Source organism: Burkholderia anthinoferrum (genome assembly GCF_002925705.1).
GTDB classification, from domain to species: domain Bacteria; phylum Pseudomonadota; class Gammaproteobacteria; order Burkholderiales; family Burkholderiaceae; genus Burkholderia; species Burkholderia semiarida.
This window is the reverse complement of record NZ_LFZP01000050.1, coordinates 1-57,671: the sequence shown is the minus strand read 5'-3', so window position 1 is coordinate 57,671 and position 57,671 is coordinate 1. Positions and strand designations below refer to the sequence as shown.

The window sequence follows — 57,671 nt, the reverse complement described above, 5'->3', positions numbered from 1 at the left end:
TGAACGCGCCGCGACGATGCCCGAACAACTCGCTTTCGAGCAGGTCGGCCGGGATGGCCGCGCAGTTGACGGCGACGAACGGCCCCGCGTGCCGTGCCGATGCGGCATGCAGTACGCGGGCCGCCACTTCCTTGCCCGTACCCGTCTCGCCGGTCACGAGCACGGTCGCGTCGCTCATCGCGGCCCGGCCGACCTGCTTTTGCACGTCGCGCATCGCGGCGCTCACGCCGAGCAGTCGCGGCCGGTCCGCCGAAGGTTCGCCCGCGAAACCGCCTTCCACCGGCGCGAGCGCGGGCGGCTGATTCGCCGACACGATGCGTTCGAGCAGTTGCGCGATGTCCCGGCGCCCGATCGGCTTCGTCAGATGATCGAATGCGCCGAGCCGCATCGCTTCGATCGTGTTGTCGCTGGTCGCGTGGGCCGTCAGCATGACGACCGGCATCGCGGCCAGGGCGGGATCGTCGCGCAATTGCGCCAGCACGGCCAGCCCGTCCAGGTCCGGCAGGCGGAAATCCAGAAAGACGCATTCGATGTTGCCGCCGTCGCGCAGCGCGCTCAGCGCGGCCCGGCCGGATGCGGCCTCGACGGCCCGATGGCCGAGATCGGCCAGCGTTTCGGCGAGGCCGTCGCGAAATGCCGCGTCGTCGTCGACTATGAGGATGTTTGCCATGGAATTTCAATCACGAATGCGGCGCCCTCGTCGAGCCGCGCCTGCCCGCCGTGCGCCGCCGCCACTTCGCGGACGACGGCGAGACCGAGGCCCGTTCCGTCCGCGCGCCCGGTCACGAACGGCTCGAAAATCCGCTCGCGCTGCGCGGCCGGCACGCCGGGGCCGCTGTCCGACACGGTGATGCGCAACCAGTCGCGCCCGGCGAACGGATATCGTTCGGCCGCGAGCGTGACCGCGCCGCCCGCGCCCGCGTGGTGCAGCGCGTTGAGCAGCAGATTGTCGAGCGCGCGCCGCATCTGGTCGGGATCGAAGGCGGGAAAATCCGACGGCCACGCGAGCCGTTCGCCCTGCCCCGCGAGCGACAGCGTCAAGTCGATCGCCTGCCGCTGCGCCAGCTCGCGGTGCGCGTCGACGACCTGCGCGAGCCACGCGTCGACGTCGACACGCGTCGCATGCGGACGCACCGGCTGCGTCAGCGCGAGCAGGCTCGACAACTGCGCATCGATGCGCTCGATCTGCGCGAGGATCACGCGCAGCGCATCCTGCTGCCGCCGGCTGTCGCCGGCCAGCGCGTTTTCCGCCTTCAGCCGCATCGCACCCATCGGATTGCGAATCTCGTGCGCGACCTGCGCGGCCAGTTTGCCCAGCATCCCGAAGCGTTCGGCCTGCGCGAGGCGCGTGCGGAGCTCGGCGGCCTGCTGTTGCAGCAGGTCGGCGCGCCGCGCCCGCTCGTTGAACGCATCGATGACGCGGTCGAGATCGGGTTCGCCGACGTACGGCAGGTGATGCTCGCGACCGTCGGGCCCCAGCCCGCTCTCGATCCGTGCGAGATTGCGCTTCCATCGGCGCAGCGCCACGGCCAGCGCCGCCGCGATCGCGAGAATCACCGCGAGCACGGCGGCGAGCCCCGTTGCCAGCAATTCCCCGTGCCGGCCCAGCGGCGGGCGCGCGCGTGTCAGCATCCACACGTACAGCCCCGATCCACCGCGCACCGGACACGCCGCCGCGATCACGGCGTCCTGCGCGCCTTCGACGACGTTCGCGGTCGCGGCATGCGTCGCGGCCGCGGCTCGCAGCGTGCGGAGGATCAGCGGCGTTTCCGCTTCCGGAACGTCGCGTTTGACGCCGCTGCCCTGATAAGTGGGAAACGAATACGCGAGAAAGCCGCTCGCGGCAGGCGCGGCGCCGGGCATCCAGAACCCGCCCTCCATGTCCGCGGCACGCGAGAGCACGATGTCGAGGATCGCGTGCATCAGTTCGGGGGCAGGCTCGGCGCCCGCCGACGCGGAAGCGCCGTAACGCGACGCGACCGCTTCGCACGCCGACGCGCCGGCGGCCTTCGCGCCGGCCACCTGCTGACTCTCGGCGGAGCTCGCCGTGACCCAGACGACCGCGACCAGCGTCGCGCACAGCGCCGCGACGAGTGCCCAGAGCATGACGAGTTGGGTGGAAAACGACGGACGCTTCATCGGATCAGGCTGGCGGTCGAGGACGACAGCATAGCGTATTGCATGCGACGTGAAGCCGCCACGGCCGCCATGCATCGTACGGGGCGAGCCGCCGGATCGGCCTCGAACGAGGAGCGCCCGATCCGGTTGTTCGCGGTGGGACCGAGCCGCCAGGGAGAGAGAAACGCGTCGATCGTGCTGCCGAACGGCCGCACCATCGACGTCACGCGCGGCCGTCGGCGCGCACCCGCGGATACGGCCGCGCGCTTCTACGCGCCGTCCCGCTTGATCCGCTCGACGATGCGCGCCAGCCGAATGATGTCGGTCGGCGCGAAGTCGGCCGCGTCGGGCGGGGAACGGCCGCACTGGTCGGCGATGCGCATCGCGAACGGCCCGGCCGGCCGCACGGAAACACCCGGCACGCGCATCGTGTTTCGTTCCATGGTCCTCCCCTTTTCCGGCACGCGACCGGCCGGCCCGTCACCGCCGGCTCGACCGCGACACCACGTCGATCCACACCGCCAGCACCAGCACCGCGCCCTTGACGATCATCTGCCAGTACGCGTCGACGTCGAGCATCGACATCCCGTTGTCGAGGCTCGCCATCACGAGTGCACCGATCAGCGCGCCGTACACCGTGCCCGATCCGCCGCGCATCGACGTGCCGCCGATGAAGCACGCGGCGATCGCGTCGAGCTCGCCCATCGTGCCGGCGGACGGCGACCCGGCCGCGAGCCGCGCCGTGTTCACGAGGCCGGCAAACGCGCACATCAGCCCCATCAGCGCGAAGATCGCGAGTTTCACGCGATCGGTGTCCACGCCCGACAGCCGCGTGGCCTCCAGGTTCGAGCCCACCGCATAGATGCGCCGGCCGAATACCGTCTGCGTCGCGATCCACGAGAACACGCCGAGCAACGCGAGCAGCAGCAGCACCGGCACCGGAATGCCGCCGTAGCGGTCGAGCGTCGCGACGAAGGCGAACAGCACGGCGCCGGCGCCGACGATCTTCGCGACGTCCTGCCACAGCGGCGCGACCGCGAGCCGGTAGCGATGCCGCGTGCCGCGCTGCCGCACCACCAGCAGCGCCGCGAGCGCGAACAGCAGGACCGCGAGGCCGTCCCCCGCCACGCGCGGCAGATAGCCCTGCCCGATGAACACGAAGCCGTCCGACACCGGCGCGATCGTCGAGCCGCCCGTGACGCCGAGCAGGATGCCGCGGAACGCGAGCATCCCGCCGAGCCCGACGATGAACGACGGCACGCGCCGATAGGTCGACCACCAGCCGTTGAAGAGCCCGATCAGCACGCCGAGCGCGAGCACGGCCGGGACCGTCGCCGCCACCGGCCAGTGGCGGTTGACGTCGAGGATCGCGGCGACGCCGCCGAGCAGCCCGAGCAGCGAGCCGACCGACAGGTCGATCTCGCCGGCGATGATGACGAACACCATCCCGCAGGCGAGCATGCCGGTGATCGACATCTGCCGCAGCAGGTTCGACAGGTTGCGCGGCGTGACGAACGCACCGTCCGTCAGCACCGAGAAGAACGCCCAGATCGCGGCCACCGCGAACAGCAGCGCAAGGATTTTGTAGCGCACGAAGATGCGTCGCAGCGGATGGCCGCGCGCGACGCGCGTATCGGTGTCCGGCGACACGGGCCGGGAAGACGAAAGTTCGGTGTTCATGTCGTGCTCGCTGCAATGGGTTCGGCCGGACGCCGCGCGGGCGTCAGCGCGGCGCCGAGAATCTGTTCCTGCGTGAGGCCGTCGTTGACGAAGTCGCCGCGCAGCTCGCCCTCGCCGATCACGAGCACGCGATCGGCGAGCCCGAGCACTTCCGGCAGCTCCGACGACACGACGATCAGCGCGACGCCGCGCTTCGCGAGCGCGAAGATCAGCCGGTAGATCTCCGCCTTCGCGCCGACGTCGACGCCGCGGGTCGGCTCGTCGAGAATCAATACCTGCGGGTCGGCCAGCAGCATCCTGGCCAGGACCGCCTTCTGCTGATTGCCGCCGGACAGGCTCGCGATCGGCAGGAACGGATGCGCGGCACGCACCGACAGCCGCTGCATCTCGGTGCGGATCGCGTCGAGTTCGGCGGCCGCGTCGATCCGGCCGCGCGCGGCGAACCGGCGCAGCACCGCCAGCGTGATGTTGTGGCCGACGCCGAGCCGCGGCACGATCCCGTGGCGCTTGCGGTCCTCCGGCACCATCGCGATACCCGCACGGATCGCATCGGCCGGCGAGCGGATCGCGAGCGGCCGGCCGTTCATCCGCACGCTCGCCGTGCAGTCGCCCGGATACGCACCGAAAATCGCCTGCATCAGCTCGGTGCGGCCCGCGCCGACCAGCCCGGCAACGCCGAGTATCTCGCCGCGCCGCACGCTGAACGACACGTCGTCGACACGCTTGCGGCGCGGATTCGTCACGTCGTGGCAGGTGACGTGATGCACGTCGAGCACGACGTCGCCGATCTCGTGCGGCTCGCGCGGATACAGGTCGCGGATCTCGCGGCCGACCATCATCGCGATGATCCGGTCGGTGGTCAGCGCGGCCATCGGTTCGGTCGCGACGTGGCGGCCGTCGCGGATCACGGTCACGGTGTCGCACACCGCGTCGATCTCGTCGAGCTTGTGCGAGATGTAGACGCACGCGACGCCGCGCCGCTTCAGGTCCCGCACGATGTCGAGCAGGATGCGCGTTTCCGACGCGCTCAGCGACGACGACGGCTCGTCGAGGATCAGCAGCTTCGCGCGCTTGTTCAGCGCCTTCGCGATTTCGATCAGTTGCTGGTGGCCGCCGCCGTAGTTCATCACCGGCTGCGCGACGTTGATCGCGTCGATCCGCAGCTCGCGCAGCAGCGCTTCAGAGCGTCGCACCATTTCCGCGTAATGCATGCGCCCGCCCGGCAGCGTGATCTCGTTGCCGAGGAAGATGTTCTCGGCGACCGACAGCTCGGGCACGAGCATCAGCTCCTGGTGGATGATCACGATGCCCGCGCGCTCGGTATCGCGCACGCCGGACGCGACGAGCGGCGCGCCTTCCCAGCGGATCTCGCCGTCCCACGTGCCGTGCGGGTACACGCCCGACAGCACCTTCATCAGCGTCGACTTGCCGGCGCCGTTCTCGCCGCACAGCCCGACGCATTCGCCGGGGCGCACGCTCAGGTCGATGCCGTCGAGCGCCTTCACGCCGTCGAAGGCCTTGACGATGCCGCGCATCGTCAGCAAGGGTTCCGTCATTCGTTCATTGCCTCGCAGTAAACGCGGCCGCCGTCGCGGCGGCCGCGCGTCGCGTCCGTCGCCCGCTTACTGGCTCGCCAGCTGGGCCTGGGTATAGAAGCCGTCCTTCACGACGACGTCGACGTTGCGCTTGGTCAACAGCGTCGGCTGCAGCAGCACCGTATCGACCTTCTTCTTCCCGTTGTCGTATTGCGCGTTGAACGCGGGCTTCGTCCCCTTCGCGAGATCGACGGCAAGCTTCGCGGCTTCGCTCGCGATCAGCTTCAGCGGCTTGTAGACGGTCATCGTCTGCGTGCCGGCGATCACGCGCTTGACCGCGGCCAGGTCCGCATCCTGCCCGGACACCGGCACCTTGCCGGCCAGATGCTGCGCGGCGAGCGCCTGGATCGCGCCGCCGGCCGTGCCGTCGTTCGACGCGACGATCGCGTCGATCTTGTTGTTGTTCGCGGTCAGCGCGTCCTCGACGATCCGCAGCGCGGTCGACGCGCTCCACTCGGGCACCCACTGCTGACCGACGACCTTGATGTCGCCGCGGTCGATCGCCGGCTTCAGCACCTTCAGTTGCCCTTCGCGCAGCATCTTCGCGTTGTTGTCGGTCGGCGCGCCGCCCAGCAGGAAGTAGTTGCCCTTCGGCTTCGCGTCGAACACGCCCTGCGCCTGCAGCTCGCCGACCTTCTCGTTGTCGAACGAGATATACGCGTCGACGTCCGCGTCGAGAATCAGGCGGTCGTACGACACGACCTTGATGCCGGCCTTGCGCGCTTCGGCGACGACGTTGCCGAGCGTCTTCGAGTTGAACGGCACGATCACGATCACGTCGACGCCGCGCGAGATCAGGTTCTCGATCTGGGAAATCTGCCGCGCCTCGCTCGCATCGGCCGACTGCACCGACACCTTCGCGCCGAGCTTGGTTGCGGCTGCAACGAAATAGTCGCGGTCGCGCGACCAGCGCTCGACGCGCAAGTCGTCGATGCAGAAGCCGATCTCGGGCTTGTCCTTGCTCGCGTGCGCGAGCGGCGTGCCCAACGCGAACACCGCCAGCGCGGCGGCGCCGGCAAGGGAATTCAGTACGGTACGACGCGTCACGGATTTCATGTCTCCACTCCTTGTTATGGAACCACCTCACGAACCGCGGGCGGCCGCCGGATTGCACCGCCCGCATCGAGTCACTGCCGCGCGCGGGTCCGCGCCGGCGCACCGCCGGTCAGGCGCCCGTCGCGAATACCGGTTCGAGCGCACGGTACAGCGCGCGAAACGTCGGCCGCCGCACGTCGCGATACCACGCGTGCCGCCCGGCATCGGGCTCGCGCACCGCGACGACGCTCGGCTGCGGGCACACGTCGGCAAGCGCCGCATCCGGTTCGAGCGCGAGACGGGCGAGGCGCGCGGCGCCCAGCGCCGGCCCGATCTCGCCGCCCGCGCGCAGCGTCAGCGCACGGCCGCTCAGGTCGGCAAGCATCTGCGTCCAGTACGCGCTGCGCGAGCCGCCGCCGATCACCGTTATGCTGTCGGGCGCGAGCCCGGCCGCATGCAGCGCGTCGATGCCGTCGAGCAGCGCGAAGCCCACGCCTTCGAGCGTCGCGTTCGCGAGATCCGCGCGCCGCGTGTCGGGCGTGAGCCCGTAGAACACGCCCTTCGCGTTCACGTCGTTGTGCGGCGTGCGCTCGCCGCTCAGGTACGGCAGGAACCACGGGCGGCTCTCGCGTGCGTTCGTCTGCGCATCGTCGAGCAGCGCCGCGACGCCGTCGTAACCGGCCAGTTGCGCGGTGAAGTCGATGCAGCCGGCCGCGTTCAGCATCACGGACATCAGGTGCCACGTATCGGGCAGCGCATGACAGAAGCTGTGCACCGCCGATTCGGGATTCGCGCGGAACCCGTCCGACACCGCGAAATACACGCCCGACGTGCCGAGCGACAGCAGCGCGTCGCCGGGCCGCACGATCCCGACGCCCACCGCGCCGGCCGCGTTGTCGCCGCCGCCGGCCACCACCGGAATCTCGCGCAATCCGAGCGCGCGCGCGACGGCCGGCAGCAGCGTGCCGGTCACCGCGTTGCCCTCGAACACGGCCGGCATCTGCGTGCGCGACAGCCCGCACGCGGCGAGCAGCGTATCGTCGTAGTCGCGCTTCGCGACGTCGAGCCACAACGTGCCCGCGGCATCCGACGGATCGGTCGCGAACGCGCCGGTCAGCCGGTAGCGCAGATAATCCTTCGGCAGCAGCACGTACGCGATGCGCGCGAACACGTCGGGTTCGTGCCGACGCACCCACAGCAGCTTGGGCGCCGTGAAGCCCGGCATCGCGACGTTGCCGGCCACCGTGCGCAGCGCGGGCGCGAGCCGTTCGAGCTCCTCGCACTCGGCGTCCGCCCGGCCGTCGTTCCACAAGATCGCGGGGCGCAGCACGTCGCCATGCGCATCCAGCAGCGTCGCGCCGTGCATCTGCCCGGTCAACCCGAGTGCGTGGATGTCGCGCGGGTCGATGCCGGCCGCGCGTGCATCCGCCACGAGCGCGGCGAGCGCGCCGCATGCGGCGTCCCACCAGTCGCGCGGCGCCTGTTCGGACCAGCGCGGCTGCGGCCGGCTCACCGTCAGCGGGCGGTTCGCGCTCGCGCGCACCGCGCCGTCGCGGTCGAGCAGCACCGCCTTCACGCCGGACGTGCCGAGATCGAGTCCGATGTACATGGCGTCAGCGCAGCCCGTAGATCGCCTGGTTCACGATGTTCTCGAGCCGCTCCTGCGCGCCGCTCACGTGCCGCGGGTCGACGCCGCGCGCGAGCGCGTCGGCCGCGAGCGACTCCAGCGTATAGCCGCCCGACAGGATCTTGCGGCCGAACGCGTCGTCCCACTGCGCGTAGCGCTGCCGGCGCAGCGCGTCGAGCCGGTCGTTCTCGACCAGCACCGCCGCGCGTTCGAGCGCGAGCGCGAGCACGTCGATCGCGCCGACGTGACCGTAGAACAGGTCTTCCGGGTCGATGCTCTGGCGCCGCACCTTCGAGTCGAAGTTCATCCCGCCGGTCGTGAAGCCGCCGTGGCGCAGGATCTCGTAGAACGCGAGCGTCAGTTCCTCGACGCTGTTCGGGAACTGGTCGGTGTCCCAGCCGTTCTGCGGATCGCCGCGGTTCGCGTCGACGCTGCCGAACACGCCGAGCGCGAATGCGTTCGCGATCTCGTGATGGAACGAATGGCCCGCGAGCGTCGCGTGATTCGCCTCGATGTTCACGCGGATCTCGTTCTGCAATCCGTACTGCACGAGGAAGCCGTGCACGGTGGCGACGTCGTAGTCGTACTGGTGCTTGGTCGGCTCCTGCGGCTTCGGCTCGATCAGCAGCGCGCCCTTGAAGCCGATCCGGTGCTTGTGCTCGACGACCATCGACAAAAAGCGCGCGAACTGCTCGCGTTCGCGCTTCAGGTCGGTATTGAGCAGCGTTTCGTAGCCTTCGCGGCCGCCCCACAGCACGTAGTTTTCGCCGCCGAGCCGGTGGGTCGCGTCGAGCGCATGGCACACCTGGGTCGCGGCCCACGCGAACACGTCGGGGTTCGGGTTCGTCGCGGCGCCGGCCGCGAAGCGCGGGTGCGAGAACAGGTTCGCGGTGCCCCACAGCAGCCGCACGCCGCTCGCCTGTTGGCGCTCGCCGAGATAGTCGACCATGCGCGCGAAATTGGCCGCGTATTCGCGCAGGCTGTCGCCTTCCGGCGCGACGTCGGTGTCGTGGAACGTATAGAACGGCGTGCCGAGCTTCGTGAAGAACTCGAACGCCGCATCGGCCTTCTGCCGCGCGCGCTCGAGCGCGTCGCCCGGCTGCTGCCACGGCCGCTGGAACGCGGCCTGCCCGAAGATGTCGTGGCCCGGCCACACGAACGTGTGCCAGTAGCACACCGCGATCCGCAGATGCTCGGCGAGCGTCTTGCCCAGCACGCGCCGCTCGGGGTCGTAGTGGTGATAGGCGAGCGGGTTGTCCGACCGCGGGCCTTCGTAGCGAATCGCGGGAATGTGTTCGAAATACGACATGGCGTCTCCGTGCAGGTTCTTGTTGCGGCGCAACGTGCATCGCGACGACGCACGCGGCCGAATTCGGTTGGCTGGATCGTGCCCCCGCGCCTGCCGCCCGGCAATTGCGAAATTGCGCAGCACGCTTGATGTTTCTTGCCAGCCGCTGCGTGCGGCGCGCGTTCCGTCCTACAATCGCCGTACACCAACCCGCGCGCCGCCGTCCCGGGCGCGCCCCGGAGACAATGGCACCGCGCCCGCAAGGCGCGCCCCGACACCCAGATGACACGCGCCCCTTCCGCCCAGACACCGCACCGCATCGCGCTGCTGTTCAACGCGAACAAGGTCTACGACCGCGAGATCATCAGCGGCATCGGCCAGTACCTGCACACGACGCGCGTCGTGTGGGACCTGTTCCTCGAAGACGATTTCCGCTGCCGGCTCACCGGCATCGAGCGTTTCGACGGCGACGGCATCATCGCCGACTTCGACGATCCGGCCGTCGCCGACGCGCTCGCCGGCTCGCCGCTGCCGATCGTCGCGATCGGCTCGTCGTACGAGGACCCGGCGCAATACCCGGACGATGTCCCATATATTGCGACGGACAACGCGAAGCTCGTGTCGCTCGCGTATACGCACCTGATCGGCGCGGGGCTCGCGCACTTCGCGATGTACAGCCTGCCGGTCGCGCAGGAGAACCGCTGGGCGCAGCAGCGCGAGCTCGCGTTCGACCGGCTCGCGCGCGCGGACGGGCTCGACGCGCCGATCTATCGCGGGCTGTCGACGAGCGCGTCGGGCTGGAATCACGCGATCGAGCAACTGATCGGCTGGCTGCATGCGCTGCCGAAGCCCGTCGGCGTGATCGCGGTGACCGATGCACGCGCGCGGCATCTGTTGCAGGCCTGCCTGATCGCCGGCATCGCGGTGCCGGAACAGGTCGCGATCATCGGCATCGACAACGATCCGCTCACGCGCACGCTGACGCGCATTCCGCTGTCGTCGGTCATCCAGGGCACCGAGGAAATGGGCCGCACCGCCGCGCATCTGCTGCACCGGATGCTGCGCGGCGCACGCTTTCCCGGGCAGCGCATTCTCGTGCCGCCGGTCGGCATCAACGTGCTCGAATCGACGCGCCACCAGCCGCTGGCGAGCCCGCACGTGATGCGCGCGCGGCATTTCATCCGCCAGTACGCGTGCCAGGGGATCAAGACCGAACAGGTCGCCGACTATGTCGGCGTGTCGCGCTCGCTGCTCGAGGAGCACTTCCGGCGCGAACTGCAGCGCACCGTGCACCAGGAGATCCTGCGCCACAAGCTCGAAGCCGCGCAGGCGCTGCTTGCCGGCCGGCAGGCGTCGAGCGCCGAAGTCGCGATCCGTTGCGGTTTCACGTCGCTGCAATACATGTACGCGGTGTTCCGGCGCGAACTCGGCTGCACGCCGCGCGAATATCAGGAACGCGCGGCCGCCACGAACTGACGCCCGCCGCCCACCCGACCTCCACTCATGCATATCGATACCGATTCCTCATACCTGACGCCCGGCGTCGCACGCGTGCACGCCGAGCCGTGGGGCACGTTGCCCGACGGCGAGCCCGTGCGGCGCTATACGCTGCGCAATGCGCACGGAATGCGCGTCGTCGTCAGCGACCTCGGCGCGACCGTCGTGTCGTGGCTCGCGCCCGACCGCACGGGGCGCTTGGCCGATATCGTGCTCGCGCACGACACGCCGGCCGAATACCTCGCATCCGGCGCCTATCTCGGCGCGACGGTCGGCCGCTGGGCGAACCGGATCGCCGGCGCGCGCTTCACGCTCGACGGCGTCGACTACCTGCTCGACCGCAACGAGAACGGCAACCTGCTGCACGGCGGCGCGAACGGCTTTCATCGCGCGCGGTGGGACGTGCTCGACGATGGCGGCGGGCTCACGCTGCGGCTCGATTCGCCGGAAGGCGACGCGGGCTTCCCCGGCAACGTCAGCGTGCAGGTGCGCTACACGCTCGACGACGACGGCACGCTGACGATCGACTACACGGGGTGGACCGACGCGCCGACGCCGCTGAACCTGACGAATCACAGCTACTTCAACCTGAACGGGCGCGCGGGCAGCGACGTGCGCGGCCATCTGCTGCACATTGACGCCGACGCATTCCTCGAAGTGGACGACGCGCTGATCCCGACCGGCACGGCCGACGTGACGGGCACGGCGTTCGATTTCCGGCAAAGCGCGCCGCTCGGCGCGCGCCTCGACTGGCCGCATGCGCAACTGGCGCGGGCGCGCGGCTTCGATCACTGCTACGTCGTCGGCAACGGCGCGCGCGAAGTCCGGCCCGTCGCGCGAATCTACGATCCGGAAAGCGGCCGCGAGCTGACCGTATCGACCGATCAGCGCGGCCTGCAGCTCTATACGGGCAATTATCTCGACGGCCTGCGCGTGAGCGGCGGCACGCCGTGCGTGCGGCACGCGGCGCTGTGCGTCGAGGCGGGCGGGTTCCCGAATCAGGTCAACATGGACGGGCTGCGCGACGACGTGATCGTTCATCCGGGCGACGTGTATCGACAGACCACGCGGTATCGGGTGGGGGTGCATGCATAGCGGGTGGGCTGCATCGCCGGCGCCCGGGTAACGCCGTGCGAATTCCGGCCGATCGCGATGCCGCGCCGCCTCGCGTGACATTGCGACGGCAGGAAAATGCTTTCTACGATTCGTTGGTTTGAGCGGCGCGGCGCAGCCCGTAGCATGGGCGCGTCACCCATCCTCCAGCATCGGAATGTCCGCGCAAACAGACAAGGTCGTCCATTGGCTGCTGTCCAGCCTGGAGCCGAAAAGCCAGCTTTTCCACGTCGGCCAGTATTGCGGCGACTGGCAGGCGTCCACCGCCGGCCGTGCGAAGGCGAGCTTCCACATCCTCCTGCATGGATCGGCATGGCTTCACTTCGCCGACGGGCGGGACAGCATTCCGGTTGCCGCCGGTGAAGCCGTCTTTCTGTTGCGCGACGTGCCGCACGGGCTGTCGCCGAGCCCGGTCAACCCGCAGGCCTGCGCGGTCGCGGGCAGCCACCCGCTCAAGCGACGCGGGTCGATGCAACCGCTCGACGCGTCGGTCGACGGCAGCGTCGGCCTTGCCTGCGGTTTCATCGAATTCCACTCCACCGTGTCGCGCGCGATCGTGTCGCTCTTCCCCGAGTACCTGATCGTGCGGCGCGGCGACGACGCCTATCGCGGCATCCGCGGGCTGTTCGAGCTGATTCGCGCCGAAGGCCGTCACGGCGTCGACGCGCCGTCCCCGCTGATCGACAAGCTGGTCGAACTGCTGCTGTTCTACGCGGTACGGGACGCCGCCGGGCACGATACCGTGGCCAGCGGGCTCGCGTCGCTGATGCAGCGGACCGGCTTCGGCACGCTCGTCGCCGCGATCATCGACGCACCCGCCGACGCGTGGACCACCGACTCGATGGCCGCGTTCGCGAACATGTCCCGCACCGCGTTCTGCAAGCACTTCAGCGAAGCGTCCGGCCATCCGCCGATGCAGTTCGTCACGCTGGTGCGGATGCGGCTCGCGGCGGACCTGCTGGAACAGGGCCTGCCGATTTCGCGTGCGGGCGAACTCGTCGGCTATCAGTCGGAGTCGGCCTTTGCGCATGCGTTCAAGCGCACGATGGGCATGCAGCCCGGCGCGTGGCGGCGCGGGCGTGACGACGCGTCGCAATCGGCGGCGCGCCTGCACTAGCCGACGGGCCGGCGCGCCGTCGAAACGCACGACGCGGGACGAACGCACAGGAATCGCGGATGTTCGCGCATTGTCCGGCGGGGGTGCCGCCTCGACAATGCTCTCACTGCCCCTCCGGAGAATCCTGTGAGCCGCCTGCCCTTGCCTACCGTCGAAACCGCGCCCGCACCCAGCCAGCCTTTCCTGGAAAAATCGCAGCGCGCGAACGGTTTCCTGCCGAACCTCGTGCGCTCGCTCGCGAATGCGCCGGTCGCGCTCGAAACCTATCTGACCGTCGCGGAGATCAACAGCCGCGCGGGCCTCACGTTCGCCGAGCGCGAAGCCGTGCAGATCACCGCGGCCGCCGTCCACGGCTGTGCGTTCTGCGTGGCCGGACACACCGCCGCCGCGCTGAAGAAAGCCCATGTCGATCGCGCCGACGTCGACGCACTGCGCGACGGCGAGCCGGTCGCCGATCCGCGGCTCGACGCGGTCGCGGCCTTCACGCGCGCCGTGATCGCGACGCGCGGCGGCGTGACCGACGACGCGCTCGACGCATTCCTGGCCGCCGGCTTCACCGAAGCGAACGCGCTCGAAGTGGTGCTGGGCGTGAGCCTCGCGACGCTGTGCAACTTCGCGAACAACCTGGCGCGCAACGAACTCAACCCCGAACTGGCCGCATACCGATGGGAACCCCGGACACAGGCCGCCTGACGGCGCCCGCACTCGACGCGTCGCTCGCCGACTGGCTCGACGCGAACGCCACGCAGCTCGACACGAGCGCCGCGCTGAAAGCGGACGTCGTGCCGCGTCTCGCGGCGGCCGGCCTGTTCCGGACCGGCGTGCCGGCGAGCCTCGGCGGCGCGGGCGGGACGACCACGGACGCCATCGCGGGCATCGCGGCGGTGGCCGAACGTTCGCTGACCGCGGCCTTCGTGCTGTGGGGCCAGCGCAGCTTCATCGAATACCTGCTGCAAAGCCCGAACGCCGCGCTGCGCGAGCGCTGGCTGCCGGCGCTGCTCGACGGCCGTTGCGCGGGCGCGAGCGGCCTGTCGAACGCGATGAAGTATCTGTCCGGCATCGAGTCGCTTCAGATCGACGCGACGCCGCACGCGGAAAGCGCCGACGACTGGCGGCTGACGGGCAGGATGGCGTGGGTGACGAACCTGCGCACGGAACGGTTCGTCGTGGCGGCCGCGGTTGCGTTCGGCGACGGCAGGCCGTCCGCGATCGTCGCGATTCCCGATGACGCGCCCGGCCTGACACGCAGCACGGATCTCGACCTGATCGCGCTGCGCGGCAGCAACACCGCCGCGCTGCATCTCGACGACGTGCCGAGCGACACCGCGTGGCTGATCCATCCAGATGCGCAAACGTTCCTGCCCGCGGTGCGACCGGCCTTCCTCGGCTTGCAGTGCGGGCTGTCGATCGGACTCGCGCGGCGCGCGCTGGCCGAAGCGCGACGCGCGGCCGAGACGACGCGCGGCATTCTCGGCCCCGAAGTCGAATCCTGCGCGGCCGGACTGGCCGCCGCATGCGCGCAACTGTCGTCCGGCATCGCCGACGGCAGCCTGCGCCTGCACCCGAACCGCCTGTTCGAGCTGCGCATCGCGCTCGCGACACACGTGGCCACGGCCGTGAACCTCGAACTCGAGGCGAGCGGCGGCCGCGGCTACCTGCGCGACGCGGGGCTCGGCTTCGAGCGACGCTGGCGCGAAGCGGCGTTCATTCCGATCGTCACGCCGAGCGTCGTGCAACTGAAGGCGCAACTCGCCGCGCAGACGCGGAGCATCGCCGCATGACGCCGCCGCTGCTGGACGCGCGCCATCTGACGCTCGGCTACGGCGGCGAACGGCGCACTCCCGTGCTTGCCGATGTGTCGCTGTCGGTCGATCGCGGTGAAATCGTCGCGCTGATCGGCCCGAGCGGGACCGGCAAGTCGAGCCTGCTACGCGCACTGGCCGGGCTGGAGCAACCGCAATCCGGCACCGTGTCGCTCGACGGCACGACGCTGCGGGGCCCACACCCGCGGATCGCGATCGCGTTTCAGGATCCGTGCCTGCTGCCGTGGCTGTCGACCGAAAAGAACGTCGCGTTCGGCCTCGCCTTCGCGCATCAGGCTCGGCTCACGCGCGATCAGCAACGCGAGCGCGTCCGCGCGGCGCTGCGCGCGGTCGGGCTCGAAGCCGCCGCGTCGCTGCGCCCGGCCCAGCTCTCCGGCGGGATGGCGCAGCGCGCGGCGCTGGCGCGTGCACTCGCGCGTCAGCCGCACGCACTGCTGCTCGACGAGCCGTTCTCGGCGCTCGACGAAGTCACGCGCGCCGCGATGCAGCAGTTGCTGGTGAACATCGTATCGACGACGCGATGCGCGACGGTGCTCGTGACCCACGACATCGACGAGGCGCTGCTCGTGGCCGATCGCATCGTGCTGCTCGGCACGCAAGGGCGCTTCATCGACGCGTGGCGGGTCGATTTCCCGCATCCGCGCGACGCGTTCGTCAGCGAACTCGGCGCGATGCGCATCGACATCCTGAAGGCGTTGCAGGCCGGCATGAAGCGCCCGCACGCGTCCGAACTTCATTCCCTGAACTGACCTGACCCGCCTATCCATGTGCCAGATTCCGATGTCGCGCCGCGAATGGCTGAAGCTCGCGGCCCTGTTCACCGCGACGGGCGCCGCCCCGTTGCTCTCGATGGCGAACGCGCACGCCGCGGCCGAGCCGGATGCGCCGGTCCGGATCGGCTATCTGCCGATCACCGACGCGGCCCCGTTGCTGGTGGCCCACAACAACGGCTATTTCGCGTCCGAAGGCCTGACCGTCGAGCAACCGAAGCTGCTGCGCAGTTGGGCGCAGCTCGTCGAGGCATTCCTGTCGGGCCAGGTCAACGTCGTGCACCTGCTGTCGCCGATGACGCTTTGGGCGCGCTACGGCAGCCGCGCACCGGCGAAGGTGGTCGCCTGGAACCACGTGAACGGCTCCGGGATCACGGTCGCGCCCGACATCGATTCGCTGCGCGATCTCGGCGGCAAGACCGTCGCGATTCCGTTCTGGTACTCGATTCACAACGTCGTGCTGCTGGACCTGCTGCGTCAGCAAGGGCTCGTGCCCGTGCTCAAGCGGCGCGGGACGCCCGCGGCGAACGAGGTCAACCTCGTCGTGATGGCGCCGTCGGACATGCTGCCCGCGCTCGCCGCGCGCCAGATCGCCGGGTATATCGTCGCGGAGCCGTTCAACGCGACCGCGGAACTGATGAAGATCGGCAAGATCCTGCGCTTTACCGGCGATGTCTGGAAGAACCATGCATGCTGCGTCGTGTTCATGCATGAGCACGATCTGACGCAGCGCCCCGCGTGGTCGCAAAAGGTCGTCAACGCGATCGTGAAGGCGCAGCTGTGGGCGCGCGCGCATCCGCAGGAAACCGCGCAGTTGCTGTCGAAGGACGGCACGCACCGCTATTCGCCGCATACGCTCGCGTCGCTCGACCGCGTGCTGGTGCCGTCGTCGTCGCTGGCCGACACCTATCGCGCGAGCGGCGCGATCCGCCATGCCGACTGGCACGCAAAGCGGATCGACTTCCAGCCGTATCCGTTCCCGAGCTATACCGAGGCGCTGGTTCAGCGGCTCAAGCGCACGGTGGTCGACGGCGACAGCGCCTTCCTCGCGTCGCTGGACCCGGCGTTCGCGGCCCGCGATCTCGTCGACGACCGGTTCGTGCGCAAGAGCATCGACGCGGTCGGCGGGCTGACCGCGTTCGGTCAGTCGGGCGCGTTCCAGCGCGAGGAGATCATCGTTGTCTGACGCGCTCGCCACCCGCCGCTCGGCCGCACCCGACACGCGCCGCAGCGGCGGCTCCCGCTACCCGGCACGCGTTGCCGCGGGATGGCTCGGCGTCGCCGGGCTCGTGGCGACGATCGTCGTCTGGTGGGCCGCGATCCACGTGTTGACCGAGCCCGGCTCGCTCGGCCGGCAGTTCGCGCCGGACAGCGCGTTCACCAGCCTGCGATCGCTGTGCGCGGACGATCATCTCGTCGAACACGCGCTCGTCAGCCTGCGACGCATCGGCGTCGGGCTCGGCGCGGCGCTGCTGGCCGGCGTCCCGCTCGGGCTGTTGCTCGGCCGCGTGCGATGGGTCGAGCGGATGCTGTCGCCGACGTTCCAGTTTCTGCGCATGGTGTCGCCGCTGTCGTGGATGCCGCTCGCGGTCATGTCGTTCGGCATCGGCGATCGCGCGATCTACTTCCTGCTCGGGTTCGCCGCGTTGTGGCCGGTGCTGATGAGCACGGCGGCCGGCGTCGCGCAGATCGACCGGCGCTGGCTGCAGCTCGGCGCAAGCCTCGCGGCCACCCGCCGCGAGCTGCTGGTGCACATCGTGCTGCCCGCCATCGCGGGGCCGCTGCTCAACGGCATCCGGCTCGCGATCGGCATCCTGTGGATCGTGCTCGTGCCCGCCGAGATGCTCGGCGTCAACGCGGGCCTCGGCTACCTGATCCTCGACACGCGCGACCGGCTCGCGTATGCGGAACTGACGGCGGTGATCGTCGTGATCGGCGCACTGGGCTTCACGCTCGACGGCATCGCGCGGGGGTTGACCCGCGCGCTGCTGGCGTCCGACCGCTAGCGCGATGCGCGGCGGCCGGACGAGCCGCTTGCCGCCCGCGTGTCAATTCCACGCATGGCGCGCCGGGCGCGCGCCGTTCAGATAGTAGTTGCCGACGAGGTGATATTTCCAGCGCACCGGATCGTGCAGCGTGTGCGTGCGCGCGTTGCGCCAATGGCGGTCGAGGTTGTGCTCGGCGAGCGTCGATTGCGTGCCGGCCAGCTCGAACAGCTTCTCGCCCGCGAGCAGCGCGACCTCGGTCGTCAGCACCTTCGCTTCGCCCACCGCCACCGACGCCCGCGCGACGTCGTCCTCGGTCACGTCGCCCTTTGCCGTGATCTCGTCGAGCGTGCGTGCCGCGCGTTCGAGCAACGCGTCGGCCGCATGCAGCTGGATGTGCAGCCGGCCGATTTCGCGAATCGTCAGCGGGTCGTCCGCGGCCCGCTCGACGCCGCTGTCGACCCATGGCCGCGCGCGGGTCCGCACGAACGCGAGCGTATCGTCGATGGCCGCCTTCGCGATACCCGCGTCGATCGCCGCCTGGATGATCTGCGACAGCGGGCCGTTGAGCGTCGGCACGTCCGACACGCGCTGCGCGGGCAGCACGTGCGACGCCGGCACGCGCACCGCGTCGAGCACGACCGTGCCGCTCGCGGTCGTGCGTTGCCCGAATCCCGACCAGTCGTCGATCACGGTCAACCCGGGCGTCGGCTGCGGCACGTACGCAAGCCATGCCTGCCGCGCGTCGTCGAGCCCGAGCACCGGCACGTAGTGCGCGAACAGCGCACCCGTCGAGTAGAACTTGGTGCCGTCGACGACATAGTCGTCGCCGTCGCGGCGCACGCGCGTCTTCAGGTCGAGCACGTGCTTCGTGCCCTTCTCCGAGAAGCCGTTGCCGAACCGCTTGCCGCTCAGCACTTCGGCGAAGAAATGACGCTTCTGCGCGTCGGTGCCGACGAGCGCGATCACGTCGACGAGCCCGAAGTGATTCTGCGGAAGCTGTCCGAGCGACGCGTCGGCCGCGGCGACGATCTTGATCACCTCGGTGAGCGTCACATGCGATACGCCCGCGCCGCCGTATGCCTTCGGCACCGTGATCGCCCACAGCCCCGACTGCGAGAACCATTCGATTTCCTCGCGCGGCAGGCGGCGTTCGCGGTCGCGTTCGGCGGCCCCTTGCGCCAGGCGTTGCGCCAGCGCCTGCGCGACCTCGATCGCCTCCGCATCGTCGGCGATCACGCGGGTCGCCTGCGGTCGTGCATCGGCCGGCCGTTCCTGAATCGTCGCGCTCGTGTCTGACATCGGGCTCTCCTGTCGAATAGTCAAAGCAGTCAATCTAGCAGCGCCGCGCGGGCGGGAAAACCGAGCGATTCTCGAAACGATATTCCTTTGGATCACAAACGATGCGCGAATGGCGAAGGCGATTGCGCGTTCTGACGTCGCAATCGATGCAGGAACGCCGATACGCGCCGCGCGGCGACGGTAATACGCAGCGACGATAACGATCCGAGAATCCGTTATTGGAACGCCCGCGTCGCGCTTCCTATACTGGGCTCCCGGCGCAAACGGCCACGCTCTTCGAGGAAATCCGCATGACTTCATCGCACGCAGTTCCCGACCTTTCCACCGGTACCGATTACGATGCACTCGCGAGCCGGTTCCGGCCGATCTTCGAGCGCATTGCCGCCGGCACCGCCGAGCGCGATCGCCGCCGCGAATTGCCGCACGAGGCGATCGGCTGGCTCAAATCGGCCGGCTTCGGCGCGATACGTTTGCCTGTGAGCGCCGGCGGCGCCGGCGCATCGCTGCCGCAGTTGTTCCGGCTGCTGACCGAGCTCGCCGCCGCCGATTCCAATTTGCCGCAGGCATTGCGCGGGCACTTCGCGTTCGTCGAGGACTGGCTCAATGCGCCGGCCGGGCCGCGGCGCACGACCTGGTTCGACCGCTTCGCGAGCGGCCAGCTCGTCGGCAATGCGTGGTCGGAAGCCGGCGACGTGCCGCTCGGCCAGACCGTCACGAAGGTGTCGGAGCAGAACGGCCGGCTCGTGCTGAACGGCCGGAAGTTCTACAGCACCGGCAGCCTGTTCGCCGACTGGATCGACGTGTTCGCGCAGCGCGCGCACGACGGCAGCGACGTGATCGTCGCCGTCGCGACCGCGCAGCCCGGCGTGATCCGCGACGACGACTGGGACGGCTTCGGTCAGACCACCACCGGCAGCGGCACGACGCGTTTCGAGAATGCGGCGGTCGATGCGGACAACGTGATCGATTTCGCGCGCCGCTTCAAGTACCAGACCGCGTTCTACCAGTTGTTCCACGTCGCGACGCTGGCCGGGATCGGCCACGCGATCGTGCGCGATGCGGGCGAGCTCGTGCGCAACCGCACGCGCGTGTACAGCCACGGCAATGCGCAGCGTGCCGGCGACGATGCGCAGTTGCAGCAGGTAATCGGCGAGATCGCATCATGGGCGTATGCGGCCGACGCGCTCGCGCTGCGCGCCGCGCAGCCGCTTCAGCAAGCCTATGAAGCGCGCTTCGGCGGCGACGAAGCGGCCGAGCAGGCCGCGAACGTCGCGGCCGAAATCGAATCCGCGCAGAGCCAGCTCGTCGTGTCCGAACTCGTGCTGCGCGCGGCGACGCGCCTGTTCGACGCGCTCGGCGCATCCGCGACCCGCAGCACGACCGCGCTCGATCGCCACTGGCGCAACGCACGCACGGTGTCGTCGCACAATCCGCTCGTGTACAAGGCGCGCATCGTCGGCGACTGGATCATCAACGGCCGCACGCCGCCGTTCGTGTGGCGCGTGGGTAACGGCGCGGGCGCCGGTGCGGAAACCGGAGCCGCGCGATGAGCAAGACCATCCGCTTCAACGCGTTCGAGATGAACTGCGTCGGTCACCAGTCGCCCGGCCTGTGGGCGCATCCGCGCGACCGCTCGTGGCAGTACAAGGATCTCGACTACTGGACCGACCTTGCGCGCGTGCTCGAACACGGGATCTTCGATGCGATCTTCATCGCGGACGTGATCGGCTACTACGACGTGTACAAGGGCAGCAACTATCACGCGCTGCACCAGGCCGCGCAGATCCCGGTCAACGATCCGCTGCAACTGGCCGCGCCGATCGCGATGGCGACCGAGCATCTCGGCATCGGCATCACCGCGTCGACGACGTTCGAGCACCCGTACACGTTCGCGCGCCGGCTGTCGACCGCGGACCATCACACGAAGGGCCGGCTCGCGTGGAACATCGTCACGTCGTATCTGGAGAGCGGCGCGAAGAACGTCGGCGATCACGGGCTGCGCACGCACGACGACCGCTATGCGGTCGCGGCCGAGTACGTCGAGGTGCTGTACAAGCTGTTCGAAGGCAGTTGGGAAGACGGCGCGGTGGTGCGCGACCGCGACGGCCGCGTGTTCACGCATCCGGAGAAGGTGCACGAGATCGGCCACAAGGGCCGCTTCTTCGACGTGCCCGGCTATCACCTGTGCGAGCCGTCGCCGCAGCGCACGCCGGTGCTGTTCCAGGCCGGCGCGTCGGGCCCCGGCAAGGCGTTCGCCGCGCGGCACGCCGAATGCGTGTTCGTCGCCGCGCCGACCCGCGACCAGCTCGCGCGCTACGTGGCCGACGTGCGCGCGCAGGCCGCGGCCGCCGGGCGCGACCCGGCGAAGGTGCTGATCTACAACCTCGTGACGGTGATCGTCGACGAGACCGACGAGAAGGCGCAGGCCAAGTTCGACGAGTATCGCCGCTATGTGTCGTACGACGGCTCGCTGGTGTTCATGTCCGGCTGGACCGGCATCGACTTTGGCCAGTACGCGCCGACCGATCCCGTCCGGCGCGTCGACACGAACGCGATCGTGTCGGCGGTCGAGCACCTGTCGGGCGGCGACACCGCGTGGACGATCGAGGCGCTGGCGGCCTGGGGCGGCATCGGCGGGATGGGCCCGGTGTTCGTCGGGTCGGCGGCGACCGTCGCGGACATCCTGCAGGAATGGGTGGCCGCGACCGACGTGGACGGCTTCAATCTCGCGTATGCGGTCGCGCATGAAACCTTCGAGGACGTCGTGCGCTATCTCGTGCCGGAGTTGCAGCGCCGCGGCGTGTATCCGACCGCGTATGCGCCGGGCACGCTGCGCGAAAAATTGTTCGGCGGTTCGGCGCGGTTGCCTGACGAGCATCCGGCCGCCCAGTTTCGCGATATCGAACAGGTCAAGCGCGCGGCCGAGCGCGAAGCGGTCAGCGCTTAACTGCACGTCCAACAACGTCGAAGCCGGGCTGTCCGCATTCGCGCGGCGACCGGCTTCAGCTTCAGCACAAACGGCTTCGTGCAGTCCGACGAAGCCGTGCGTATTTTCCGGGGCAACGGCGAGCGCCCCCTCAGCGCTTACGCCGCGCTTTCGTCGTCGACGTCGTGCGCCGTCGGTTCATACCTCACGATCAGCAGGAACACGATCGGCGTGACCGCGCTGATCGCGACGACCCAGAACATGTCGGTGCCGAGGCGGGCTTGCAGGATCGGCAGCACGAACAGCGCGAGCGCCTGGCCGATGCCGCACAGCGACCGCCCGAAGCCGACACCGGTGCCGCGGATCGCGGCCGGATACGACAGCGTCGGATAGATCATCATCTGCGCGCCGGGGCCGAAGCCTTCGGCGAACAACCACGTACCGAGCATCAGCAACACGACACCGACCGCGATCGCCCCGTGCGGATGGCCTGCGAGCGCAAGCGCGACGAGCGCGACCGTTTGCAGCGCGAACCCCGCGATCGCGACATGACGCGACGCATACCGATATGCGAGACGCATGCCGAGCAAGCCGCCGGTGAACGCGAACAGCACGTTCAATGCGAGCGATGCCGCGATCGTCTCAAACACGCCCGCGCCGAGAAATTGCGACAGGATCGACGGCAGGAAGAACGCGATCGCCGTGTATTCGAACGGGATGCACAGGTTCATCACGCTGGCGACGATCGTGCGCCCGAGATACGGGCGCCGGAACAGCACGCGAATCCGCACCGGCGGCGGGCTCGGCTCGCGTCGCACGTCCTGCGCTTCGTGCGCGTGAATGCCGTACGACTGGCGCAGGATGCGCGCGGCGTTGGCCAGATCGCCCTGATTCGCGGCCCACAGCGGGGATTCGTTCATGAAGCGGTTGCGGAACAGGATGATGACGAGCGCCGGCACCGCACCGAAGATCAGCGACGCGCGCCACAGCCATCCCGCATGCTCGGCCGGCAGCAGGAAGTACAGGCCGAAGATCAGCAGGAAGCACACCGACGACGCGACGTACCACATCGGGCACCACGCGGCGAGCCGCGACGCCTTGTTGCCGCGGCCGTTGAACTTCGAGAATTCCGCGAGAAACGCCATCGCGACCGGCAGGTCGATGCCGACGCCGAGCCCCATCACGAAGCGGGCGGCGATCAGCACCCAGACGTTCGGCGCGAGCCCGGCCGCGATCGCCGCGACCACGAAGAACAGCATGTCGGCCATGAACACCTGGTAGCGGCCGATCCGGTCGGTCAGCCAGCCGCCGATCAGGCTGCCGAAGATCGTGCCGATCATGATCGCCGACCCGACGAGCCCGGTCAGCGCGGGCGTCAGCCCGAATTCGCGCGTCACGTCGTCGATGCCGTAGGACAGCGTCGTCAGGTCGTACGCGTCGAGAAACACGCCGCCGAGCGCCAGCAGCACGATCATCCGTGCATGGCTGACCGAACTGTCGACCGTGTTGATCAGGCGCGCGACGTCGCTGGCCGAGCGGATGGGGGAAGAAACCGGCGTAACGGGGCTCAGGTCGATCGAACTCATCGGATTCCTTAGTGTGTCGCCGGATGGCCGGCGAATGAGCGGCGAAGTTTGCAGGATGCCGGCCGCCGCGACAGGGGCATCGCGGCCCGGGCCGTCGAACGAATGCGTTCCGGCCGTCGTCGAATGCGTCGCTTGCCGGCACCGGAAATTCTGTTCTCCAGGCCCGGCAATCCCAAGCGATATAAACCGATAAATTAATCGGCGTGCGTCATAAAGTTGCGCGGGCCGTGCTATCTCCTTCCGGCCGCCCGGCGGCCGGCCTCGCCGCACCGCTGCTCGACCGGCGGATCGCCCGCAAGCTGTATGGCGATCGCACGGTCCTCGCCGACATCGCGTTGCAGGTCGCGCCACGCGAGATCGTCTGCGTGGTCGGCCCGAGCGGTTGCGGCAAGAGCACGCTGCTGCGGATCGTCGCCGGCCTCGACGCGAACTTCCGCGGCAGCGTGACGCTCGACGGCAGCGCGCTCGCCGGGCCGTCCGCGCGCGTCGGCGTGATCTTTCAGGAGCCGCGGCTGCTGCCGTGGCTGTCGATCGCCGACAACGTCGGCTTCGCGGCCGGTGCGCGGGGCGGACGCGACCCGAGCGTCGCGCGCTTGCTCGACGAAGTCGGTCTGGCCGGCGTCGCGCGGCAACTGCCGGCCACGTTGTCGGGCGGAATGGCGCAGCGCGCCGTGATCGCGCGCGGGCTGTTCGGCGAGCCGGACCTGCTGCTGCTCGACGAGCCGTTCAGCGCGGTCGACGCGATCACGCGGATGCGCCTGCAGACGCTGCTACTCGATGTCGTCCAGCGGCGCCGGATGGCCGCGACCGTCGTCACGCACGATCTCGACGAGGCGCTGTATCTCGGCGATCGCGTGCTGATGCTCGCGCCGAACCCGGACCGCGTCGACGACGAACTCCACGTCGACATCGCGCGGCCGCGCGATCGGCGCGATCCGTCGCTGGCCGCGCTGCGCGCGCGGCTGCTCGATGCGTTCCAGCGCTTTCACGATCGCGCGGCCGGCGACACGGCGGCCACGCCGGACTGACATCGCCGGCCCGCACCGCACACGACTTCATCGCGCGGACACCGACCGCACGAACGCGGCCAGATCGCGATTGAACCGCTCGGCTTCCTCGATGAACGGCGCGTGCCCCGACTCCGCATACACCTTGCTGGCGATGCGCGGATTCAGCTCGGCCGCGCGAGCCAGCGTCGTGGGCGTATCGACCAGTGCATCGCGCCCGCCGTAGATGAAGAGCAGCGGCACGCGCGCGTGGCCGAGCCCCGCCGCGGCGAATACCGACATCGTCGGGATGGCCTTTTGCATGTCCCACGACGCCATCGCGGCATTGGCGAGCAGCCGCTCGAACGTGGCGGCATCCGGCCGACGGTTGAAGCACAGACCGACGAACGTGCGCTCGCCGTCGAGATGCGTTTTCAGGTCCGGCGCATTCATGTCGCGGTACACGTCCGGGTGATCGACGATCTGGCCCGGCGCGAGCTCGACCACGCCGTCGACGTACACGGCCCCCGCGATCGCGCCGTCGCCGTATCTGGCGAGGTAGTTCGAGATCACCACGCCGCCGAGCGACCAGCCGACCACGACGGGCTTGCGCGCATGCGCGCCGTCGATCACCGCGGCGAGATCGTCGCCCCAGCGGGTTCCGTCGCGATACGGCCGCGCGCCGGACGGCTTGTCCGACAGCCCGTGGCCGCGCAGATCGTACGTGATGATCCGGAATCCGCGCAGCTCGGGGCTCGCGACCTGCGCGTCCCAGTTCAGGCGGCTGCCGAGCAGGCCGTGAATCAGGATGACCGGCACGCCGTCGGGGTCGCCGCTTTCCTGGACGGCCAGCTTCACGCCGTCCGTCGACGTCACGGTATAGCTGAGCGGCGCGGCCGCCGCGTCGTACGCCAACGCGAACGGCGTCGCCCACCAGACCACGGCCAGCAGCCAGCGGATCAGCACTCGGGTAGTCACGATTTTTCCTCCAGGCATGAACGGACGCACAGTCTCAACCCTCACACTGATGTGAGAGTCAAGCGAATCGTGCTAACCTGCCCCGCATGAAAAACCCGCCTCCGCAGCCGCTGCTGACCATCGGCAAACTCGCGCAGCTCACCGGCGCGAGCGTGCGCTCGATCCGGCACTACGACGAGCACGGCCTGCTCGCGTCGGTGCGCGCGGCCAACGGCTACCGCATGTTCCCCGACAACGCGGTGACGCAGGTCAGACAGATCCAGCGCATGATCGCGACCGGTTTCACCCTCGACGACATTCGCGGCTTTCCGGACTGCATGCTGCTGATCGAGGGCGCGCGTTCGTGCGATCAGATCTCCGAGGTTCAGCGCGAACGCCTCGAAGCGATCGACCGTCAGATCGCCGATCTGGAAAAGCGGCGTGCGCGGCTCATCAAGACCTTGCAGGATGGCGCGGTGCCGCCGCTCGATTGAGGCGCCGGCGTTCACCGGCACGAATCAGCCCCCGCGTCGCCCTTCGGGCACCCGCTTCACATCGGCATCGTTGGAGAATGCGCGACCGGCGACGGCGCGCCCACCACGCCCGCCGAGCCACCGAAAAAACGGGCATATTCAATTACCGCCGATTACAAACGCTTTTCATAAACGCATCCTTGACATGCCGAATCGCGTGGTATTTACTGCCATTGCAATCGATGCAATACGAAAAAACGCACGACGAGAAACAGGACTGAGAGTTGCATTTGCAGCGGCGCGCAGCAATACGCGTCGGCGAAATGCAAGACCGAGAAGTAAAACAGGCTTGATCCGACCGGGGGCCACATCCATGTCCGCTACCACCAAACCGCCGCCTGGCGGTTGATTCCCGCCATTCAGCCATCCGACCCCGCAGGCCTGCCGCCGGTTTTCCGATAGAACCGGGGGCGGTGCCGTGACGCGCGTCGCCCACCCGAATCGCATCGCGCATGCGTCGGGTTTCAATGCGAGACGGCATGTTCGCGGAATATCCATTTTAAAAATCCGGTGGATCCCGAATTTCACCGGCGATGCATTATCAATTCGGGATTTTCTTAAATCTGTCGCTTCGATATTTCATATATTGATGAAGGAATAAAAATGAGTACCACGACGATCGAAAATGCCGGTTACGGGGTCTACAACTCGACCATCGATGTCACGAGCCAGGTGGCGGCGGCCTACCAGAACGGCCAGCGCGTATTCACGGCCAGCAACCAATGGGGCGATCCGGCCCCGGGCGAGCGCAAGTACCTGTACATCTTCTGGACCCGCAACAGCGAATCGCAGTCGGGCGTGACCGGCGAGAACGATTCTCACGGCGTCACCCTGCCCTGAACCGCGTTCCGCGCGCGGGACGGGCCGCCGCGCCGCGGCAGTTGGCAATCGGCAGTCGCACGGCCCGTGCGCGTCATCCGGCGCGCAGCGTGTCTTCCCCACCTTACCGATCGACAGGAGTCTTTCATGCCGTCCGTCTACGTGCAGAACATCTCGATTCCCCTGAGCGACGCCAAGCCGTCCGATTCGGGCGTCATCACGGCCCAGGCCACCTACAGTTTCCCGACCAACGTGATTGCGGCCGGCGCGTCGGTGGCCAGCTACTCGGTCTCGTTCGGCAACACCGACCACCACCTGCGCACGGTAGGCGCGAGCGTGCAGGTGCAGACGCAGAACAATTCGCCGACGGTGACCATCACGGGCTCGCTCCAGTTGATCGACAACAGCAGCAACGAGCTCAATCCGAGCAGTTGCTCGCTGATCGCGTCGGTGATTGCCTGGGCGCAATAAGCGGCGTTCGCCGCCGCGTCGCCGCGATGGGCGGCGGCGTCTTTTCCATTGCCTGGTTTGCGGTCGTGCCTTTCGTGGTCCTCCGCCCGGCGTTCGGGCCGGGGACCATTTTCTCGAGGAGTCGCCATGTCCACCACCGCCAGCCAGCAGGCCGACATTCCCGCCCTGGGCGTGCTCCAGTTCGACGCCGGCAGCTTCGGTTCCGCCGTGAACCTGTTCCGCGGCAATCTCGCCTTCCCGCTCAAGCTGCTGACGCTGCCGGCGCGTGGCGGGCTGGCGTTCGACCTGACCCTGCTGTACCAGAGCAACGTCGCCGACCAGGTCTCGCAATGGAACCTCACGAACCCGAGCGGCGCGCTCGGCGTGGGCTGGAGCATGCCGCTCGAGCGCATCGTCGCGGAAACGCAGGGCACGGGCAGCCCGCTCGACGTGCAGTACTACCTGATGAGCCAGGGCCAGGCGATGCAGCTCGTGCCGATCCCGACAGCGTGGGGCCGCGGCACGCTGGCCGCCGACGCGTTCGACGACGCCGCGAGCGCGGCGCCGTTCGCGAGCGATCGCGTGCCGGCGGCACTCGCGTCCGCGCTGGAGCGATACGGCTGGCGCCCGTCGGGCGACGCGCGTGTGTCGCCCACCGGCCGCCCCGGCGAGTGGCGCCTCGACGATGCGCCGCTGCGCCGCTCGCATCTGCTGCGCCGGCAAGCGGACGGCACGATCGCCGTGACCACCGACGGCCAGTCCTATGAAACGGCGCCCTACCAGTTCTGGCAGATCACGCACTACCCGGCCTGGGACAGTTGGGAAGTCGTCCGCCCGGACGGCACGGTCGCCACCTACGGCGGCTCGGATGCGGCCGCCGCCGCGCGCAACCTGATCCAGTGGGGCATCCGCTGGGGCAACTGGGTCGGCCCGAGCCGCCGCGCGGAAAACCAGCAGCGCTATGCGGTGGCGTGGAATCTCGCGCAGTTGCGCAACACGCTCGGGCACTGGATCGAATTTTCGTACAGCACGATCGAGCAGGCGGTCGGCGACGGCACGTTGACCTACACGCGCGAATGCCAGATCGCGAGCATGGAAAACGATCTCGGCTGGTCGTGCCGGTTCGCGTGGCAGCCGATGACCTACGACACCCGCTCGCTCGACGCGCCGAAGGAATACCTGGCCGCGCACGGCGACCCGACCCAGGTGCCGGGCGACAAGCCGAACGCGTGGCAGGACCGTTACGAGACGCGCTATCTCGACCACGTCGACGTGATCGACGGCTCGGGCGCGCAGCAGACGCGCCTCGATTTCGACTGGTACGACCTGACCCTTCTCGCGCCGCGCGACGCCGCCAATCCGCTCGCCACCGGCGCCTGCTACAAACGCTATCTGAAGAGCGTGACGGACACGTTCAGCGGCGGCGCGGCCCGCCCCGGCATCGCGTTCGACTACAACTTCGATGCCGGCGGCGCGCCGAACCCGGGCGCGATGACGTCGATGACGCTGCCCACCGGCGGCGTGCTGCGCTACACGTACGCCGAGATCGACGTGGGCGCGGACGAGAACGTCGATCCGGGCTCGCGCAACCTCACCGTCGACAATCCGTTCGGCGCGAGCCGGCCGGGCGCGCCGCGCATCTGGTACGGCGCCGACTACGTGGTCGTCGCGTGGTACGAGGCCAGCGAGAACGCGCTGCTGGTGAACGTCTACACGTGGCTGGGCCGCTGGATTCCGGCCTGGACGGACTGGCAGCGCTTCGACGGCGCGCTCGATCTCGACCGGACGGTGGCCACGACCAGCGCCGACAGCTTCGTGCTCGTGCTGGCGAGCCTCGACGACACGCAATCGACGCTCTATCTCGCGTCGCGCCGGCCGGTCGCGAACGCGGACTGGCGTTTCGCGGGCGAGCCCGGCGCGCCCACGCCGTACCGCTACGCCAGCAGCCAGTTGCGAATCGCCAACGGCGCCGACTTCTTCGTCGTGATCGACAACGACGATCGCCGCGTCGACCGCTACGCGCTGAACTGGCAGACGCGCGGCTGGGACGTCGCCCCCGCGCTCGCGAGCGGCACGTGCTGCCCGTCCGGCAGCATCAATACGCAATCGTACGTGGCGGCGGCCACGAATCACTATCTGGTGTTCTGCTATGACGCGGACACGGCACGCGGCCGGTTCAGCCTGATGGTCCGCGATGCGGCGACGCTCGCGTGGCGGCTCGGCAGCACGCTGGACACCGACGCGATCACGATTCCGGCCGTCGGCGCCACGTCGTATTTCCAGCTGTCGATGGGCCAGGGCTTCGCGGCAGCCGCGTGGATCGACCGCTATGCGTCGTCGGGCGGCGTGGTGAAAGCCTTCGACTACCGCCTGGCGGTGCCCGCGTGGGACGACGACTACGGCAACCTCGCGTTGCGCCCGCTGCCCGACGTATTCGACGGCCCGGGCTTCACGAACCTGTCGCCCGCGTTCATGCAGACGCTCGGCCCCGTGATCACCGGCAACAGTCTGATCGGCTCGGGCCCGAACGTGCTGGTGTTCGACGGCGTGAGCTGGTCCTACCACTTCGCGGGCATCCAGTACCCGCCCGGCAGCGACGCGAACCGCCAGTTCTACTGGTACGCGTGGGACCCGCTCGGCGTGCTGAAGACGGAGAACACGACGTCGGCGCTCTACTCCGCGCTCGACAGTTTCGATCCCGATGCCGACACGCCCTGGGTCACCCAGCTGCTGCAGGACGAGGATCCGGCGCCCGCGGATCGCCAGACGCAGGGCTTCCCGACGCTGGCCGGCGAATTCCTGTCGCAGAACCGCGACCTCTACGGCCGTTCGGTCTGGCCCGCGTGGAACCCGATCGCCGGATTCCGGCTGGGCGAAATCACCGTCGATCGCTTCGACAGCACGACCGTCATCAACCAGGCGCCGGATTTCCTCGCGTTCATGACGCTCGACGCCGACGGCGCGCCGCTCGACACGCAGGTGCGCTTCTTCAGCAACGGCGGGCTGCTGCGGGACGCGCAGGGCGAGCCGGTGGTCGAGCGGTTCCCCGGGCAGCAGATGTTCCGCCTGCTCAACAGCACGCTGCAGTACGAGACGGCCATCTCGGGCAAGCTGCCGGCGATTCCGTCGGGCTTCGTGACCTTCCCGTCGGGCAACGAGATCGACGCATCGACCCACGTCACGCTGCACCGCTATGCGAATCACTCGCTGCATGCGCCGCTCGCGGCCTTCGTCGTGACCGCGCTGGCGATGGACAGCGGCTACGACACGATGCTGCGCTGCTATGCGTACGCGGACGTGTCGGCCAACACCGATCCGTCGGGCAGCATCGTGCAATTCTCGACGGTGTCCGAATACCAGGCGTGCGAGACGCCGCAGGCGCAGCGCTACGGCTGGACCACGAGCCATTTCTACAACGGCCTGCCCGCGCGCACGCTGCAGTTGCCGGACGATTGCCGCGTCCGCGCCGGCGCATGCGGTACGGCCGCGCCCGTCGACGACGCGTATTCGCTCGCCGCCGGCCTGCTGTTGTCGACCTCGGTGTACGACCGCGACGGCACGCTGCTGTCGTCCACCACCAGCGACTGGACCTACACCGACCAGGTCGCGAGCGACGCGAACGGCACCGCGCTGCGCAATCTCTACGACGCCGTGCCGCAGATCGCGACGTCGATCGAGAGCCTGCAGGGCGTCGAGCGCACCATGACCTATGCGTACAACGCGGCCTCGGGCTATCCGGCCACGGTGCAGACCGCCTACTACGACAGCCGGGGCGAGCTCAACGTCACGCAGCGCACGTCGCTGTTCGGTTTCGAGGTCTACCCGGCGATGTGGAGCGCGCACATTCTCGCGCCGGTGGCCAGTGCGTCGACGCGGGTGCAGGCGGACGGCGGCTGGCTGTTGCAGGCCGCGAAGGCGCAGACCTTCCGCAGTTGGGCCCGCGACGACGGCACCACCTATCTGGCGGAAGCCGACAGCTGGGTCGCGGTCGACGCGGATGCGCCGCCGTTCGCCGCGTGGAACGGCGGTCAGCCCGGCGCGGGCTGGCTGCTGGAAGAGCGTATCGACACCCGCGACGGCGAAGGCAACGTGCTGCTGTCGCACGACGTCACCGGCCGGCCGATGGCTTCGCTGTTCGACGACGCGGGGCGTTTTCGGATCGCGGGCTTCGTCAATTCGGCCAGCGGTAATGCGTACGACAGTTTCGAGGACTACCAGCGGCCGACCTGGAGCCTGCCGGCCGGCGCGGCCGTCTATCGCGACGACGCGGCCAGCGGCACCGCGTGCCTGCAGATCACCGCGTCGGCGACGCTCACCCGCGCCGTGACGTTGACCGACGGCCGCGCGCGGCAGTTGTTCGGCCTCTGGTTCAAGAGCCCGCCCGGCGCGACCGCGCGCGACTTCGCCGTGACGCTGACGCTCACCGCGCCGGGCGGCGCGCAGGTGAGCCGGCGCCTCGCGCCCACCGCCGGCCAGTGGCAACCGCAGCAATGGACCGTCGATCCGTCGTCGCTGGGCCTCGGCGCGAACGCCGCCGTCACGCTCGGCATTCAGGCGGAACTGCCGGCGGGCGGCGCGGCGTGGCTGCGGCTCGACGACGTGTTCTTCACGCCGCTCGACTGCCAGTTCCAGTCGATCGCCTACGACGGCGCACGGCTGCGCACGCTCGGCACCACCGCGCCGAACGGCGTGCGCTCGCGCACGCTTTACAACCCGTTCGCCGAGCCTTCCGTGACGGTCGGCCCCTGGGACAACCCGAGCCTGATCAGCATGACCTGGTTCGCCGCGCAGGACACGACGATCGGCCCGGCCGCCCCGTTTCCGCACGCCACGCCGAACGCGGCGATCAACGTCACCGGCCAGGGGACCGGCGTGTACGACGGCTTCTGCAACGGCGCGCTGGCGTTCTACACGGCCGCGTCGGGCAATGCGGCCGACTGGACCGCGGGCGGCGGCCTGCTCAGCTATCACGGCGAGGCCGGCGGGCCGCTCGGCGCGCGGCTCGAACGCACCGGCTTCGCGGCGACGAGCATCGCCGCGCGCGTGCTGGTCGATCGCGCCACGCTCGGCGACGCGGTGCTCGGCACCGGCACGTGGTTCGTCGGCTTCAGCCAGGCGCAGGGCTGGCGTCTGTGGCGGCTCGACGGCGCGAACGCGGTGCTGCTGCAATCCGACAGCGGCGCGCCGGCCGCACGGGAATGGCTGCTGGTGGCCGTGACGGGCCGCGTGCTGTTCTTCGCCGACGGGCGCAAGGTGTTCGAATATGCGAACGCCGCGGTCGCCGCCCCGTTCGGCCTGCAGCTCGGCATGACGGCGCCCGGCAGTTTCTCGGCGCTGGCCGTGGCCGAGGACGTCGCCCTGAGCGTCGAGTACCGGGACGGCCTCGCGCGCAGCCTGCAGACGCTCAAGCTCGAATCGGCCGATAGCGCCGTGCTCGACACCGGCGTGTACGACGAGCGCGGCAACAGCGCGATCCAGGCGCTCACGAGCCGCGTCACGGTGTCCGGCGCCCAGGCGCTGTTCGTCTACCAGGACGGCCTGGTGACCAACGGCGGCGCCGGCGGCAGCCTCTGGGAAGGCGCGCCGCTCGAGGGCGCGCTGGCCGCCTGGCACCCCGATGCCGGCGGCTATCCGTTCTCGCGCACCGCGTACGAAAACGCGCCGCTCGGCCGGCCGGTGGCGTTCGGCCAGCCCGGCTACGACTATGCGATCCGGCCCGGCAACACCCATTACGCGACGCGCGGCTATGGCGTCAATACCGATGCGGGGCGCTTCGCGTACCCGTTGCCGCTCGGCGAATACCACCTGACGGTGGACGTCGATCCCAACGGCGCGCTCACGCAAACCTGGTCGGACACGGCCGAGCACCTGATCGGCCGCGTGGTGCAGAACTCGGCCACCGACGACAGCCTCGACTGGCGCATGAGCCAGATCCACGACGCGCAGGGCCGCACCGTCGCGTCGGTGCCGCCCGCGTCGTACGCGGCGGGCGGCGCCGGCACGAAAACCGTGCCGGCCGGCAGCAGCACCGCCGAATACGACTTCGCCGGGCATCGGCTCAGCTCGACCGACCCCGACAGCGGCACCACGCAGATCGTCTACAGCAGCGCCGGGCTGATGCGCTTCCTCGCCGACGGCAATGCGTTGAACGGCGGCTACGTCGCCTATCGCAAATACGACACGCTGAGCCGCGTGATCGAGGAAGGCACCTTCGCCGTCGCGTGGGATCGCACGCAGCTTCAGCAGCATGCCGACGACCCCGACTGGCCGCCGTCGCCGCCCACCTGGAGCGTGCGCCGCCACTACGACGGCGACGGCTCGGATGCGACGCAGGACGACCATCTCGTCGGCCGGCTCTGGAAGGTCGAAGTCAACCAGGGCAACGCCGGGCTGGCCGCCTTGACCGAGACGGTCGCGTACGACCGGGCCGGGCGCGTGCTCGCGCGGCGCCGGCAATTCGCCGGGATGCCCGCGGGCGACTGCGTCATCGCGAATACGTGGTCGGCCGGCGGCAACCTGCTGTCGAGCACGGATTCGGCCACGGGGCTCGTCAGCCTGCGCCGTTACGATGCGCTCGGCCGCGTGCTCGAGGTCGCGGCCGACACCGGCGGCACGACGACCGTGCTGATCGCGCACGAGTACGAGCCGAACGGCAAGCCGGCGCTCACCCGGCTGCTGCCCGACGGCAACGGTTCGGCGATGTTGTCCCGGCGCTTCGCGTACACGCCGCCCGGCTGGCCCACCCTCAGCGATGCGGGGGCGGTGCTCAGGGAAACGCTCGGCTACGACACCGGCGCCTGTCAGGGCGGCGGCTACTACAATGGCGAAGTCGCGAGTCAGACCGTCACGGCGGACGTACCCGGCGGGTCGCTCGGGCCGGCCTGCACCACCATGGATTCGCTCGGCCAGTTGACCGCGTTCGGCGCCGGCGCAGACGCGCAACGCTGGGACATCGACCTGAACGGCAACTTCGAGCGGCACACGCGCGGCGCCGATTCGGCCGGCTACACGTATGCGGCCGGCACCAACCGACTGACCGGCTACACGGCCGCGCAAGACACCACCACGTTCGCGTACGACCATGCGGGCGGGATCGTCGGCGCGAGCGACGGCGCCGGTGCGGCGCGCTGGCAGATCGGCTATGACGCCGGCACCGGGCGCCCCGTCAGCTACGCCAATCCGGGCGTGTCGCTGTCGATCCTGCGCGACGCGGACGGCAATCGCGCGGCGCTGACCCGCACGAGCGGCGGCGCGACCACGCAGCGCTTCCAGATGTCGATGCCCGACGGCGAAGTCGTGATCGATACGGCAAACGGCGCGAGCGAGCCGACCCGCTTCATCGCGGCGCTCGACGTCCAGGTGGCGTGGCACGACGGGCGCTTCTACTTCGGGCTGCTCGACCATCTCGGCAGCGTGCGCGTGCTGCTCGACGCGAGCGGCGAGACCGTCGGCGCGTGGCAGTACGACGTATACGGCCAGCCCACCGTGCTCGTGGCCGCGCCGCTTGCGTGGCCGCGGCTGTTTACCGGCCACAACTACGACGCGGATTCCGGTTTCTACGACTGCAACGCGCGCTTCTACCACCCCGGATACGGCCGTTATCTCAGCGTCGATCCGATGCTGGAAACGCCGTCGCCGTACGTCTATGTCGGCAACAACCCGCTCGTCTTCACCGATCCGAGCGGCATGAACGTGTGGGGCATCATCGTCGGCGCGCTGGTCACGCTGGTGGTGGGCGTGGCCGGCGTGGTGCTGCTCGGCACCGGCATCGGCGCGGCGATCCTGGTGGGCGTGGTGGCCGGCGCGGTCGGGTCGATGGCCGGCGACCTCATGAGCATGGCCACCGGCGACCAGATCAGCTGGAAGCAGTTCGGCATCGACGCGCTGGCCGGCGCGGCGGCGGGCGCGGCCGGTGCGCTGGCCGGCGGCGGCGCCGGCGCCCTGACCGCGCGCGCGGCGCTCGGCTTGAGCGCGGGCAAGGTGGCCACCACGCTGTCGGTGTCGCTCGTCTCCGGCATCGCGGGCGGCGTGGCCGGCGGGGCGGCCGGGGCCGGCGTGACGGCAGGCATGACCGGGCAGCCGTTCTTCAGCCGCGCGACCGCGCTGAACATCGCGATCGGCGCGGTGGCGGGCGGCGGCGCCGGGCTGATGGCGGCGGGCGCGCACCTCACGTTCTTCACCGGCAAGGAATCGCTCGGCGTCAACCCGACGCCGCTGGAGAACGCCGGCGAAATCCCGAACTATCCGCCGCCGAACACGCCCGGCCTGCCGAGCGAGCCCGGCCAGAGCGGCCTGGTGGGGAAGGTGCGGATCCTGATGCCGAACGATCCGGTCACGACCAGCGTGAAACGCAGGTGGGATGCGTTCACCACCGATCTGCAGCGACAGCAGTTCGCGCAGAATCTCACCCGGATCGGCAACCTCGACGTCGACGTCGTGGCGACGCATGGCATCTCGCGCAGCGCGATGGTCGAGTGGACGGGCAACAACGGCGTGCAGATCAACCGGCCGATCTCCGCGTCCACGCTGGCGCGGTTCCTGCGCGCGCAGGGCTACGGCGCGGCCGATACGAACTTTCCCGCGGCGTCGGGCAGGCCGATCAAGCTCGTCACCTGCTTCGCGGGGATGGCAGGCCGCTTCGGTTTCGCGCAGGCGCTGGCCAACGAGCTGCGGGTCGACGTGTACGCGCACTGGTGGGTGGTCTATCCGACCAACAACTCGACGCCATGGATCCGCTTTCAGCCGCGCTGACGGCGCGACACGTCGCGACGAGCGACGACGGCCGCGTGGCGGCCGTCGCGCATCGGGCATACCGCGCGGCTTCACCTTCTGCCCGTGGTCACGCCCATGCGCGGCCGCAACCGCGTCGCGTCAGTCGTCGAAGGTGCCCTGATATTCCGGCGCCGCATCCGCGCGCGTGTTCAGTTCGAACATCACGCCGCCCGGCGCGCGGCAAAAAAAGCGCGAGCCGCGCCCGTTGTTGAAGACGTCGGTCTCCATCGCGACGCCCTCTTCCTTGAAGCGCGCGAACAGCGCTTGCACGGCATCGAGGCTCGGCAGCTCGAAGCCGACGTGGAAATTGGTCGGCCACGCGGGCACGCCGTCGCCGACGTGATCGATCACGACGTCGAAGCCCGGGCGCTTGAGGATCCAGGATTTGTCCCAGCTTCCCGCGATCGTGAAGCCGAGGTATCGCTCGAAGAATCGGGCCGTCGCCAGCGTGTCGGCGGAGGGAAAGCTCAGGTGGTTGAGCTTCATCGTCTGTGTGGTGTCGGTCATTGTCGCGTGCTCCGATGCGATGATGGGCGCAGGCCCCATGCCGTGCCGCCCGAGGACTTCAGAATACGAGCGCAAGCTCGCATTCCACAACTCGCATTGGACGTTCCGCCGCGGGCGCGTGCAAACCCTTGCGGGGCCGGGCGTTACGGGATGGCGACGAGCACGGCGGAAGGCGCTGCTCGCATTCGCGACGGCATCGTCGGTGCGAAATGCGCGATCGGCCGGCGACGACGAACGACGACGGCCCGGGATTCGCGAACGAATCCCGGGCCGCGGATCGACAGCGGATGCCGGGCGTCGCATGCGTTGCCCGGCACCGCGCATCGCTCAACGCGATGCAAGCTGCATCAGAACTGATAACCCGCGCCGACCACCGCGCCGAAGTCCGACCGCGTGTTGCCCGTCACCGATGCCTTGACGACCCAGCGGTTGCTCTCCGTCACGTACGAGTAGCCGGCCGCGAAGCCCTGCTGGCCGTGATAGTTCGACGTCGCCGCCGACACCATCGAGCGCCCCGCGCCGGTCGGCTGCGGCAAGCCGGCCACCGCCATCGCCGATGCGACGCCGCCGTACATGTCCTTCTTCAGGTCGTTGAACGCGTTGTACACCTGCCCGATGCGCTGGTCGGTATACCCCTTCGCCTGCGTCGACGCCGTCGCGAGATTGTCGTTCAGTTGCTGCACGTTCACCGCATCGGTCGGCGCCGTGCCGGCCGCGACGTTCGTGATCTGGCGCTCGCTGCCCTTCGCGCCGACCGAGAACGAGTTGTCGCGATCGGCGACCGAACCCTGGCCGACCGCCACCGCGTTCTTGCCGGTTGCCGTCGCCGTCGAGCCGATCGCGCCCGCGTCGGCACGTGCGATCCACGTGGTATTCGCATCGGTCGCGACCGCGCGGATTCGGTCGTTGGCCGCCACGTTCTTCAGCGCGTTGTTGAACTGGCCTACGTTGACCGCGTCGTTGTCGTTCACGCCCGCCGCGACACCGGTCAGCACGCGGTCGCCCGCCGTGCCCGAGAAGTTCACGCTCGTGCCGCCCGCGTCCTTGCCGACCGTGATCGCGCCGTTCGGATCCTGCTGCTGCACGAGGCCGGCCTTGCCGTTCGCGATGTTGGTCACGCTTCCTTGCAGGTTCGAGATGTCGGTGGTGTTCTTCGCCACCTGCTGGTTGGTCGCGTAGAGCTGCGAGCCGTTCACCGCGTCGGTGCTGGTCGCGCCGAGCGTCCCGGCCTGCACGTTCGTGATGCGCGTGCCGCCCGCGCCGCCGAGCGTGATCGTGCTCTTCGAGCTGTCGTCGTACTGCACCGCGAGCGCGCCGAGCTGGTTCAGGTTCGACTGCACGTCCTTCAACTGCTTCACGTTCACCGCGTCGGTATCGCTCGTGCCTGCCGCGACGTTCTTCAGCACGACCGCCGACGTGGTGTCGCCGCCGACGAGCGACACCGAATTCAGCCGGTTGCCGCTCGGGTCGACGTCGTACTTGACGACGTTCTTCACCGCTTCGCCAGTCTGGTTCGACACGTTCGTGATCTGCTGTTCGAGCGCGGTCTTCACGCCCGACAACTGGCCGCCGTTGACCGCGTCCGTGCTGCCTGCTGCGAGGTTGCCGTCGGCCACGTTCGTCAGCTTCGTCGGCGCACCGCCGCGCGCGGCGTTGAACGCGCCGAGCGTCGGGTCGAATTGCAGTGCATCCTGTTGCAGCCCGGCGATCGCGGCCGTGTTGCCCGCGATGTTCGTTTCGGCATTGCCGAGGCGCGTTTCGTGATTCGCGAGCGTCGTCGTGTTGCTGCCGACACGGCCGTCGAGGTTCGTCAGCGCGTCGCCGACGTTGTTGAACGCGTTGCCGCCGATCCTGTAGTCCGGTGCGCCGATCGAGCCGTCCGCGTTCGCCGTCGCGCCGCCGCCGAGCGCGGCCGCCACGCCGTCGGTCGTGCGACGCAGTTGCGCGCCGTTCACCGCATCGGTGCTGCCGGCCGCCACGTTGCCTTGTGCGACGTTGGTCACGCGCACCGGGCTGCCGCCGTTGCCCGCGCCGAGCGACACCTGCTGCTTGCTCGCATCGTCGTACTTCACCGCCAGCGCGTCGAGCTGGCTCGTCCCGTCGTGAATCGCCGCGGTCAACTGATCGACGTTGACGGCATCGGTGCCGCTCTTGCCGGCCGCGACGTTGCTGATCAGTTGCGGGCCGTGGCCGCCGTGGCTCGCATCGTACGCGCCGAGCGCCGGGTTCCACTGCAGCGCGTCCTGCTGGAGCGCCGCGATGTTGCCGGTATTCGTCGTCACCTGGTTGCCGACCGCCGTGATCGACTGGTTCAGTGCGTCGGTCGCCTTGCCGAGCTGGCCCACGTTCACCGCATCGTTCGCGGCCACGCCGTCCGCCACGTTGTGCAGGCCGACCGGCGCCGTTGCACCCGTGCCGCCGAGCGTGACGCCGCCGTGCGCATCGTCGTCGTACTGCACCGCGTTCTTCGTCGCGTTGCCGATCTGGCTCGCGATCGACGTGCTCAGGTTGCCGAGCGTCGTGCTCAGGTTGTTCGTCACGCTCGTGCTCAGCGACGCGAGGCCGCCGTTCAACTGGCCGACGTTCACCGCATCGTGCGCGTCCTTGCCGTCCGCGACGTTGCGCAGCGTGGTGCCGTCGCGGCCGGCGAACGTCACTGAGTCGAAGCCGCTCGCGCCGTCGTACTTCACGTTGCGAGTATCGGCCGCCTGCAGGCCGGCGATGTTCGAGGCCGCCGTGCTCAGCGATCCGTTGATGCCGGTCACGCTGTTCTGCAGGTTCGTGATGTTCGACGTCGCGGTCGAAAGAGACGTCTGCAGCGGCTCGATGCCGCCCTTCAACTGCCCGACGTTGACCGCATCGGTATCGGCGACGCCGGCAGCCACGCCGCCGATCGTCGTGCCGGTGGCGCCGTCGAGCGCGATCGCCGCATGCGAGTCGTCGGTGTATTTGACGACGTTCTGCGTCGCCGTGACGATGCTCGTGCTCAAGCTGTTGCCGACGCTGGTCACGCGCTGGTCGACGTTGGAGATCGTGGTCGACAGCGCATTGCCGACCGACGTCACGCGTGCGTCGACGTTGCCGATGCCCGTGCTCAGCGTACTGTTCACGTTCTTCAGTTGCTGGACGTTGACGGCGTCGGTATCGGCCGCGCCCGCCGCGACGTTCTTGAGCTGGCGTTCGCTGCCGAGCGCGCCGAACGAGACCGCGCCGCCGACCGGCGCGGCCGTGCCGCCGAACACCGGCGTGCCGCCGTTGTTCGCGCCGATGCTGCCCGAGCCGATCGCCACCTGGTTGTTGTCGTTCGTCTGCGCGCCGGCGCCGATCGCCACCGACTGCGTGCCGCCGGCGCGCGTCTGCGTGGCCGCGTCGTACGATGCGCCGGCCGATACGCCGTCGCTCGACGTCGGATTCGCACCGCCGATCGCGACCGAGCGGTCGCCGCTCGCGAGCGCCGAGTGACCGAGCGCGATCGAGCTCGTGCCGTGCGCATCGGCGACGTTGCCGAGCGCCATCGAGAAATCGCCGACCGCCGCCGACTGGCGGCCGACCGCCAGCGACGTATTGCCTTGTGCCACCGCCACCGTGCCGATCGCGGTGGCCGAGTTCGCCAGCGCCTGCGAGCCGACCCCGATCGCGATCGCGCCGCCGCTGCCGCTGCTGCCCTTGCTGCCCGCGTTCGACTGGTCGCCGATCGCGATGCCGCTGGCGCCGGCCTTCGCGTTGGTGCCTTGCGTCACGTTGGTGGTGCTGACGGCCACGTAGCTGCCGTTCTTCGTCGCCACGCACAGCGGGTTGGTGCCGTCGATGCACTGGCCGTTCAGCGCGTTGTCCGGGTTGCCGCGGTCGACGAAATTGTCCGCGTGGGCGGCGCCGGCAATCAGCACACCCGCGCCGGTGAACATCGCGGCGGCGAGCGCCGAAATCTGCTTCCTCTTCATGGTCTTCTGCTCCGTTGTGTAGCGTCTGGTTTGAATACGGACTACTTACTTTTATTGACAGCTTCGACTTCGATTGCGACTTCGGTTCTGAAACGGATTCCGCCGCCGGGCTGGCCATGTCGACACGACGCGTATCGAGCACCCGTTTCGGCGGGGCGTTCGAGGGCCCCGGGCATGACGCCGGATCGATGCTCCGTTCCGTTAATTCGACAACTTCATCAGGAATACATATTGATTCTTGTGGACGAGCTTTTTCCCCGACTGAATCCCGAGATTCAATCCGCCGTCGTGACATCTCCGATTTTTTTGCCGCGCCGACCGCGACCTACCCCGCTTCTTTTATTTCATCTCCGGAAACCGGAGTTTCATTGCCGTGCGGCGAGCACTTGCCTGGACCGTCATCAATCGATGCGCAGCCCCCCGGGTCGGGCAACGTCCGTCACCGCTTGCGCTGCCCTGCTCCACCCGTCATTCAAAGTTCGGACGAATTATGAGACACGTGCCTGAATTATTAAAGGCGGCATTCTTTATAGATTGTAAAATTCAAAATATTCAATGAGTTAGACTAAATACGCTCATTCCGCAAACGATTTCGCGACGATGCAATTAATCCAGATCTTTTATCGAGCGGATAAATACTTTGCCCAAGCGGATTCAAATGATGTTTTTTCTGAAATAGACAATCGACAAGCCGGCCGCAGCTGCGCATTCGCGACGAAAAATACGCGTAAACCACGAGGCGCGACGCGCATCGACGCTTCATGTTTCCTGTCGAAAACCGCCATTTTCGATAATCGAAAAGGAGGAATTGCGAGAATGGCGCCGCCATGGCTGGCCGGATTCGAAATATGCTCCTACAATTCCGCTCGCACCGATTCCGGCAGCCGCGGCCATTCTCGACGCGAGCACGGCAATCCCTCGCGTCCCGACCGGCTCGGCGATCCAGACGACGAACGCCGCGCGATACGTCGAACGGTTGCGTGCCGCGCGGGTCCGCCCGTGCCGGAATCGATGCGAGCGTGCGATGCGACGGATGCATCGCCACAGAGCGGGCTCCGACGTTTCCTCCGCACCGGGCAGGCCACCCGCGGAAACGCAGCCAACCGCCTTTTCACCACAGGTGCACGATGCCTTCATCGATCTCCGCATTGAGCGACGCGCATATCCTGATCGTCGACGATCAACCCGACCAGCTCCGGTTGCTGACCGACATCCTGCGCAGCACGGGATGCCGAATCAGCATCGCATTCGATGGCGCGCAGGCGTGCCAGCGCGCGCAGGCGCTGAGGCCCGACCTGATCCTGATGGACGTGCGCATGCCGCGCATGGACGGCTTCACCGCGTGCCGCCTGCTGGCCGCCGATCCGCTGACGTGCGCGATCCCCGTCATCTTCCTGACCGTGGCCGGCGCATTGCACGAGCGGCTCGAGGGGCTCGAGATCGGTGGCGTCGACTACGTGGTGAAGCCGTTCGAGCCAGCGGAGGTGATCGCGCGGATTCGCGTGCAGCTCTCGCGGACGCGACGCGAACGGCCGGCCGACCCGGAACCGGCGGAAAACCCGTTCGCCGGCGGCAAGGACGACGACATCATCGTGCGCGCGGCCATTCGCCACCTGTCGCGCCGGCTGAACGATCCGCCGACGGTGGAGGAACTGGCGCGCGCGGTCGGCACGCACGAGAAGCGCCTGTCGCGCGCGTTTCGCGACAATCTCGGCCAGACGGTGTTCGAATATCTGCGCTACGAACGGCTGCGCATCGCGCAGGATCTGCTGGATTCGACCACGCTCAGCATCGCCAGCATCGCGAAGGAAATCGGCTTTTCCACGCCGGCCAATTTCGCGACCGCGTTCCGCGAACGGTTCGGCATCACGCCAACGGAATGGCGGCGCCAGCGCGATACGGGCGCGCGCGCCGCTACCCGGCAGCCGCAACGCCGCGCGTAGGCCCGATGCGGCACGCTCACGCCTACCAGTTGTATTTCGCGCTGGCCAGCACGGTCCGCTCGTTGCCGAACACGCATACGGCATACGACTGACAGCCGCTCACGTAGCGCCGGTCGAACAGGTTCGCGACGTTCACCGCGAAACGCCAGCGCGGCAGGTCGTAATGGATCGCGAGGTCGTAAAGCGTCGCGCTCGGCACCGTCAGCGAATTGTCGGGTGCGCCGGCCGACGCGCTCTGGTAGCGCACGCCGCCGCCGACGCCGAGGCCCGCCAGCGCGCCCGTGCGCCAGGTCCAGTCGGCCCACATCGACGCCATCTGCCGCGGCAGCGGCACGGACACCGGCCAGTGGTTCAGCGACGCGTCGTTCGCCTGCACGTTCTTGACGTCCTGATACGCATACGACGCGACGATCGACAGCTCGCGCGTCACCTTGCCGACCGCGCTCAGCTCGATGCCGCGCGAGCGCACCTTGCCGGTCTGCACCGACGTCGTGGCGGTCGGGTCGAGAGTCGCCGGCGTCGGCGTCACGACGTTGGTCTGGTCGATCTGATACACGGCCGCATTCAGCATCAGGTTCCAGCCGGACGGCTCCCAGCGCAGCCCGGCCTCGGTCTGCGCGCCGCGCGTCGGCTTCGGCAGGCCGCCGCCGAACATCCGCACGCCGATGACCGGATCGAACGACGTCGAATAGCTGACGTACGGCGACAACCCGGCGTCGCCGCGATAGGTGAGCCCGACGCGCCCGGAAAACGCGCTGACGTCCTGCTGGGCATGCGTGCCGGCGGTGCGGTCGTCGAAGCGCGCATTCACGAAATCCTCGCGGCCGCCGAGCGTCAGCGTCCAGCGCCGCCAGCGGATCTGGTCCTGCGCGTACACGCCAACCGAGTTCATCGCCGTGTACTGATCGACGTGGCCGAGCGACGTCGGCCCGGCGAAGATCGCGGCCGTCACGGGCCGATAGACGGGGTGATACAGGTCGAGCGACGGGGCGAGCGCGAGCCATACGCTGTTGGTCGTCGTCTGCCGGTCGAATTGCACGCCGAACAGCAGCGTGTGTTCGAGCGGCCCCGTGCCGAAGCGCGCCTGCGCGTGATTGTCGACGTCGAGCCGGCTGTAGTTGAGCTGGAACAGCCCCGCGAAACGCATCATGTTCGTCGTGCTGCGCGGCGCGAGGCCGTTGCCGAACACCGTCGCGTCGTCGAGCGACAGATGCGACCAGCGCACGTCCTGATGCAGCGTCCAGATCGCGTTCACGCGGTGTTCCAGCGCGTAGCCGAGCGACCATTGCTTCTTGCGATAGTCGTTGAACGACGGGTCGCCCATGTAGAGGTCCTGCGACAGGCGGCCGTTCGGGTTCGGCAGCACCGTGCCCGACGCGGGCAGGAAGTTCGACGAGATGTCGCCGCTATCCTGCAGGAACGTCGCGGAGAACGTCAGCGACGTGTCGGCGTTCGGCCGCCACCGGAACGACGGCGCGAGCGCGACGCGCCGGTCGCCGTTCGGGCCGGTCACCGCATTGCCGTCGCGCGCGACGCCGACGAACCGGTACGCATACTTGCCGTCCGGGTCGAGCCTGTCGCCGACGTCGAGCATGGCCTGCTTGCGCGCATCGTTGCCGATCTGCACGCCGGCTTCGCGCACGCGCTCGCCGTTGGCCAGCTTCGTGTGCGCGTCGACGATCGCGCCCGGCTCGCCCGCGCCGTACAGCACCGACGTCGGCCCGCGCAGCACCGCGATCGAATCGATCGTGTACGGATCGACCCGCCAGTTCGCGATCACGGCCGTGTCCGGCGCCGGCAGCCCGTCGACGTACAGCGTCGGCGTGAAGCCGCGCAATGCCGCATACCAGTCGGTGCGGCTGTCGGCGCCGAACGTCGCGAAACCCGACACGTAGCGCAACGCCTGGTTCAGGTCGGCCGCGCCGGTCATGTCGATCTGTTGCGCGGTCACGAGGTTGATCGTTTGCGGAATCTCGTCGATCGGCGTGTCGGTCTTCGTGCCGGTGGCGGTGCGCCGCCCGACGAGCCCGACGGACGAAGCGTCCGTCGGCCCTCGCACGTCGATGGCCGGCAGCACGGCCGCCGCGCCCGGCGCCGATGCCTGCGCGTGCGCGCCGCCCGCGGCGGCCACGCACAATGCCCCGCCGGCCGCGATCGCCCGCGCGCGCCGCCGCGCTCCTGTCTCCGTCCACATCGTGTCGATACTCCGTCGTGCTGGGTTGGCCCGTTCTGCCGGATCGGCGGACCGTATGTCGCCGGAGGGCCGCCCGATGATGTCGTGATTGTCGTGCTCGCGATGACGCTGCCGCGTGGCCCGGCAAGCACGGGCCGATTGCGTCGTTCGCGAGCGCAGCGATCATACCGGCCGAACGTGACGCGGTCTTTAAAAAATAATCCGGTCGGCACTGCCCGCAGGTTCAAAGTGGCGCATTGTCGATCATGCGGGCGGCGGCGTCATCGCGGTCGCCGGTTCACGCAGGTGGCCCGCCGCACCGGCCGCCGGCGGAACAACCCATGCCCGTCGCGCGGAAGATGCGCGCCGCGGCACGCATCTTGCGCATCGCCGCGATCGCATCAGGCACCCCGGCGCAGCCGGGCATCGACGTGACACGCACATCCGGCAAAATTCACATCGGCATTTCGGGCTGGCGCTACGCAGGCTGGCGGGGCACGTTCTATCCGGACGACCTGAAGCAGGCGGCCGAGCTGCGGTACGCGTCGGGCCGGATGCAGACGATCGAGATCAACGGCACGCACTACAGCCTGCAAGCGCCCGACAGTTGGCGGCGCTGGTATGCCGATACGCCGCCCGGATTCGTTTTCAGCGTGAAAGGATCGCGCTATCTGACGCACATGCTCCGCTTTCGCGACGAAACGGCCACGATCGCGTGCGCGAATTTTTTCGCTCAGGGCTTGTTCGCGCTGAAGGAGAAACTCGGGCCGCTGCTGTGGCAGTTCCCGCCGTCGCTGCGGTTCGACCCGGCGCACATGGAGCGCTTCCTGAGCCTGCTGCCGCCCGACACGGAGGCCGCGCTCGCACTCGCCGGCCGGCACGACGGGCGGGTGCGCGAGCCGTATTTGCGGATCGACCGCAAGCGGCCGTTGCGTCATGCGGTGGAAGTCCGCCACGACAGCTTCGTGGACCCGGCATTCGTGAAGCTGCTGCGTCGCCACAAGGTCGCGCTCGTCGTGTCGGATTCGACCGAGGCGTGGCCGCAGTTCGAGGATCTGAGCGCGCGGTTCGTCTACATCCGGCTGCACGGCACCGAAACGAAGTATTCGGGCGAATACGCCGATTCGGCGCTCGAACGATGGGCGCGCAGAATCGAAGCGTGGAGCCGGGGCACGCAGCCCGACGATGCGCGCCTCGCCGCACCGGCGCTGCAACCGCCGCGTGCGCAGACGCGCGACGTGTACTGTTATTTCGACAACGACACGAAAACGCAGGCGCCGTTCGATGCCGGGCGGCTGATGGCGCGGCTCGGGCTGCATGCGCATGATGCGGTAACCGAATGAAATGCTCGGCGCGCCGCGGGCATCGGGCATGCCGTCCGGGCACCGCGCGGGCAGGCGCGCAATATGCTCCGGCTCTCCCGGCTCGCGCCCTTCATCGCGCCCGCCGTGTGCGCCCGGTAAATCTTGCATGACCGGTAACCGGCGCCATGGGCCAACACTGCAAGGAGAAAAGCGATGACCCTGCTTATCTATCTGGTGGGATGGATCATTTTCATCGGCGGCGTCGCCTGGGGTTTGATGACGCTGCATGTCGCGCAGTACGTCATCGAGATCGTGGCCGTCATCCTGTTCGGCATCGCGGTCATCACGGGCGCGACGCGCGCCCGGAATCGCGACCGGTCGTAGCGCGGCGCGCATGCCACGCGCTCGCTGATCGCGGTGACCACGCTGACCGCGGTGCGGTGCCGGATGCACGCCGACGGCCGCGTCCGCGCCAAGCGTTCCATGCGTCGGGCCGCGGTGCGATGAGGCGCGGTGCGCGACGGCGCGCGCCAGATAGTAGGCAACGCGTGCGTTCTTTGCATCGGCGGCGACAGGTGCGCTACGCTCCATTCGACCTCGTATCGCGGGTCAAAATTTAAGCGCTTAAACACCCAGAAGCCGACCCCGCGTCCGGCGGGGTCCATCACACGGAGGATGACGATGAACAGACGATCGATGCTGCGCTGGAGCATGTCGAGCGCGGCGCTTGCGTGCCTCGACCTGGCTGGCCCGCTGCCCGCCTTCGCACAACCCGCCCCGCGCCGTGCGGCGGCGAGCCCATTCGCGATGGGGGCCGACATCTCGACGTTGCCGGAACTCGAAGCGCATGGCGCGGCCTTCTTCGACCGCGGCGGCGCGCCGCGCGACTGCCTGAAGATTCTCCGCGCGCACGGCGTCGACTCGATCCGGATCAAGGTCTGGAACGATCCCGGCAATCCGGATTTCTTCCCCGCGAACCAGAGCGCTGCAGCGGGCTACAACAATGCCGCGCACGCCGTTGCGCTCGCGCAGCGCGCAGCCGCGCTCGGCATGCGCATCCTGATCGACTTCCACTACAGCGACTGGTGGGCCGACCCCGGCAAGCAGTATCCGCCGCATGCATGGGCCGGCAAGAGCCTGACCGAAACCTGCGCGCTGCTCTCGGCGTACACGACCGACGTGCTGCGCCGGCTGCAACGCGCCGGCGTGCGCCCGGAGTGGGTGCAGATCGGCAACGAGATCACGGGCGGCATGCTGTGGCCGCTCGGCCGCTACGACCAGTGGGACAACCTCGCGCAGTTGCTGAAAACCGGCCACGACGCGGTGAAGGCCGTCGATCCCCGCATCAAGGTGATGCTGCACATCGACAGCGGCGGCGACAACGGCAAGAGCCGCTGGTGGTTCGACAGCGCGACGCAGCGCGGCGTCGCGTTCGACGTGATCGGCCTGTCGTACTACCCGCAATGGCAAGGCGCGCTCGACGATCTGCGCAACAACGCGAACGATCTCGCGGTGCGTTACGACAAGGAACTGATCGTCGTGGAGACCGCCTATCCGTGGACCACGAGCGACGGCGATTCGGAGCCGAATGCGATGACGAACACCGGGTCGACGACCTTCCCGCCGTCGCCGGCCGGCCAGGCGCAATTCCTCGCGGCGGTCGTCGATATCGTGAAGGGCGTGCCGGGCAATCGCGGTAAGGGCGTATTCTGGTGGGAGCCGGAATGGATTCCGACGCCGGGTGTCGGCTGGAAGCTCGGTGCGGGCGACCAATGGGACAACAACACGCTGTTCGATTTCCACGGTCACGCACTGCCGTCGCTCGACGCATTCCGGCAGCGCTGACGCGTCACGGCATCGCTGCTTCACCGCACCGGCGCATGCCGCGTCAGTGCGGTGAATCGAAGCCGCGGCGCGCACTGCCCGTACCGCTCTCACCGTCGGCGCCGCCCCGCTCGCCGTACGCATCCACGGCGAGCAGCGCGCACGCCACGAGCGCGAGCCCGCAGCATCCGGCGAACGTCGCGCGATAGCCAAACAGATCGACGCACGCGCCCGACAGCACCCCCGATGCGATCGAGCCGACCCGCGCCGTGCTGAAGAACATCGCGGTCGCGGTGCCGGGGCGCGTGGGCATCAGGTCGCACACGCGCGTCATCCCGAGACACGACGTGATCGCGACCACGCATGCGCTCAGCAGTTGCAGCGGCAGGATCAGGTTCGCGCGCGTCACCGCCGCGAGCCCGATGAAATATGCGGCATGCACGAGCGCGCACGCGGTCAGCCAGCGCGCCTTGTCGAGGCGCGTCGAGCGCATGCCGAGCCACAGCATCATCGGAATCTCGAGCAGCGCGGCCAGCCCGAGCGCGGCCGACACGTTCGCCGGCGTGCCGCCGAGCGCGCGCACGATATAGAGCGGCAGCACGATCATCGTCGCGTTCGCCGCGAGCCCGATCAGCGTGAGCGCGACGAGGGTGCGCAGCACGCTGGCGCGCGGCGCGACGGCCATCGCCGCACGCGCATCGTCACGCGGTGGCCCGGCGCGATCCATTGCCCGCACGTGCACGGCCGCGGGCCGCCGCGCCGGCTCCGGAATCCGTGCGACGATCGCCGCGCATGCGACGAAGCCCGCGGAAGCCGCAAGAAAGAGTCCGGTAAAACCCGTCTGCGCGAGCATCAGCGCACCGAGCGCGGGACCGAACACCCACGCGATCGACAGCATCGTGCGCAGCGCGGCCGATGCAAGCTCGCGCTGTGCATCGTCGGCGACGGGCAGCACCGCGCGTGCGAACGAGAAGATCTGCGACAGCGACACGGCGCCCGCGCCGAGCAGGATCGTGCCGGCGGCGATCACCGGCCCATGCGCGCGCAGCACGCACAGCAGCGCAAAGCCGAGCGCGGCAGCCGCGAGCGACACCACGAGCAGCGGCCGGTGCCGGTCGCGACGGTCGGACCAGCGTCCGGCCCACGTGCTCGCGACGACGCCGCTCGCCGCGATCATCGTCAGGAAGACGCCGGCCAGAAACGGCGACATCCCCGCCGCCTCGACGCCGAACAGCGACAGGTACGGCGCGGTGAACGACATCGCGACGCCGAGCATCAGCGCCGCCGCGGAAAGCGGCACGAAGTACGCGATTCCCGCAAGGCGCGCGAAATGCAACCGCGGCGACCGCAACGACTGCATCGCGTCAGTCCGGCTCGACCCAGGCGGCCACGTCGACCGCGCCGAGGTCGCGGCTGCCGAGCACGAAGCGCGCACCGCCCGGCGCGGGCAGCATGCATGGCGTGTCACCGTAGTTGAACGCGAACGTGACGCGCCCGCGTCGACGCAACCGCACACCGTCCGGCAGCGCGTACGCTTGCAACCCCGCATCGCGTGCGCAGCGGGCAACGATCGCGCGCAACAGCGTCCGATCGAAACAGGCAGTCGCCATCGTCACGTGAGCGCGCCGCACGAGCGCCGGCACACCGTCGTCGCATGCGGCCAGTACGTCGACGCCCGGCGCCGCGTCCATATCGACGTGATCGCGCCATTTCAGCGCATGACCATCGACGCCGTCGAACGACACACGCGGCGCGAGCGACGGCCGCAGCGACTCGACCTGGCCAATCCGAACCGGTAGCACGTTGCGCAGCTTGCCGGGTGCGAGACCCGGCGCGATCGCGAATTCCGCGGTGCGCGAACCCGTGCGCGGCCCGAACAGCCAGTGGGCGTGTCCGCTCGCGGCCTGCTCGACGATGCGATCCGTGACGACCGGCAGCGTCGGCGCGACGACGAACGCATAACGCGACACGTCGGCGCCAGCCGCGACGATATCGACGTCGAGGCCCAGCTCGCGCAGCGCGCGATACCAGTCGAACACGTGCTGTTGATAGTCGAAATCGGCGCCGTGCGGCTGGATCCGGATCATCCAGTCGGCCTCGTAGTCGAACAGCAGCGCGACGCGGGCCGTGTCACGCTCGCCGGCGACGAGCGCGGGATCCAGCGCGGCGATCTCGCGTGCGACGCGCGCCACTTCGTGACCGCCCGGCGACAGCCGGTCGTCCGGCGCGTTGAGTCCCGAATGCAGTTGCTCCTGCGCATGCGGATACTGCCGCCACCGGAAATACGACACGAGCTCCGCGCGGTGCGCAAACGCTTCCCACGTCCACAGCCGCACCGCGCCCGCGTGCGGCACCGGGTTGTAAGGCCCCCAGTTGACGGGCCCTGCCTGCTGCTCCATCACCCACATCCGGCCGTTGCCGACCCCGCGATACAGGTCGTGCGAGAACGCCGATACGTCCGGATGCCCGGTGCGGGCCCAGCGTTGCTTGTCCGCTTCATCGAGCGGCAGCACTTCGGTGCGCGGCACCGGATAGCTGTCCCACGCGGCGACGTCGAGGCCACCGCGTGCGAACGCGTAATGATCGAACTCGGCGAAAAAACCCATGAAGTTATGCAGCACGTCGCGACCCGGCGCATGCGGACGGATCGCGTCGACCTGCGCGGCATGAAACCGCGCGACCTCGTCGGACTGATAGCGCCGGAAGTCGAGCAGGTGGGCGGGATTCGCGTCGGTCGGCGTATGACGCGGCAGTTCGATCTCGTCGAAGCCGCGATATTCCATGCTCCAGAACACGTTGCCCCACGCGCGGTTCAGCGCGTCGATATCGCCATAACGCGTGGCGAGCCACGTGCGGAAACCCTGGAGTGCCGCCTGTGTATAGCTCGGCAACGTGTTGTGACAGCCGAGTTCGTTGTCGGTCTGCCACGCGATCACCGCCGGATGCACGCCGTAGCGCCGCGCCATCGCGTCGGCAATGCGCACGCAGTGCTCGCGATACACGGGGCTCGCGATGTCGTAATGGCGACGCGAGCCGAACTGCCACACCGCGCCATCGACACCCACCGGCAGAATCTCCGGATGACGATCGACGAGCCACTTCGGCGGCGCGGCGGTCGGCGTGCCGAGTACGATCTTCAACTGCTGGCGTGCGAGCGTGTCGATCGCGTCGTCGAGCCATGCCCAGTCGTAGCGGCCGGGCTCCGGCTCCATCCGGCTCCACGCGAATTCGGCGATCCGCACGCGCGTCAGGCCCAGTTCGGCCATGCGCCGCGCATCGCGATCCCATTGTTCGCGCGGCCAGTGTTCGGGGTAGTAGCAAACGCCGAGGTGCATCGTGGATTCCTTGGAGAAAGAGGATGGACGGGTCAGCCCTTGGTCGCGCCGAACGTGAGCCCTGCGACGAAGTGCTTCTGCATCGCGAAGAACATCAGCACCGACGGTAGCGCGGCGAGCACGGAGCCTGCCGACACGATGTTCCAGGCGGTCGTCCACTGCCCTTTGAGCGCGGCGACGCCGACGGTGATCGGCGCCGCGTCGTCGCCTTGCGTGAGGCACAGTGCCCAGAAGTAGTCGTTCCACACGAACGTGAACACGAGGATCGCGAGCGCCGCGAGCGCGGGCCGCACGAGCGGCAGCACGACGCGCCAGTAGATCGCCCACTCGGACGCGCCCTCGACGCGCGCGGCCTCGATCAGCTCGAACGGCAGCTCGCGGATGAAGTTGCGCAGGAACAGCGTGCAGAAGCCGGTCTGGAACGCGGTGTGGAACAGCACGAGCGCCCATACGGTGTTGTACAGGCCGACGGCGAGCATGATCTGCCGCACCGGGATCATCAGGATCTGGATCGGCACGAAGTTGCCGGCGACGAACAGCCCAAGCAGCACGAGATTGCCGCGGAACCGGTAGTTCGCGAGCGCGTGCCCGGCGAGCGACGCGAGCAGGATCGACGCGGCGACCGACGGCACCGTGATCAGGAGGCTGTTCGCGAAGTAGTGGAGCATCGGCGTCTGCGTGAGCGCGGCGCCGTAGTTGTCGACGAGCGCGAACTGCTTCGGCCAGCTCCAGTAATGACCTGCCATGATCTCGTCGGTCGAGCGGATCGACGTGACGAGCACCGCGAGCAGCGGCACGAGCCACAGCGCGAGCGCACACGGCAGCGACAGCCGGTACAGCAGGCGGGCGGGACGTCCCCAGCGGGACACGGGCATCGGATACATTTGCGATCCTTACGATTCGACGCGCACCAGCTTGCGCAGCTGCCACACGATATAGACGAGCATGATCGCGAACAGCACGACGGCGATCGCGGCCGAATAGCCTTCGCGGTAGTACTTGATCGCCTGGTCGACCATGAAGTACGCGAGCACGGTCGAGCTGTCGAACGGGCCGCCGCCCGTCATCACCGAGATCAGGTCGAAGCTGCGCAGCGCGCCGATCACGGTCAGCACGACCGCCATGAACGTCGCGGGCCGCAGTTGCGGCAGGATCACGTGCCACAGCAGCGTGAAGCCGCGCGCGCCTTCCATCCGCGCCGCTTCGACGATCTCGCCGTTGATGCCGGTGAGCCCGGTCAGGTACAGGATCATGCAGAACGGGATCTGCGGCCACAGCGCGGCGACGATCACACCGTAGGTCGCATAGCGCGGATCGCCGAGCACCGGAATCCCGTGCCCGACGATCAGCTTCAGCAGCCCGAACGTCGGGTCGTAGAACCACGAGAACACGAGGCCGACGACGACGCCCGGCAGCACGAACGGCGCGAAGAACAGCGACTTCACGAGCCGGATGCCGAACACGTTCTGGTTCAGGTACAGCGCGAGCGCGAGGCCCAGCGGCGGCGCGGCGAGGAACAGCGCGAGCCACAACACGTTGTTCTTCAGCGCGACGGTGAACGTATCGGACTGCAGCAGCTCGCGATAGTTGTCGAGCCCGGCGAACGTCATCGGCGTCATCCCGTCCCACTGATGGAAGCTCAGCCAGATGCTGCTGACGATCGGGTACAGCACGAACACGGTGAAGAGCGCGAAACCCGGCAGCACGAACCACAGGGCCGCGCGATTGCGCCGCCGCGCGAGCGACGCGCGCGCAGGCCGCCGTGGGCCGGCATCGCGGCGCGCGGCGCTTTCGGACAGGCTGGTTGACATGAGATGACCTTCGATGAAACGAACGTGACGGTGACGACGCAGCACCGGGCCGACATCCTCGCCGGCCCGGCCGCGCGGCGCATTACTTCCGGTAGATGCGCTTGCGGGTCTGCTCGAGGCGCTGCAGGATCGCATCGAGCTGCGTCGGATCGGACAGGAACTGCTGCATCGCCTTCATCCCCTCGTCCGCCATTTCCTTCGTCATGTCGCGATCGTAGAACTGCGCGATGCCGCCCGGCGTCGTCGCGAGCGTATGGAATCCGATCTTCGAGATCGGGTCCTGCGGCTCCGGCGCCTTGTTGTTCGACGGCAGTTGCCCCATCCCCTTCGCGAACTCGCCGCTGACCGCCGGCTGCCCCATGAACGCGAGGAAGCGTCGCGCATCGGCCTTGTTGTGCGCTTTCGCCGGCACGATCAGCACGTTGACCGGGCCGTCCTCGGCAAGCGGCACCGACGCGTCGATCACCGGAAAGCGGAAGAAGCTGATCGGGTTGCGCGTCGCGCTCAGCAGTCCTGCCGAATACCAGGTGCCCATCAGCGTCATCGCGGCCTGACCGTTGACGATCAACGGGCTCAGCGAATCGACGTCGTAGGACAATGCGTTGTCGATGAAATACTTGTCGTCGATCAGCTTCTTCCATGCTGCGTACACGGCCCGCACGCGCGGATCGGTATAGGCGACGTCGCCGGCCATCAGCTTCTGGTGGAACGCATAGCCGTTGATCCGCAGGTCGAGGTAGTCGAACCACGCGGCGAGCGTCCATGCATCGCGCGCGGCCACCGCGATCGGCGCGATGCCGGCCGCCTTCAGCTTGCGGCACGCGTCGAGAAACTGCGGCCAGTCGGCCGGCTCGCCGTGAATGCCGGCCTTCTCGAACAGGTCCTTGCGATAGAACAGCCCGTACGCGTCATAGCCGAGCGGCAAACTGTAGAGCTTGCCGCCGTAGGTCGACGACTGCTTGACGGACGCATACGTGTCGTTCCAGCCGTTCTTCCGCCAGTCCGCGCTCAGATCCTCGATCAGCCCACGCTTTGCGAAATACGCGAGCCGCTCGCCGTTGTTCCAGCTCAGCACGTCCGGCGGATCGGTCGCGAGCCAGCCGGACATCTGGACCTTGTACGCCTCCTCGCCGACGTAGCTGACCTTCAGGTCGATATCCGGATTCGCCTTGTGGAACTGGTCGAACGCGGCCTGCCACGTCGCGCGCTGGTTGCCGCGCGCGGCGACGTTCACTTTCAACGTGCCCGCGTCGGCCGCGCCCGCGGCGCACGCCGCGGCAGTCGTCAGGGCAAGCAGCAGTCGGCTCGCACGAAATCTCATCGTTGTCTCCTGATATTGGTGTGTTGAATGCCGCGTCGCACGCGGCCGGTCGGCATGGCGCCGCTACGCGAACGCCGCTTCGGCGTGAAGGGCCGGCAACGCGATGCCGGCTTCGTCGAACAGATGGCAACTCGACGGCGGCACGAGAAACGCATGCCGTTCGCCGCGCCGCAACGCGGCCTGCCCCGGCAATTTAGCGAGTAGCGGCACACCGTCGGGCTGGTCGAGATGCACGTATGCGGCTTCGCCGAGCTGCTCGACGAGCGCGATGTCGCGCACGATCGACGGCAAGCCGGCATCGCCGGACCCGGCGAGCATCAGGTGCTCGGGACGAATCCCGAGCGTCACGCGCGCACCGCGGCCGACGTGGCGCGGCAACGCGCGATCGCGCAGCGTCAGCGTTTCGCCGGTGCCTTCCAGCGTCAGCCGGCAGCCGTGCACCTCGCCCGCGTCGACGACTGCCGGCAGGAAGTTCATCCGCGGCGAGCCGATGAAGCCCGCGACGAAGCGGTTGGCCGGCCGGTGATACAGCTCGAGCGGCGCACCGGCCTGCGCGATGCTGCCGAAGCGCGCGACGTCGTCGCCCGCATGCAGCAGCACGATCCGGTCGGCCAGCGTCATCGCCTCGATCTGGTCGTGCGTGACGTAGACCGAACTCGATTGCGTGAAGCGCGCGTGCAGCCGCGCGATTTCGACCCGCGTCTGGCCGCGCAGCGTCGCGTCGAGATTCGACAGCGGCTCGTCGAACAGAAACACGCGCGGTTCGCGCACGATCGCACGGCCGATCGCGACGCGCTGCCGCTGCCCGCCGGACAACGCCTTCGGCTTGCGATCGAGCAGCGCTTCGAGCTGCAGCACACGCGCGGCCTCGGTCACGCGGCGGCGGATCTCGTCCTTCGGCGTGCCGGCGATCCGCAACCCGAAACCGATGTTGTCGAACACGGTCATGTGCGGAAACAGCGCATAGCTCTGGAACACCATCGCGACGCCGCGCGCCGCGGGCGGTGTGTCGTTCATCCGTGCGCCGCCGATCCGCAGCTCGCCCTCGGTCACGTCCTCGAGCCCGGCGATCATCCGCAACAGCGTGGATTTTCCGCAGCCCGACGGACCGAGAAACACGCAGAATTCGTGCGACGCGATCTCGAGGTTCACGTCGCGCAGCACCGGCGCATGGTCGCCGTAGCGCTTCGAGACGTCCTTCATTGAAATGGCGGTCATCGCGCTCTCCTGTCGTCCATCACACGCATCGGATCGGAAAATTTAAACGCTTAAATTTTGATGGCGCGATTCGCCCGCTTCGCCGTACCATGTCGTCTCCTTCCTCTGATGTATCGAGAAATTAGCGTATCGGCTGCCCCCGTGCAACTTGTGGGACGCACTCCCAGAATATGAGCAGACACTCTCCCGCTTCACTTCCGCTGCATCACGCCAGCCGGCCGATCGGAGGCCGCGTATGGTGACGCTCGCGCAAGTCGCGCAGCGCGCGAACGTCACGGCGGCGACCGTCTCGAACGTGCTGCGCAATCCGCAGAAGGTGAAGCCGGCGACCGTCGAACGCGTGATGGCGGCGATCCGCGAACTCGGCTACCGGCCGAACCTGACCGCGCGCGCGCTCGCCGAGGGCCGCACGTCGACGCTCGCGCTGATGCTGTCGAACATCACGAATCCGTTCTATCCGGAATTCGTGCTGGCAGCCGAGCGCGAGGCGCGCAAGCGCGGCCATTACCTGCTCGTGTCCAATACCGACGACGATCCGGCGATCACCCGCAACTACCTCGAGCGGATCGCGGGGACGCTCGCGGCCGGTGCGATCGTGATGAACACCGATCTTGCCGAAGCCGAACTCGCCGACATCGCGCGTCACGGCGCATCGATCGTGCTGTGCATGTGGGAACACGTGCATGCGTCGCGTACGCTGCCGTGCGTGACCGTCGATTTCGCGGCGGCGGGCGCGCTGGCGGCCGCGCATCTGTCCGGGCTGCGACATCGGGCGTTCGGCGCGCTCGTCGGCAAGGGGTCGGGCGGTCCGCAGTCGGTGCGGCTGCGCGGTTTCGCCGACGAACTCGCGGCACGCGGCCACCCCGCGAATGCGCTGACGACCGTATCGGCGCACGACTCGATCGAAGGCGGCTACGAAGCGGCCGCCGCGTTGCTGCGGGAGCAGCCTGGCCTCACCGCGCTGTTCGCGACCAACGACCTGATGGCGATCGGCGCGATGCAGGCCGCCGCCGATCTCGGCCTGCGCGTGCCGGCCGATCTGTCGGTCGTCGGCATGACCGATATCCAGCTCGCCCACCAGTTCCGTCCCGCGCTGACCACGGTGCGGTTCCCGACCGCGCAGATCGCCGCGCGGGCGATCGCGCTGACGCTCGACATGATCGACGGGATCGAGCCGGCCGTGGCCGTGCATACGATCGGCGCGCCCGAGCTCGTCGTGCGCGAATCGACCGGGACGGCGCCGGACTGACGGTTCGATACGCACGCGCTTGTGCATGCGGCGTGCGGCGTATGCGTCGGGAATGAACGACGTGGCGTCGGTCGCGCGGGTTCCGTTCTCTCATTCGACGACGACGGCGGAAAGCGGCACATCGCGACCTTCGACGCGCGGCAATCCGATGCGGACGGGAAGAGATCGGGAAGTGCGGGATGGCCGCATCCGAAGCCGCAGTTCCCCGAAACACAAAAGGACGCGTCACCGAAACGACGCCGCGCGATTCGAGACGATTCGTCGTTCCGCCGGGGTCGTGGGCGACGCGCGTGACGCGTGAAGATTCGCGGCCGCCCGAGCATGCGGCGGCCGCGGTATCGACGTCGACTACTTCTTGATCACCGGGACGGTGAGCGAACTGACGAGCGACGTCACGGGCGCCAGCAGACCGCCCGACGCGCTACCACCCCCTTGCGCGGAATTGCCGTTCAGCGAAACCGCCAGCGCGGGAACGATGCCGGCCACCGAACCGACGGCCGAACCGACCGATTGCACCGCCGCGTTGGCGATCGTCGCACCGCCGGAGATGAGCGCCCCGGCGGCGTTCGTCACCCCGCCGACCGCACCGGCTGCCGTGCCGCCGTTGAGCGCGACACTGAGTGCCGGAAGCGTTCCGGCGACCGCGCCGGCGGTGCCGGTCACGGTGTGCGCGAGCGAGCCTGCCAGGCCGGTGGTGACCGTCGCGAGCGATCCCGTCGCACCGGTTGCGCCGGAGAGGACGCCGGTTCCCGAGCCGACGACGTTGCCGGCGCCGCCGGTGGCGGATCCGATCAGCGACGTGACGGTCGAGGCGATCGGTGTGATGGCCGCCGTGCCGCTGCCGGCGATGCCGGTTATCGCGCCGGACGTTGCGCCGATTGCACCGGTGGCTGCGCCGATCGGCAGCGAGCCGCCGAGATTGCCGACAATGCTCGTGATCGGCGTGATCAGCGCGCCGCCGTTGCCTGCGACACCGGTGACGGCGTTGAGAGCCTATCCGAACCTTTGTGTGTGAGGCATAAACTGATGGCCAAGGAGCCACGTTATGCCACGCAAACGTAAGGAA

Annotated in this window: 42 protein-coding genes (1 of these 42 running past the window's edge); 21 read left to right on the top strand and 21 right to left on the bottom strand. The window is 68.7% G+C overall.

The window, feature by feature from the left end:
• From C5F75_RS20245 to xylA, 8 genes are all read right to left on the bottom strand, one after another.
• On the bottom strand, window positions 1-670 hold the 5' portion of the coding sequence (locus C5F75_RS20245; protein WP_059577757.1) for a sigma-54-dependent transcriptional regulator. 707 nt of this gene lie to the left of the window's left edge; 670 of the gene's 1,377 nt are visible here — the first part of the coding sequence; the start codon lies at window positions 668-670; its stop codon lies beyond the left edge, outside the window.
• Window positions 652-2,139 (bottom strand): sensor histidine kinase, encoded by a 1,488-nt coding sequence (locus C5F75_RS20240; RefSeq protein ID WP_059578030.1) that lies wholly within the window; start codon window positions 2,137-2,139, stop codon window positions 652-654. Before C5F75_RS20240 ends, C5F75_RS20245 begins: the two co-directional genes overlap by 19 nt.
• A gap of 248 nt (window positions 2,140-2,387) precedes the next feature.
• A complete protein-coding gene (locus C5F75_RS36855) occupies window positions 2,388-2,561 on the bottom strand; it encodes a hypothetical protein (RefSeq protein ID WP_179231828.1) in 174 nt (57 codons plus the stop codon).
• Between the two features lie 37 nt (window positions 2,562-2,598).
• Complete coding sequence (locus C5F75_RS20235) at window positions 2,599-3,798, bottom strand: sugar ABC transporter permease (protein WP_059577755.1); 1,200 nt, start codon at window positions 3,796-3,798, stop codon at window positions 2,599-2,601.
• Complete coding sequence (gene xylG / locus C5F75_RS20230) at window positions 3,795-5,354, bottom strand: D-xylose ABC transporter ATP-binding protein (protein WP_104012651.1); 1,560 nt, start codon at window positions 5,352-5,354, stop codon at window positions 3,795-3,797. Before xylG ends, C5F75_RS20235 begins: the two co-directional genes overlap by 4 nt.
• Before the next feature lie 66 nt (window positions 5,355-5,420).
• A complete protein-coding gene (gene xylF, locus C5F75_RS20225; protein WP_059577750.1) occupies window positions 5,421-6,449 on the bottom strand; it encodes a D-xylose ABC transporter substrate-binding protein in 1,029 nt (342 codons plus the stop codon).
• Window positions 6,450-6,558: 109 nt separating this feature from the next.
• Entirely contained in the window at window positions 6,559-8,037 is a 1,479-nt protein-coding gene (xylB, locus tag C5F75_RS20220; RefSeq protein WP_059577748.1) for a xylulokinase, read from the bottom strand.
• Between the two features lie 4 nt (window positions 8,038-8,041).
• Complete coding sequence (gene xylA / locus C5F75_RS20215) at window positions 8,042-9,364, bottom strand: xylose isomerase (RefSeq protein WP_059578027.1); 1,323 nt, start codon at window positions 9,362-9,364, stop codon at window positions 8,042-8,044.
• Window positions 9,365-9,625: 261 nt separating this feature from the next.
• On the opposite strand from xylA, the gene C5F75_RS20205 reads away from it, so the two are divergent.
• From C5F75_RS20205 to C5F75_RS20170, 8 genes are all read left to right on the top strand, one after another.
• Window positions 9,626-10,819, top strand: coding sequence for a XylR family transcriptional regulator (locus tag C5F75_RS20205; RefSeq protein ID WP_059577745.1), 1,194 nt, complete (start codon window positions 9,626-9,628; stop codon window positions 10,817-10,819).
• Between the two features lie 27 nt (window positions 10,820-10,846).
• Window positions 10,847-11,935 carry an aldose epimerase family protein gene (locus tag C5F75_RS20200; protein WP_059608811.1) on the top strand — a complete coding sequence of 363 codons (1,089 nt, stop codon included), beginning with the start codon at window positions 10,847-10,849 and terminating at the stop codon, window positions 11,933-11,935.
• 175 nt (window positions 11,936-12,110) lie between these two features.
• On the top strand, window positions 12,111-13,070 hold the full coding sequence (locus tag C5F75_RS20195) for an AraC family transcriptional regulator (RefSeq protein ID WP_059577738.1): 960 nt from the start codon (window positions 12,111-12,113) through the stop codon (window positions 13,068-13,070).
• Between the two features lie 126 nt (window positions 13,071-13,196).
• Entirely contained in the window at window positions 13,197-13,763 is a 567-nt protein-coding gene (locus C5F75_RS20190; RefSeq protein WP_059577736.1) for a carboxymuconolactone decarboxylase family protein, read from the top strand.
• A complete protein-coding gene (locus C5F75_RS20185; RefSeq protein WP_059577734.1) occupies window positions 13,736-14,851 on the top strand; it encodes an acyl-CoA dehydrogenase family protein in 1,116 nt (371 codons plus the stop codon). The genes C5F75_RS20190 and C5F75_RS20185 overlap by 28 nt, the downstream gene beginning before the upstream one ends.
• Window positions 14,848-15,642, top strand: coding sequence for an ABC transporter ATP-binding protein (locus C5F75_RS20180; protein WP_059577731.1), 795 nt, complete (start codon window positions 14,848-14,850; stop codon window positions 15,640-15,642). The genes C5F75_RS20185 and C5F75_RS20180 overlap by 4 nt, the downstream gene beginning before the upstream one ends.
• 16 nt (window positions 15,643-15,658) lie before the next feature.
• Window positions 15,659-16,849: an ABC transporter substrate-binding protein gene (locus tag C5F75_RS20175; protein WP_104012650.1), complete on the top strand. Its 1,191-nt coding sequence runs from the start codon at window positions 15,659-15,661 to the stop codon at window positions 16,847-16,849.
• Complete coding sequence (locus C5F75_RS20170; RefSeq protein ID WP_059577726.1) at window positions 16,842-17,669, top strand: ABC transporter permease; 828 nt, start codon at window positions 16,842-16,844, stop codon at window positions 17,667-17,669. The genes C5F75_RS20175 and C5F75_RS20170 overlap by 8 nt, the downstream gene beginning before the upstream one ends.
• Before the next feature lie 42 nt (window positions 17,670-17,711).
• Here C5F75_RS20170 and C5F75_RS20165 read toward each other — a convergent pair whose 3' ends face one another.
• Window positions 17,712-18,950, bottom strand: coding sequence for an SfnB family sulfur acquisition oxidoreductase (locus C5F75_RS20165; RefSeq protein WP_060010484.1), 1,239 nt, complete (start codon window positions 18,948-18,950; stop codon window positions 17,712-17,714).
• 290 nt (window positions 18,951-19,240) lie between these two features.
• Between C5F75_RS20165 and C5F75_RS20160 the strand changes: the two genes are divergently transcribed.
• Together C5F75_RS20160 and C5F75_RS20155 are read left to right on the top strand one after the other, a co-directional pair.
• The gene (locus C5F75_RS20160) at window positions 19,241-20,500 is read left to right on the top strand and encodes an acyl-CoA dehydrogenase family protein (protein WP_060010488.1); all 1,260 of its coding nucleotides are present in this window, start codon (window positions 19,241-19,243) and stop codon (window positions 20,498-20,500) included.
• Window positions 20,497-21,897, top strand: coding sequence for an LLM class flavin-dependent oxidoreductase (locus C5F75_RS20155; protein WP_060010491.1), 1,401 nt, complete (start codon window positions 20,497-20,499; stop codon window positions 21,895-21,897). The genes C5F75_RS20160 and C5F75_RS20155 overlap by 4 nt, the downstream gene beginning before the upstream one ends.
• A gap of 137 nt (window positions 21,898-22,034) precedes the next feature.
• Here the strand turns inward: C5F75_RS20155 and C5F75_RS20150 are convergent, their stop codons facing one another.
• Entirely contained in the window at window positions 22,035-23,462 is a 1,428-nt protein-coding gene (locus tag C5F75_RS20150) for an MFS transporter (RefSeq protein WP_060010494.1), read from the bottom strand.
• Between the two features lie 227 nt (window positions 23,463-23,689).
• Here C5F75_RS20150 and C5F75_RS20145 point away from each other — a divergent pair, with 227 nt between their 5' ends.
• A complete protein-coding gene (locus tag C5F75_RS20145; protein ID WP_060010497.1) occupies window positions 23,690-24,490 on the top strand; it encodes an ABC transporter ATP-binding protein in 801 nt (266 codons plus the stop codon).
• Window positions 24,491-24,517: 27 nt separating this feature from the next.
• Here the strand turns inward: C5F75_RS20145 and C5F75_RS20140 are convergent, their stop codons facing one another.
• Complete coding sequence (locus C5F75_RS20140; protein ID WP_059577711.1) at window positions 24,518-25,426, bottom strand: alpha/beta fold hydrolase; 909 nt, start codon at window positions 25,424-25,426, stop codon at window positions 24,518-24,520.
• A gap of 86 nt (window positions 25,427-25,512) precedes the next feature.
• On the opposite strand from C5F75_RS20140, the gene C5F75_RS20135 reads away from it, so the two are divergent.
• From C5F75_RS20135 to C5F75_RS20120, 4 genes are all read left to right on the top strand, one after another.
• A complete protein-coding gene (locus tag C5F75_RS20135; protein WP_059577708.1) occupies window positions 25,513-25,899 on the top strand; it encodes a MerR family transcriptional regulator in 387 nt (128 codons plus the stop codon).
• A 642-nt stretch (window positions 25,900-26,541) separates the two neighbouring features.
• Entirely contained in the window at window positions 26,542-26,778 is a 237-nt protein-coding gene (locus C5F75_RS20130) for a DnaJ-like protein C-terminal domain-containing protein (RefSeq protein WP_059577706.1), read from the top strand.
• Window positions 26,779-26,904: 126 nt separating this feature from the next.
• Window positions 26,905-27,228, top strand: a complete 324-nt coding sequence (locus C5F75_RS20125; RefSeq protein WP_059577704.1) for a hypothetical protein — start codon at window positions 26,905-26,907, stop codon at window positions 27,226-27,228.
• A 126-nt stretch (window positions 27,229-27,354) separates the two neighbouring features.
• A complete protein-coding gene (locus C5F75_RS20120) occupies window positions 27,355-35,958 on the top strand; it encodes an RHS repeat domain-containing protein (protein WP_059577702.1) in 8,604 nt (2,867 codons plus the stop codon).
• Between the two features lie 120 nt (window positions 35,959-36,078).
• Here the strand turns inward: C5F75_RS20120 and C5F75_RS20115 are convergent, their stop codons facing one another.
• Together C5F75_RS20115 and C5F75_RS20110 are read right to left on the bottom strand one after the other, a co-directional pair.
• Window positions 36,079-36,486 (bottom strand): VOC family protein, encoded by a 408-nt coding sequence (locus tag C5F75_RS20115; RefSeq protein ID WP_179231829.1) that lies wholly within the window; start codon window positions 36,484-36,486, stop codon window positions 36,079-36,081.
• Between the two features lie 347 nt (window positions 36,487-36,833).
• The gene (locus C5F75_RS20110; RefSeq protein ID WP_059577699.1) at window positions 36,834-40,427 is read right to left on the bottom strand and encodes a YadA family autotransporter adhesin; all 3,594 of its coding nucleotides are present in this window, start codon (window positions 40,425-40,427) and stop codon (window positions 36,834-36,836) included.
• A gap of 1,127 nt (window positions 40,428-41,554) precedes the next feature.
• Here C5F75_RS20110 and C5F75_RS20100 point away from each other — a divergent pair.
• A complete protein-coding gene (locus C5F75_RS20100; RefSeq protein WP_059577696.1) occupies window positions 41,555-42,370 on the top strand; it encodes a response regulator transcription factor in 816 nt (271 codons plus the stop codon).
• Window positions 42,371-42,392: 22 nt separating this feature from the next.
• Here the strand turns inward: C5F75_RS20100 and C5F75_RS20095 are convergent, their stop codons facing one another.
• The gene (locus tag C5F75_RS20095) at window positions 42,393-44,564 is read right to left on the bottom strand and encodes a TonB-dependent siderophore receptor (protein ID WP_059577695.1); all 2,172 of its coding nucleotides are present in this window, start codon (window positions 44,562-44,564) and stop codon (window positions 42,393-42,395) included.
• Window positions 44,565-44,974: 410 nt separating this feature from the next.
• On the opposite strand from C5F75_RS20095, the gene C5F75_RS20085 reads away from it, so the two are divergent.
• From C5F75_RS20085 to C5F75_RS20075, 3 genes are all read left to right on the top strand, one after another.
• A complete protein-coding gene (locus C5F75_RS20085) occupies window positions 44,975-45,886 on the top strand; it encodes a DUF72 domain-containing protein (RefSeq protein ID WP_059578022.1) in 912 nt (303 codons plus the stop codon).
• A gap of 174 nt (window positions 45,887-46,060) precedes the next feature.
• Window positions 46,061-46,231 (top strand): hypothetical protein, encoded by a 171-nt coding sequence (locus C5F75_RS36850; protein WP_167351632.1) that lies wholly within the window; start codon window positions 46,061-46,063, stop codon window positions 46,229-46,231.
• Between the two features lie 297 nt (window positions 46,232-46,528).
• Window positions 46,529-47,692: a glycoside hydrolase family 53 protein gene (locus C5F75_RS20075; RefSeq protein WP_059578019.1), complete on the top strand. Its 1,164-nt coding sequence runs from the start codon at window positions 46,529-46,531 to the stop codon at window positions 47,690-47,692.
• Window positions 47,693-47,735: 43 nt separating this feature from the next.
• Here the strand turns inward: C5F75_RS20075 and C5F75_RS20070 are convergent, their stop codons facing one another.
• From C5F75_RS20070 to C5F75_RS20045, 6 genes are all read right to left on the bottom strand, one after another.
• Window positions 47,736-49,031 carry a sugar efflux transporter gene (locus C5F75_RS20070; protein WP_059577692.1) on the bottom strand — a complete coding sequence of 432 codons (1,296 nt, stop codon included), beginning with the start codon at window positions 49,029-49,031 and terminating at the stop codon, window positions 47,736-47,738.
• A 4-nt stretch (window positions 49,032-49,035) separates the two neighbouring features.
• The gene (locus C5F75_RS20065) at window positions 49,036-51,006 is read right to left on the bottom strand and encodes a beta-galactosidase (protein ID WP_059577690.1); all 1,971 of its coding nucleotides are present in this window, start codon (window positions 51,004-51,006) and stop codon (window positions 49,036-49,038) included.
• 32 nt (window positions 51,007-51,038) lie between these two features.
• Window positions 51,039-51,890: a carbohydrate ABC transporter permease gene (locus C5F75_RS20060; protein ID WP_059577686.1), complete on the bottom strand. Its 852-nt coding sequence runs from the start codon at window positions 51,888-51,890 to the stop codon at window positions 51,039-51,041.
• 9 nt (window positions 51,891-51,899) lie between these two features.
• Window positions 51,900-52,817 (bottom strand): carbohydrate ABC transporter permease, encoded by a 918-nt coding sequence (locus tag C5F75_RS20055; protein ID WP_059577685.1) that lies wholly within the window; start codon window positions 52,815-52,817, stop codon window positions 51,900-51,902.
• An 82-nt stretch (window positions 52,818-52,899) separates the two neighbouring features.
• Window positions 52,900-54,138, bottom strand: coding sequence for an ABC transporter substrate-binding protein (locus C5F75_RS20050; RefSeq protein ID WP_059577682.1), 1,239 nt, complete (start codon window positions 54,136-54,138; stop codon window positions 52,900-52,902).
• 63 nt (window positions 54,139-54,201) lie between these two features.
• Window positions 54,202-55,356 (bottom strand): ABC transporter ATP-binding protein, encoded by a 1,155-nt coding sequence (locus tag C5F75_RS20045; protein WP_059577680.1) that lies wholly within the window; start codon window positions 55,354-55,356, stop codon window positions 54,202-54,204.
• Window positions 55,357-55,591: 235 nt separating this feature from the next.
• Here C5F75_RS20045 and C5F75_RS20040 point away from each other — a divergent pair, with 235 nt between their 5' ends.
• On the top strand, window positions 55,592-56,605 hold the full coding sequence (locus C5F75_RS20040; RefSeq protein ID WP_059577678.1) for a LacI family DNA-binding transcriptional regulator: 1,014 nt from the start codon (window positions 55,592-55,594) through the stop codon (window positions 56,603-56,605).
• A gap of 348 nt (window positions 56,606-56,953) precedes the next feature.
• Here C5F75_RS20040 and C5F75_RS37280 read toward each other — a convergent pair whose 3' ends face one another.
• Complete coding sequence (locus C5F75_RS37280) at window positions 56,954-57,268, bottom strand: hypothetical protein (RefSeq protein WP_258048572.1); 315 nt, start codon at window positions 57,266-57,268, stop codon at window positions 56,954-56,956.
• Between the two features lie 28 nt (window positions 57,269-57,296).
• Between C5F75_RS37280 and C5F75_RS37275 the strand changes: the two genes are divergently transcribed.
• The gene (locus tag C5F75_RS37275; RefSeq protein ID WP_258048571.1) at window positions 57,297-57,620 is read left to right on the top strand and encodes a hypothetical protein; all 324 of its coding nucleotides are present in this window, start codon (window positions 57,297-57,299) and stop codon (window positions 57,618-57,620) included.
• Window positions 57,621-57,671: the final 51 nt, after the last annotated feature.

Coding starts and splice junctions, on each gene's coding strand:
- C5F75_RS20240 (WP_059578030.1), bottom strand. CDS start 2,139: ATGAAGCGTCCGTCGTTTTCCACCCAACTCGTCATGCTCTGGGCACTC.
- C5F75_RS36855 (WP_179231828.1), bottom strand. CDS start 2,561: ATGGAACGAAACACGATGCGCGTGCCGGGTGTTTCCGTGCGGCCGGCC.
- C5F75_RS20235 (WP_059577755.1), bottom strand. CDS start 3,798: ATGAACACCGAACTTTCGTCTTCCCGGCCCGTGTCGCCGGACACCGAT.
- xylG (WP_104012651.1), bottom strand. CDS start 5,354: ATGACGGAACCCTTGCTGACGATGCGCGGCATCGTCAAGGCCTTCGAC.
- xylF (WP_059577750.1), bottom strand. CDS start 6,449: ATGAAATCCGTGACGCGTCGTACCGTACTGAATTCCCTTGCCGGCGCC.
- xylB (WP_059577748.1), bottom strand. CDS start 8,037: ATGTACATCGGACTCGATCTCGGCACGTCCGGCGTGAAGGCGGTGCTG.
- xylA (WP_059578027.1), bottom strand. CDS start 9,364: ATGTCGTATTTCGAACACATTCCCGCGATTCGCTACGAAGGCCCGCGG.
- C5F75_RS20205 (WP_059577745.1), top strand. CDS start 9,626: ATGACACGCGCCCCTTCCGCCCAGACACCGCACCGCATCGCGCTGCTG.
- C5F75_RS20200 (WP_059608811.1), top strand. CDS start 10,847: ATGCATATCGATACCGATTCCTCATACCTGACGCCCGGCGTCGCACGC.
- C5F75_RS20195 (WP_059577738.1), top strand. CDS start 12,111: ATGTCCGCGCAAACAGACAAGGTCGTCCATTGGCTGCTGTCCAGCCTG.
- C5F75_RS20185 (WP_059577734.1), top strand. CDS start 13,736: ATGGGAACCCCGGACACAGGCCGCCTGACGGCGCCCGCACTCGACGCG.
- C5F75_RS20180 (WP_059577731.1), top strand. CDS start 14,848: ATGACGCCGCCGCTGCTGGACGCGCGCCATCTGACGCTCGGCTACGGC.
- C5F75_RS20175 (WP_104012650.1), top strand. CDS start 15,659: ATGTGCCAGATTCCGATGTCGCGCCGCGAATGGCTGAAGCTCGCGGCC.
- C5F75_RS20165 (WP_060010484.1), bottom strand. CDS start 18,950: ATGTCAGACACGAGCGCGACGATTCAGGAACGGCCGGCCGATGCACGA.
- C5F75_RS20160 (WP_060010488.1), top strand. CDS start 19,241: ATGACTTCATCGCACGCAGTTCCCGACCTTTCCACCGGTACCGATTAC.
- C5F75_RS20155 (WP_060010491.1), top strand. CDS start 20,497: ATGAGCAAGACCATCCGCTTCAACGCGTTCGAGATGAACTGCGTCGGT.
- C5F75_RS20150 (WP_060010494.1), bottom strand. CDS start 23,462: ATGAGTTCGATCGACCTGAGCCCCGTTACGCCGGTTTCTTCCCCCATC.
- C5F75_RS20135 (WP_059577708.1), top strand. CDS start 25,513: ATGAAAAACCCGCCTCCGCAGCCGCTGCTGACCATCGGCAAACTCGCG.
- C5F75_RS20130 (WP_059577706.1), top strand. CDS start 26,542: ATGAGTACCACGACGATCGAAAATGCCGGTTACGGGGTCTACAACTCG.
- C5F75_RS20125 (WP_059577704.1), top strand. CDS start 26,905: ATGCCGTCCGTCTACGTGCAGAACATCTCGATTCCCCTGAGCGACGCC.
- C5F75_RS20120 (WP_059577702.1), top strand. CDS start 27,355: ATGTCCACCACCGCCAGCCAGCAGGCCGACATTCCCGCCCTGGGCGTG.
- C5F75_RS20115 (WP_179231829.1), bottom strand. CDS start 36,486: ATGACCGACACCACACAGACGATGAAGCTCAACCACCTGAGCTTTCCC.
- C5F75_RS20110 (WP_059577699.1), bottom strand. CDS start 40,427: ATGAAGAGGAAGCAGATTTCGGCGCTCGCCGCCGCGATGTTCACCGGC.
- C5F75_RS20100 (WP_059577696.1), top strand. CDS start 41,555: ATGCCTTCATCGATCTCCGCATTGAGCGACGCGCATATCCTGATCGTC.
- C5F75_RS20095 (WP_059577695.1), bottom strand. CDS start 44,564: ATGTGGACGGAGACAGGAGCGCGGCGGCGCGCGCGGGCGATCGCGGCC.
- C5F75_RS36850 (WP_167351632.1), top strand. CDS start 46,061: ATGACCCTGCTTATCTATCTGGTGGGATGGATCATTTTCATCGGCGGC.
- C5F75_RS20075 (WP_059578019.1), top strand. CDS start 46,529: ATGAACAGACGATCGATGCTGCGCTGGAGCATGTCGAGCGCGGCGCTT.
- C5F75_RS20070 (WP_059577692.1), bottom strand. CDS start 49,031: ATGCAGTCGTTGCGGTCGCCGCGGTTGCATTTCGCGCGCCTTGCGGGA.
- C5F75_RS20065 (WP_059577690.1), bottom strand. CDS start 51,006: ATGCACCTCGGCGTTTGCTACTACCCCGAACACTGGCCGCGCGAACAA.
- C5F75_RS20060 (WP_059577686.1), bottom strand. CDS start 51,890: ATGTATCCGATGCCCGTGTCCCGCTGGGGACGTCCCGCCCGCCTGCTG.
- C5F75_RS20055 (WP_059577685.1), bottom strand. CDS start 52,817: ATGTCAACCAGCCTGTCCGAAAGCGCCGCGCGCCGCGATGCCGGCCCA.
- C5F75_RS20050 (WP_059577682.1), bottom strand. CDS start 54,138: ATGAGATTTCGTGCGAGCCGACTGCTGCTTGCCCTGACGACTGCCGCG.
- C5F75_RS20045 (WP_059577680.1), bottom strand. CDS start 55,356: ATGACCGCCATTTCAATGAAGGACGTCTCGAAGCGCTACGGCGACCAT.
- C5F75_RS20040 (WP_059577678.1), top strand. CDS start 55,592: ATGGTGACGCTCGCGCAAGTCGCGCAGCGCGCGAACGTCACGGCGGCG.